The sequence below is a fragment of the Sulfurimonas sp. genome, from assembly GCF_018698455.1.
GTDB lineage: Bacteria > Campylobacterota > Campylobacteria > Campylobacterales > Sulfurimonadaceae > Sulfurimonas.
Window position 1 is genome coordinate 1 of the sequence record NZ_JABIOQ010000060.1, and the last position, 57,671, is coordinate 57,671.

55 protein-coding genes, 2 tRNA genes and 1 pseudogene (1 of these 58 running past the window's edge) are annotated in these 57,671 nt (G+C 33.4%); 22 read left to right on the forward strand and 36 right to left on the reverse strand.

Annotated features, from left to right (window positions below):
- Positions 1-103: 103 nt before the first annotated feature.
- Genes HOG88_RS08850 through HOG88_RS08860 form a run of 3 tightly spaced genes read right to left on the reverse strand, consistent with a single transcriptional unit; the run spans position 104 to position 4,451 of the window.
- On the reverse strand, positions 104-1,228 hold the full coding sequence (locus HOG88_RS08850) for a DEAD/DEAH box helicase family protein (RefSeq protein WP_295005321.1): 1,125 nt from the start codon (positions 1,226-1,228) through the stop codon (positions 104-106).
- Between the two features lie 8 nt (positions 1,229-1,236).
- Positions 1,237-2,148 carry a hypothetical protein gene (locus HOG88_RS08855; protein WP_295005324.1) on the reverse strand — a complete coding sequence of 304 codons (912 nt, stop codon included), beginning with the start codon at positions 2,146-2,148 and terminating at the stop codon, positions 1,237-1,239.
- A complete protein-coding gene (locus HOG88_RS08860) occupies positions 2,148-4,451 on the reverse strand; it encodes a DUF3696 domain-containing protein (RefSeq protein ID WP_295005326.1) in 2,304 nt (767 codons plus the stop codon). Before HOG88_RS08860 ends, HOG88_RS08855 begins: the two co-directional genes overlap by 1 nt.
- Before the next feature lie 75 nt (positions 4,452-4,526).
- On the opposite strand from HOG88_RS08860, the gene HOG88_RS08865 reads away from it, so the two are divergent.
- Positions 4,527-5,528, forward strand: coding sequence for a WYL domain-containing protein (locus HOG88_RS08865; RefSeq protein WP_295005328.1), 1,002 nt, complete (start codon positions 4,527-4,529; stop codon positions 5,526-5,528).
- A 520-nt stretch (positions 5,529-6,048) separates the two neighbouring features.
- Complete coding sequence (locus HOG88_RS08870; protein ID WP_295005329.1) at positions 6,049-7,161, forward strand: hybrid sensor histidine kinase/response regulator; 1,113 nt, start codon at positions 6,049-6,051, stop codon at positions 7,159-7,161.
- Here the strand turns inward: HOG88_RS08870 and HOG88_RS08875 are convergent.
- From HOG88_RS08875 to HOG88_RS08890, 4 genes are all read right to left on the reverse strand, one after another.
- Entirely contained in the window at positions 7,154-7,849 is a 696-nt protein-coding gene (locus tag HOG88_RS08875; protein WP_295005331.1) for an energy transducer TonB, read from the reverse strand. The two genes, HOG88_RS08870 and HOG88_RS08875, sit on opposite strands and share 8 nt — an antisense overlap.
- Positions 7,850-7,858: 9 nt before the next feature.
- A complete protein-coding gene (locus HOG88_RS08880; RefSeq protein WP_295005333.1) occupies positions 7,859-9,034 on the reverse strand; it encodes an ammonium transporter in 1,176 nt (391 codons plus the stop codon).
- Positions 9,035-9,156: 122 nt separating this feature from the next.
- The gene (locus HOG88_RS08885; protein ID WP_295005335.1) at positions 9,157-9,495 is read right to left on the reverse strand and encodes a P-II family nitrogen regulator; all 339 of its coding nucleotides are present in this window, start codon (positions 9,493-9,495) and stop codon (positions 9,157-9,159) included.
- Positions 9,496-9,557: 62 nt separating this feature from the next.
- Positions 9,558-10,862 carry an ammonium transporter gene (locus HOG88_RS08890; protein WP_295005337.1) on the reverse strand — a complete coding sequence of 435 codons (1,305 nt, stop codon included), beginning with the start codon at positions 10,860-10,862 and terminating at the stop codon, positions 9,558-9,560.
- Positions 10,863-11,179: 317 nt separating this feature from the next.
- On the opposite strand from HOG88_RS08890, the gene gyrA reads away from it, so the two are divergent.
- The 9 genes from gyrA (at position 11,180) to HOG88_RS08935 (ending at position 19,478) form a co-directional block, all read left to right on the forward strand.
- Positions 11,180-13,660: a DNA gyrase subunit A gene (gene gyrA, locus HOG88_RS08895; protein ID WP_295005339.1), complete on the forward strand. Its 2,481-nt coding sequence runs from the start codon at positions 11,180-11,182 to the stop codon at positions 13,658-13,660.
- 62 nt (positions 13,661-13,722) lie between these two features.
- Positions 13,723-14,187: an LPP20 family lipoprotein gene (locus tag HOG88_RS08900; protein ID WP_295005341.1), complete on the forward strand. Its 465-nt coding sequence runs from the start codon at positions 13,723-13,725 to the stop codon at positions 14,185-14,187.
- Positions 14,133-14,555: a hypothetical protein gene (locus HOG88_RS08905; RefSeq protein WP_295005343.1), complete on the forward strand. Its 423-nt coding sequence runs from the start codon at positions 14,133-14,135 to the stop codon at positions 14,553-14,555. The genes HOG88_RS08900 and HOG88_RS08905 overlap by 55 nt, the downstream gene beginning before the upstream one ends.
- 20 nt (positions 14,556-14,575) lie before the next feature.
- Entirely contained in the window at positions 14,576-15,718 is a 1,143-nt protein-coding gene (locus tag HOG88_RS08910) for a sigma-54 dependent transcriptional regulator (RefSeq protein WP_295005345.1), read from the forward strand.
- 68 nt (positions 15,719-15,786) lie between these two features.
- Positions 15,787-16,830, forward strand: a complete 1,044-nt coding sequence (locus tag HOG88_RS08915; RefSeq protein ID WP_295005347.1) for an aspartate-semialdehyde dehydrogenase — start codon at positions 15,787-15,789, stop codon at positions 16,828-16,830.
- A gap of 1 nt (position 16,831) precedes the next feature.
- Positions 16,832-17,347 carry a YqhA family protein gene (locus tag HOG88_RS08920; protein ID WP_295005349.1) on the forward strand — a complete coding sequence of 172 codons (516 nt, stop codon included), beginning with the start codon at positions 16,832-16,834 and terminating at the stop codon, positions 17,345-17,347.
- A 28-nt stretch (positions 17,348-17,375) separates the two neighbouring features.
- A complete protein-coding gene (gene hemE / locus HOG88_RS08925) occupies positions 17,376-18,419 on the forward strand; it encodes a uroporphyrinogen decarboxylase (RefSeq protein WP_295005351.1) in 1,044 nt (347 codons plus the stop codon).
- Complete coding sequence (locus HOG88_RS08930; protein WP_348653011.1) at positions 18,400-19,347, forward strand: radical SAM protein; 948 nt, start codon at positions 18,400-18,402, stop codon at positions 19,345-19,347. Before hemE ends, HOG88_RS08930 begins: the two co-directional genes overlap by 20 nt.
- Positions 19,348-19,403: 56 nt before the next feature.
- Positions 19,404-19,478 (forward strand) — tRNA-Asn (locus HOG88_RS08935).
- A gap of 31 nt (positions 19,479-19,509) precedes the next feature.
- Here HOG88_RS08935 and HOG88_RS08940 read toward each other — a convergent pair.
- The 3 genes from HOG88_RS08940 to HOG88_RS08950 form a co-directional block, all read right to left on the reverse strand.
- Entirely contained in the window at positions 19,510-19,728 is a 219-nt protein-coding gene (locus tag HOG88_RS08940; RefSeq protein WP_295005460.1) for a tyrosine-type recombinase/integrase, read from the reverse strand.
- A 268-nt stretch (positions 19,729-19,996) separates the two neighbouring features.
- Complete coding sequence (locus HOG88_RS08945) at positions 19,997-21,148, reverse strand: OmpA family protein (protein ID WP_295005355.1); 1,152 nt, start codon at positions 21,146-21,148, stop codon at positions 19,997-19,999.
- 21 nt (positions 21,149-21,169) lie between these two features.
- Positions 21,170-21,826, reverse strand: a complete 657-nt coding sequence (locus HOG88_RS08950; protein ID WP_295005357.1) for a tRNA-uridine aminocarboxypropyltransferase — start codon at positions 21,824-21,826, stop codon at positions 21,170-21,172.
- A 26-nt stretch (positions 21,827-21,852) separates the two neighbouring features.
- Here HOG88_RS08950 and HOG88_RS08955 point away from each other — a divergent pair, with 26 nt between their 5' ends.
- A complete protein-coding gene (locus HOG88_RS08955) occupies positions 21,853-23,091 on the forward strand; it encodes an NAD(P)/FAD-dependent oxidoreductase (RefSeq protein WP_295005359.1) in 1,239 nt (412 codons plus the stop codon).
- Positions 23,092-23,118: 27 nt separating this feature from the next.
- Here HOG88_RS08955 and HOG88_RS08960 read toward each other — a convergent pair whose 3' ends face one another.
- Together HOG88_RS08960 and HOG88_RS08965 are read right to left on the reverse strand one after the other, a co-directional pair.
- A complete protein-coding gene (locus HOG88_RS08960; RefSeq protein WP_295005361.1) occupies positions 23,119-24,057 on the reverse strand; it encodes a diguanylate cyclase in 939 nt (312 codons plus the stop codon).
- A 228-nt stretch (positions 24,058-24,285) separates the two neighbouring features.
- Entirely contained in the window at positions 24,286-24,864 is a 579-nt protein-coding gene (locus tag HOG88_RS08965) for a thiamine phosphate synthase (protein ID WP_295005363.1), read from the reverse strand.
- 100 nt (positions 24,865-24,964) lie between these two features.
- Here HOG88_RS08965 and HOG88_RS08970 point away from each other — a divergent pair, with 100 nt between their 5' ends.
- Both HOG88_RS08970 and HOG88_RS08975 read left to right on the forward strand, forming a co-directional pair.
- Entirely contained in the window at positions 24,965-26,239 is a 1,275-nt protein-coding gene (locus HOG88_RS08970; protein WP_295005365.1) for a flagellar hook-length control protein FliK, read from the forward strand.
- Positions 26,236-26,487, forward strand: a complete 252-nt coding sequence (locus tag HOG88_RS08975; protein ID WP_295005367.1) for an EscU/YscU/HrcU family type III secretion system export apparatus switch protein — start codon at positions 26,236-26,238, stop codon at positions 26,485-26,487. The genes HOG88_RS08970 and HOG88_RS08975 overlap by 4 nt, the downstream gene beginning before the upstream one ends.
- Positions 26,488-26,489: 2 nt before the next feature.
- Here HOG88_RS08975 and polA read toward each other — a convergent pair whose 3' ends face one another.
- The 7 genes from polA to HOG88_RS09010 all read right to left on the reverse strand — a co-directional run bounded on the left by polA (position 26,490) and on the right by HOG88_RS09010 (position 33,732).
- Complete coding sequence (gene polA, locus HOG88_RS08980) at positions 26,490-29,207, reverse strand: DNA polymerase I (RefSeq protein WP_295005368.1); 2,718 nt, start codon at positions 29,205-29,207, stop codon at positions 26,490-26,492.
- A complete protein-coding gene (locus HOG88_RS08985; RefSeq protein ID WP_295005370.1) occupies positions 29,200-30,024 on the reverse strand; it encodes an HDOD domain-containing protein in 825 nt (274 codons plus the stop codon). The genes polA and HOG88_RS08985 overlap by 8 nt, the downstream gene beginning before the upstream one ends.
- A gap of 39 nt (positions 30,025-30,063) precedes the next feature.
- Positions 30,064-30,771 (reverse strand): sulfite exporter TauE/SafE family protein, encoded by a 708-nt coding sequence (locus HOG88_RS08990; protein ID WP_295005372.1) that lies wholly within the window; start codon positions 30,769-30,771, stop codon positions 30,064-30,066.
- Between the two features lie 70 nt (positions 30,772-30,841).
- On the reverse strand, positions 30,842-31,315 hold the full coding sequence (locus HOG88_RS08995; RefSeq protein ID WP_295005374.1) for an HD domain-containing protein: 474 nt from the start codon (positions 31,313-31,315) through the stop codon (positions 30,842-30,844).
- Complete coding sequence (locus tag HOG88_RS09000; protein WP_295005375.1) at positions 31,312-32,139, reverse strand: tyrosine-type recombinase/integrase; 828 nt, start codon at positions 32,137-32,139, stop codon at positions 31,312-31,314. Before HOG88_RS09000 ends, HOG88_RS08995 begins: the two co-directional genes overlap by 4 nt.
- Positions 32,139-33,131, reverse strand: a complete 993-nt coding sequence (locus tag HOG88_RS09005; RefSeq protein ID WP_295005377.1) for a hypothetical protein — start codon at positions 33,129-33,131, stop codon at positions 32,139-32,141. The genes HOG88_RS09000 and HOG88_RS09005 overlap by 1 nt, the downstream gene beginning before the upstream one ends.
- Positions 33,132-33,135: 4 nt before the next feature.
- Positions 33,136-33,732 (reverse strand): hypothetical protein, encoded by a 597-nt coding sequence (locus HOG88_RS09010; protein ID WP_295005379.1) that lies wholly within the window; start codon positions 33,730-33,732, stop codon positions 33,136-33,138.
- A 121-nt stretch (positions 33,733-33,853) separates the two neighbouring features.
- Between HOG88_RS09010 and gatC the strand changes: the two genes are divergently transcribed.
- Genes gatC through HOG88_RS09025 form a run of 3 tightly spaced genes read left to right on the forward strand, consistent with a single transcriptional unit; the run spans position 33,854 to position 35,582 of the window.
- Complete coding sequence (gene gatC, locus HOG88_RS09015; protein ID WP_295005381.1) at positions 33,854-34,144, forward strand: Asp-tRNA(Asn)/Glu-tRNA(Gln) amidotransferase subunit GatC; 291 nt, start codon at positions 33,854-33,856, stop codon at positions 34,142-34,144.
- Positions 34,145-34,149: 5 nt separating this feature from the next.
- Positions 34,150-34,491: an arsenate reductase family protein gene (locus tag HOG88_RS09020; protein WP_295005383.1), complete on the forward strand. Its 342-nt coding sequence runs from the start codon at positions 34,150-34,152 to the stop codon at positions 34,489-34,491.
- Positions 34,488-35,582 carry a type IV pilus twitching motility protein PilT gene (locus HOG88_RS09025; RefSeq protein ID WP_295005385.1) on the forward strand — a complete coding sequence of 365 codons (1,095 nt, stop codon included), beginning with the start codon at positions 34,488-34,490 and terminating at the stop codon, positions 35,580-35,582. Before HOG88_RS09020 ends, HOG88_RS09025 begins: the two co-directional genes overlap by 4 nt.
- Positions 35,583-36,244: 662 nt before the next feature.
- Here HOG88_RS09025 and HOG88_RS09030 read toward each other — a convergent pair.
- The 5 genes from HOG88_RS09030 to rsmH all read right to left on the reverse strand — a co-directional run bounded on the left by HOG88_RS09030 (position 36,245) and on the right by rsmH (position 41,182).
- Positions 36,245-36,321 (reverse strand) — tRNA-Ile (locus tag HOG88_RS09030).
- 73 nt (positions 36,322-36,394) lie between these two features.
- A complete protein-coding gene (locus HOG88_RS09035) occupies positions 36,395-36,838 on the reverse strand; it encodes a globin (protein WP_295005387.1) in 444 nt (147 codons plus the stop codon).
- A gap of 11 nt (positions 36,839-36,849) precedes the next feature.
- Complete coding sequence (locus HOG88_RS09040) at positions 36,850-39,972, reverse strand: efflux RND transporter permease subunit (RefSeq protein WP_295005389.1); 3,123 nt, start codon at positions 39,970-39,972, stop codon at positions 36,850-36,852.
- 8 nt (positions 39,973-39,980) lie between these two features.
- The gene (locus HOG88_RS09045) at positions 39,981-40,259 is read right to left on the reverse strand and encodes a hypothetical protein (RefSeq protein ID WP_295005391.1); all 279 of its coding nucleotides are present in this window, start codon (positions 40,257-40,259) and stop codon (positions 39,981-39,983) included.
- A complete protein-coding gene (gene rsmH, locus HOG88_RS09050; protein WP_295005393.1) occupies positions 40,256-41,182 on the reverse strand; it encodes a 16S rRNA (cytosine(1402)-N(4))-methyltransferase RsmH in 927 nt (308 codons plus the stop codon). Before rsmH ends, HOG88_RS09045 begins: the two co-directional genes overlap by 4 nt.
- Before the next feature lie 124 nt (positions 41,183-41,306).
- On the opposite strand from rsmH, the gene HOG88_RS09055 reads away from it, so the two are divergent.
- The 3 genes and pseudogenes from HOG88_RS09055 to HOG88_RS09065 all read left to right on the forward strand — a co-directional run bounded on the left by HOG88_RS09055 (position 41,307) and on the right by HOG88_RS09065 (position 43,940).
- Positions 41,307-42,383, forward strand: a complete 1,077-nt coding sequence (locus HOG88_RS09055) for a response regulator (protein WP_295005395.1) — start codon at positions 41,307-41,309, stop codon at positions 42,381-42,383.
- Positions 42,384-43,103, forward strand: a pseudogene (gene cobA / locus HOG88_RS09060) (uroporphyrinogen-III C-methyltransferase).
- Positions 43,104-43,940: a glycosyl transferase gene (locus tag HOG88_RS09065; RefSeq protein WP_295005397.1), complete on the forward strand. Its 837-nt coding sequence runs from the start codon at positions 43,104-43,106 to the stop codon at positions 43,938-43,940.
- Here the strand turns inward: HOG88_RS09065 and HOG88_RS09070 are convergent.
- Positions 43,937-44,503, reverse strand: a complete 567-nt coding sequence (locus HOG88_RS09070; protein WP_295005399.1) for a bifunctional precorrin-2 dehydrogenase/sirohydrochlorin ferrochelatase — start codon at positions 44,501-44,503, stop codon at positions 43,937-43,939. The genes HOG88_RS09065 and HOG88_RS09070 overlap by 4 nt on opposite strands.
- Positions 44,503-45,738, reverse strand: coding sequence for a glutamate-5-semialdehyde dehydrogenase (locus HOG88_RS09075; RefSeq protein WP_295005401.1), 1,236 nt, complete (start codon positions 45,736-45,738; stop codon positions 44,503-44,505). Before HOG88_RS09075 ends, HOG88_RS09070 begins: the two co-directional genes overlap by 1 nt.
- Positions 45,739-45,795: 57 nt before the next feature.
- Between HOG88_RS09075 and HOG88_RS09080 the strand changes: the two genes are divergently transcribed.
- Entirely contained in the window at positions 45,796-46,554 is a 759-nt protein-coding gene (locus HOG88_RS09080; RefSeq protein WP_295005403.1) for a pyrroline-5-carboxylate reductase, read from the forward strand.
- 33 nt (positions 46,555-46,587) lie between these two features.
- On the opposite strand, the gene thrC is transcribed toward HOG88_RS09080, so the two are convergent.
- From thrC to HOG88_RS09115, 7 genes are read right to left on the reverse strand one after another with little or no spacing between them, the layout of a single operon-like run.
- The gene (thrC, locus tag HOG88_RS09085) at positions 46,588-48,057 is read right to left on the reverse strand and encodes a threonine synthase (RefSeq protein ID WP_295005405.1); all 1,470 of its coding nucleotides are present in this window, start codon (positions 48,055-48,057) and stop codon (positions 46,588-46,590) included.
- Positions 48,058-48,097: 40 nt separating this feature from the next.
- Positions 48,098-49,321: a peptidoglycan DD-metalloendopeptidase family protein gene (locus HOG88_RS09090; protein ID WP_295005407.1), complete on the reverse strand. Its 1,224-nt coding sequence runs from the start codon at positions 49,319-49,321 to the stop codon at positions 48,098-48,100.
- Positions 49,318-50,130: a cell division protein FtsX gene (locus HOG88_RS09095; RefSeq protein WP_295005409.1), complete on the reverse strand. Its 813-nt coding sequence runs from the start codon at positions 50,128-50,130 to the stop codon at positions 49,318-49,320. Before HOG88_RS09095 ends, HOG88_RS09090 begins: the two co-directional genes overlap by 4 nt.
- Positions 50,117-50,788: a cell division ATP-binding protein FtsE gene (locus tag HOG88_RS09100; RefSeq protein WP_295005411.1), complete on the reverse strand. Its 672-nt coding sequence runs from the start codon at positions 50,786-50,788 to the stop codon at positions 50,117-50,119. The genes HOG88_RS09095 and HOG88_RS09100 overlap by 14 nt, the downstream gene beginning before the upstream one ends.
- The gene (gene trmB / locus HOG88_RS09105; protein ID WP_295005412.1) at positions 50,781-51,953 is read right to left on the reverse strand and encodes a tRNA (guanosine(46)-N7)-methyltransferase TrmB; all 1,173 of its coding nucleotides are present in this window, start codon (positions 51,951-51,953) and stop codon (positions 50,781-50,783) included. Before trmB ends, HOG88_RS09100 begins: the two co-directional genes overlap by 8 nt.
- A complete protein-coding gene (locus HOG88_RS09110; protein ID WP_295005413.1) occupies positions 51,953-53,326 on the reverse strand; it encodes a hypothetical protein in 1,374 nt (457 codons plus the stop codon). The genes trmB and HOG88_RS09110 overlap by 1 nt, the downstream gene beginning before the upstream one ends.
- Positions 53,274-54,248: an RluA family pseudouridine synthase gene (locus HOG88_RS09115; protein WP_295005414.1), complete on the reverse strand. Its 975-nt coding sequence runs from the start codon at positions 54,246-54,248 to the stop codon at positions 53,274-53,276. Before HOG88_RS09115 ends, HOG88_RS09110 begins: the two co-directional genes overlap by 53 nt.
- A gap of 50 nt (positions 54,249-54,298) precedes the next feature.
- Between HOG88_RS09115 and HOG88_RS09120 the strand changes: the two genes are divergently transcribed.
- Positions 54,299-55,411 (forward strand): FtsW/RodA/SpoVE family cell cycle protein, encoded by a 1,113-nt coding sequence (locus tag HOG88_RS09120; protein WP_295005416.1) that lies wholly within the window; start codon positions 54,299-54,301, stop codon positions 55,409-55,411.
- A gap of 5 nt (positions 55,412-55,416) precedes the next feature.
- Here HOG88_RS09120 and HOG88_RS09125 read toward each other — a convergent pair whose 3' ends face one another.
- The 3 genes in view from HOG88_RS09125 to HOG88_RS09135 are tightly spaced (at most 21 nt apart) and all read right to left on the reverse strand, a layout consistent with a single transcriptional unit that may run on beyond the window.
- Positions 55,417-57,051 carry a hypothetical protein gene (locus HOG88_RS09125; protein WP_295005418.1) on the reverse strand — a complete coding sequence of 545 codons (1,635 nt, stop codon included), beginning with the start codon at positions 57,049-57,051 and terminating at the stop codon, positions 55,417-55,419.
- Positions 57,052-57,056: 5 nt separating this feature from the next.
- A complete protein-coding gene (locus HOG88_RS09130; protein WP_295005420.1) occupies positions 57,057-57,263 on the reverse strand; it encodes a hypothetical protein in 207 nt (68 codons plus the stop codon).
- A gap of 21 nt (positions 57,264-57,284) precedes the next feature.
- On the reverse strand, positions 57,285-57,671 hold the end of the coding sequence (locus tag HOG88_RS09135; protein ID WP_295005422.1) for a response regulator. Its footprint extends 924 nt past the window's final position; 387 of the gene's 1,311 nt are visible here — the last part of the coding sequence; the start codon falls outside the window, past its right edge — the gene reads right to left on this strand; it ends in the stop codon at positions 57,285-57,287.

Here is a 57,671-nt window from a genome sequence, read left to right on the forward strand (position 1 = left end):
AAAATCAAATCTAGCATTAAAAGTGACGAATACTAAAAAAGCATTCGGACACTTTACGCTAAAATACTGTTACAGAAAATATCTCTTCTTAAACTGTCCGAACTCAAACGACATGGGTGTCCGGATACTCCGTTATATGCATATATGCATGTGCCATAGCTTCAGCATGTGCAATGTTTATGCAAAATACTAGTGAAGCTTCTCTTTTAAGTACAGTATCTTTTGTACTATGAACAATCTTTAAGATATTTTCATAATTATTAAAAGCTTCATCTAGTTCCGTTTGGTTATAATCTCCACCAACTAGGCTAATAGGTGACAGATCTATTTTTACAGGTGCATAACATAATGGATAAACTAAATAAGCATTATCTAGCATATATTGAAGATCATACTTATTTATATGATATTCAAAACCTTGCAAAGTTATACCATTATGATCATATGGTGTAGCAGATAAACCAACAAGTCTTCCGTTAAATTCCTCAAGAACCTGCTCAATCATTTTTCCACTAAAGCCATAATGTATCTCATCTATAATAATCATAGTAGGTTTAAAACCCAAATCTCTTTTATGTGCTGTTTGTAAAGTTGAAATAAACATATGATAATTTACATTATATTCACTGGGTCCATGAATTATTTGTGAATCTATCTCTGCAAATGTTTTTTGTAACTGTTCTAACAAAATAATTTTAGGAGCAACTACTAAGACGATACCACCTTTCTTTATTTCATTTTTTGCAATTTGTGCCGCTATAACAGACTTTCCAGCTCCAGTTGGTGCCTCAACTAAAACAGACTTATCAAGTAATGAAACTTGCTTAATAATACTTTCTTGATAAGGTCGCAGTACAAAATCCATTGAACAACTATGCTTCAAAACTAATTTGTATGTATATGGCCTTGTACTGTAATCAATGTCAACTAGGTTTTCTCTTTCTGCATATACTGATGGATATTCAAACTCTTGTTTTGAACGATATTCAGGACGTACATAATCTCTATATATTCTTGGATACTCAAACTTTTTTAAGATATCTTTCTGCGTTAACCAATTAACTGAAGTTGATTTTTTAAGCTCTTTTGAGTGCAGCTCATTTATTATTAAATTCGTAAAGAGTCTTGCCAATTGCAATTCAATTTCTCTTTTTTGAGCTTCATTCTCAAAAGAGCTTATTTTCATTCTCTGATCAAAATCTATTGTAAAGTCATTAACACTTAACATATTTTTCCCTACAGACTTAGCTTTAACTCGTATGAAGAAGAATTCTCTCTAAAGTCTTTTACTATATCTGAAAGTGTACTATATTCTAGTTTTGCCCATGTAGATTTTCCTTCTTCCCTTACATCAAGACCAGCACCAACATGAACTCCACACTGATCAGTGATAATATATCTATCATGCCAACTATCAGTTTTATCCCACTGATATAACCTACATATATGCCCATACTTTTGAAATATTTCTTTAGAAGATCTTTCCCATGAGCTTTTAAACTTATGGCCATCAGTTTCACCATACTTAAAACGTGTATGAATTTCTATAGTACCTTTTTGAGCGTTACCTCTTTGACTTCTCAATTCTTGAGCCACTATATTAAGAGTAGCTCTGTATTTAGGCCTTATTGTATCAAAGTATGGATCAATTAAAATCACTTTCTTTGCATAACTTAATATAGGTTTTAATTCTTGTAATAAATTTACTTCATTTTGAATAATATAGTGTGTACGCAACCGTTCATCTTGCCATTTATCACTCTCAAACAAACTTTGTAAAGAAATAGTCTTATCATTTTTTGATAATGAGAGCATACTAAAAAATGGCTCTAAGTCGTCAGATATTTTTGCAAGCTCAATCCATTCTTCTTCGGATGAAGGCTTTAGTTCAGCCTTTTTATGCCCAACAATAAGATTATGATCCTTTAAATTAGACAAGAGATGTAACAGCTTATCCTTATGAGATGGCTGTAAAGAATTTATTTGTTGCAAGACTTGTTTTCTCCAATCCCCATTATTCAAGTCAGCTAAAATACCATTTTTATTTACTTCCTTTAAAAACATTTGTAAAAAGAAAAAATTACTAGAATCTGAGTTCAATGCCTCTTCGGTAAACAGTTGTGGTGTACAAGAAAAATCATATAGCATTAAAAAAACCTTTCTGTAAAACCTTCTTCAAAAAAACCACCTGGCCATGGATCAAGTAATGAGCCGTCTTCATCTAATTGAAGTTCTAAAACATATGTTTTATTCTCATCTGCATCAACATATAAAATAGATACATCATTTGGGGTTAAGGATAAATTTTCATTAGGTAAAGTACCTTCTACAGTTTGTCTCATTCGTTTCATTAAACGTAATAATAAATGCTCACTATGTGTTTCTACTATGGAAGTGTTAGAGTTATCTTTAAAACTTTTAATAAACTCGTCTGCTAAATCACTTTGAACTGCAGGATGCAAATGTAATTCAGGCTGTTCAACTGCAATAACTTGACCTTTTTCACTAAATAAAGTAACCAAAATTGGCAATACTTGACTTACTCCTAGTCCCATTTCTCTAATATTAACTGGAGTATTGTATCTCTTATCATAAAAAGAAAATTCTTTGATCTGGTCTAACATATTAAAATCATCTTCACTAAAATGTTTTTTTCTTTTGTCTTTAAAGACCTCTTGCATTTTCATAATATTTTGCTCATTAAGTTTGACATGCTTTTGTAATCCTAGTTCATAGGGTGTCTTTAGTTTGTCACTAGAAAGCCATACATTAAGCATGGCTTGTAGTTTATTGTCGTGTTTTAAAAGTTCCCATGCGTAAGTTGAAGCATCAGATTCAATTTCTCTATCTGCATATGCAAATTCATGTCTTTCAGGGAAACTTCTAAGCGGACCTATATACTTCATCCCCGTGGACTTTTTAACTGCCTTATTAACATCAACTATCCAGCTAAACAAAATTAAAGAAACAATATCAGCAATATTATGTATACCATACTCATCAGCTAAATCACAAAGTTCCTGATTTTCGGAAATTCTTTCATAAATATCATCAGAAATATCAAATTTTGCATCAAAGGCTTCCTTAGAGTGATCTTCATTTTTTAGCATTTTTAAATCTTCAGTTATTTCTTCTGATGATCGTTTAATATAATTTATATATTTTGTCTCAAAATCATGATTCCATTCAAAAAAAGTACCAATATCATTTGGATGAATATTTTCAAGCTCCAATAAGATACTTTTCTTTTCAGTAATATAAGAGTTTAAACTGACTATACCATCACCTTCAGATAAATATTTCTTAATAGCTGAAACTATTTCTTTATTGCTATCCCACTTCCCATAATTTTGTATATTATGTAGAATTTGATCTATAAACCAATGTTCTGGATTCAATAAGATTAAGTAGTTTTGATTTTCTGTATTTTTACAGCCTTCAATTTTTTCAGTTAATATACTCTTAAATAACCATTCTTTTCCTATAGAATAAATTGTTTGAGTATCAGATACTTCTCCGGACTTTGTTTTTCCAATTGTTGTATTTATTGTGATTTTATCATCCAAATTGTATGTTTTTTGAATAAATTCATACAAGTCTTCAGTAAAAATTTTTAATTGTTCATCTGATGCCTTTTCAAGTGCATTAATAAAAAAATCTTCAGTTAGTTCGAACTTATCATCTCGTAAATATTCATTTGATTCAGTTTCATCATTTTTTTCTTCAACCCACTCATTATCTGTAAATTTTTCTTTCTTTATTGTTTGACAGTAGAGTTGCTTAATATTAAGAAGATCTTTCGTAGACACTGAAGCATCTATATAAAATTTTTCCATAGTTCCTAATGGTTTATTGTATATTTTCTTTGTGTACCGGAAAGGTGGTATAGTTCGCTTTCCAAATAGATTTGTTTCATATTCTGCAGTTTCATGAATAAATGTTTCTAATCTAGACATATCAAAATGTTCAAGATCAAAATCATTAAAATTTTCTTCTAGCCAATAAAAAAATCTTGAATCTCCACTATTGATATGAACCCAAGGGTTATTTTTAATAAATGCATCTTTAATTTGATTATGCATATCTAAAGGGATAAGATTTAATAAATATTCTCTTTCTTCAAATTGATACTTTCCCGTTCTTAATTTATCAAGTGAATTATCTACAGTCCCAGCATATGTAAATTCTAAGGAAACTTCTTTTTCAGGGTCTTTTTTATGTACAAAGTTCTGGAATCCTCCAAGATTAATAGTATCTCCCAGTTTAATTTCTGAAGGCGAAAAAGTCGAAGTTTTATATAAATTATTAAAGTATGATATTGAGTGTATAATACTAGACTTTCCAATACTATTCGGTCCATATATAAGTGTAATTGGCTTTAAATCAAATCTTTGTAACTTTTCACCAAATGGTTTGAAGTTAGCAATACCAAATTTGTTTATTTCTCTCATAATTTGCCTTTAATTTTTTTAGATGGTAGAATTCTACAGTTTATTTATGACAAAACTTGTCAATAAAGGAATATTTTGTCTACAGCAATCTCAAACAAGATAAATCATATCTTTAAATTAATGATAATGCTTGTTAATGATAAAGAATTATATCCACAAGATACAAATCTTCAAAACGAGTTAGAAATAAGTGAAAGAACTTTAAGAAGATACCTTGAAAATATATATAAATTATTTAGTCATATTGTGCTTATTGAGAAAGTCAAAAAAGATGATGTAAATAGACGTATTGATGTATACAGATGTTCAAATAAAGATCAAGATAATATACATATATTAAAATACTTTGCAAACAACACTTCTGATATTACTTGGGTTATGCAATTGGCCCTTGAAAACAATCCTACTCTACTAGAAAACTTGTCAAAAACTGAACAAAATTCTATTAAGTCTACTATTAACCAAGATACAGATACTATTGAATTTGTCACAAGGCCTTTTGAAAAATTCAGTATAGAACAGCAAAGTATATTTAATGCACTGAAATTTGCAGTAAAAAATCATGAGTATAAAAATATAGCATACAAGTATGAAGAACTTGAAGAGCTCCTTGATGTAAAATGCTTGAAAATTCTGTTTATTTCTAATAATTGGTACTTAGCTATTGAAGCAAAAAACAATATCCATAGATTGCTAAGAATTTCATTTATCCAAGAAATTTCATATTCTAAAAAATCTAATTATCAAAAGAGTGTTCTGAATAAATATAACCAGTATTACCGAAAAATACAAAACCCATTTACCCAGTATAATGTCAAGGCTCAAATAGCAATATTACAGGTATCACATAGTCGTGCAAAATACTTTAAGTCAAATATGAAAAAGTTTTTCCCATCTCAAAGATATATAGATGAAGATAAAGATGGAAATATTAAGATATCAATAGAATATACACAACCAATAGAGATATTGCCATTTATCAAGCAATGGTTACCACATATAACTATTATTGAACCAGAATATTTAAAGATTGAGTTAAAAAAAGAATTAACTGAAGCTATACATGATTTAGACTAATAAAAGTCATATTGTTAAGTGGCACTAAGAAGATTTGATGCCGGATTTGTGCCAGTAGTTTTACACTTTTTCGTCATTTTCAGTAAATATGGTCGCTAGAAGTGTCCTATTTTACTTAAAAATTAGACTCCACTGAATAATCATAATAGACTCTTCTATAAATTTTAAGGACTATTGCTCAATCAATGTAATTCAATAATTGACAAATAATAATTTAAGGTTAGGTTTTGTACATTATTTGTACACTTTTAGCTCTGTATTAGTTCTTGAATAAGTATTCATTATGCAGACCAAGGGGCATAAGTTGAACGAATTAATATTTTAAAAGTCCTTACATTAGGACTAAACCTCTATTTTAAGTGCTTCTGAGAGAATTTAAGTTATGCTTCTAACTACAATTCAATTCTCCTCGGGGTCACCACATATAAAAAACACTCCATTCACATACATTCAGCAATAACAAACTTTTTAAATCTTATAATAAATATACTTCTAGAGATAATACATATGGCGGATATACATGAAAATAGATTTTCACTCAAAAAACATACTAATTGTTGATGATTTAAATACTAATATTATATTTTTAAAGATACTACTCACAGAAGAAGGGTATTCTTCTGTCTATACAGCAGATTCTGCAAAAAAAGCTTATAGTATTTTAGAAACTCATAACATTGAATTAATACTTCTTGATATTTCAATGCCAGATATAGATGGTATAGAAGCAACTAAATATATTAGAAATCAAGAGAGTTACAAGCATATTCCAATCATGATGGTTACAGCCGATACAACTAGTCAAACACTCGAAAAAAGTTTTGATGCTGGAGCGAATGATTACATAACAAAACCAGTGAATATCGCGAATCTTAGAATTCGTGCTGAGAGTCTCTTTATGAGTGCATATAAAGATGCCATCATCCAAAAACAAGATAGACTTTTAGCAGTAAATGATACAGTAAAAATGTTAGCACACCAATGGAGACAACCCATTGCATCTATCGCTGCTACAACTATGTCTATATCTGTAAAAAATGAGCTAGAAACACTAGAGTCCAAAGACCTTAATATTGCTTTATCTAAAATCAATGACTACTTACAAAATCTATCTCGCTCAATAGACGATTTTGCACAACTTTCTAAAATAGAAACAGAATCTTCATGTAATGATATTAATACAACTATAAAAGAAAGTCTAGCATTAATAAAAGATAATTTCATTGTCAATAATATTGTAATAAAAACTAATTTAACTTCATCTAAACCAGTCGTTTATTTTAAAAATGAACTTCTAAAAATTCTCGTTTCTATCTATAAAAATTCCATCGAAGCATTCCAAAAAAACAATATAGATAATGGTAAAAATCTAAAAATAACCACTCATCAAACTGATGAAATAACTAAAATTACAATTACGGATAATGCGGGTGGTATTGATGCTTCTGTTATAGAAAAAATATTTGATCCTTATGTAAGTACTAAGAAGGAAAAAAATGGTGTTGGATTAGGTCTTTATAACGCTGTAAATATTCTAAGAGATTATATGAATGCAAGTATTCACCTTGAATCAGATAAAGGTGTCACTACAGTTACTATCCAAATACCTAACCAAGAGATGATAACTAGTTAATTACTAAACTATATCTTATGGGAATATGTAAAATCATTTTCTCTTTTGGCTTTGGAAACTTTCCTGAAAGATCTTCAATCGTTCTTTGTGCAGCACGACTTAGTATCTCTCTCTTTGAAGAAACAATTATGATATTTTTAACAGAAGCATCTTTTAAAAGAGTAAATTGAACTATTACTTCTCCTACAATGCCCCTCTTTCTAGCACTTCTTGGATAGTAAAGGTTTTCTTGAAGTAATTTTATAATTTTGTCTAAGTTCTCATCAATATACTTCTTTTGTGAACTTTTTTCAATTATACTTGGTACAACAACTTTTTGGATAATTTGTGAAGAAGTTTCTTCTGTAACTTCTTCTTTAAGTATTTCCTCTGCTACTATTTTTTCTAATTTTGGTTCTCTTATTTTTTCTTTTGGTATTTCTCGAGGCTTTTGAATTGTCTTTTTTTGAACTTTTTCGACTACTTTTTTGAGTACTTTTTTTTCTATTTTTTTTTGAACTTTTTTTTCTATTTTTTTCTTATTTTTTATCTCTTTTGGTTCTGGAAAACAAGAAAGCTGTACACACATACACTCTTCTTTTTTCTTACTTTGACTTGTTGCTATGTAAAAATATGAAGAAAATAGAAGTACCATTATAAATATGTGAACTATAATGGCGATAGAAAGAGAACTAAGATGTCTTTTCATAAAGAACTGTTAGATAGCACGCTTAAACTCTGGATAGGCTTCAACTCCACATTCATTGACATCCATACCTTCAACTTGAGCATCATCTTCTGCACGAAATTTAGAAATTTTATTTATTATAAACAGCACTGTATATGAACTAACAAATGCAAAAACTCCGACAACAGCCACACCTTTAAGCTGCTCTATAAAAGATTTATCATCTATAAAGATTCCAACTGCTAAAGTTCCCCATATACCATTTACAAGGTGAACAGAGAGTGCTCCAACTGGATCATCTAATTTAAGTTTATCAAAAATAGGAACAGCAAAAACAACTAATGCTCCACCTATAAGCCCAATTAGAATTGGTGTATACATGTCATATAAATCAGGTCCTGCAGTTATAGCCACTAAACCGCCAAGAGCACCATTTAAAATCATAGTAATATCAAAAAGTCTATATCTTGCATACATAATAAAACCTGCGATGAGAGCACCTGCTAAACCTGCTGTATTTGTATTCATTATTGTTTTGGCTACTTGGTCTGCTTTTTCTACACTTGAGATACTTCCAACACTTCCACCATTAAATCCAAACCACCCTATCCAGAGTAAAAATGCACCTAGTACAACAAGTGGAATATTTGAAGCAGGTATAACTCTTATTTTTCCATTGACATAACGGCCTTTACGTGAGCCCATTATTAAAATTGCAGCTAAGAGTGCCCATCCACCCGTAGAGTGTATTACGGTTGAACCAGCTAAGTCATACATATTTATATCAAAAAATGTTCCAGCTAAGATATCTGCACCCCAAGATACGTTAACTACTAATGGATAAATCACACCACCCATAACAACAGCAAACATAGCTAAAGGAATAATGCGAACTCTTTCACTCACACCACCACTCATTATGTTAATAGTTTTTCCTACAAACGCCATCTGAAAAAGAAAAAATGCCCATTTACTCATGCTTTCATTTTCCCAAGTTCCAAATGCTATGGAGAAGCCTATGAGTAAAAATGCCATTGATGCAACTGCATAAATCATAATATTTATAGTCAGTACAGATGTAACATTTTTAGTTCGTACAAGCCCTGCTTCGAGCATTGCGAAACCTGGTACCATAAAGATAATAAGCACCATAGAAAAAAGTGTAAAGAATGTGTCAATAATGTATTTAAAATCAGCTTCTAACATAAAAATAACCCTTGTGTATTAATGGCCATGAGTGTATCAAAATATATATTTGGAAAAAGTTAAATGGGAAATTTTAGAGGATTACACACACTTAATGTGTGTATAATTGTGTGAGAATGAAACTATATAGCTTCGTTGTCTTCTTCACCAGTTCTAATTCTGATGATTTTTTCGATATCACTTACGAAAATTTTACCATCACCAATTTTACCAGTTCTTGCAGCTTCAACGATTGTGCTTGTTACTTGCTCAACCATATCTTCAGCAACTATCATTTCCATTTTAATTTTTGGTAAAAAATCTACAACATACTCAGCTCCACGATAAAGCTCAGAATGACCTTTTTGACGACCATAACCTTTAACTTCACTCACTGTCATACCAGTAACGCCGATTTCAGCAAGTGCATCTTTAACATCTTCTAATTTGAATGGTTTTATAACCGCTTCTACTCTTTTCATTTATTGCTCCAATAAAATTATTTTTTAATTGTAACCATATTTATGGTTTTAATCAACTCTTATTAAGAGTTGATATACTTTTCGCCATGAACTGATTCGTCAAGACCCATAGACTCTTGATCTTCATCAACACGAGACCCACCAGTTAATGCAGTAGCTATGTAATAAACTACAACTGTACCAACTAAAGTAAAGAGACCTACAACTACAACTGATTCAATCTGGACTATGAATTGACCCATTCTATCTCCGTGATCTTTAAGAGGCCCGTTCCATAGTAAATCGTTATCTTTTACAGCTAAGAATGCAGTTGCAAGAGCACCAAATAGACCAGCTAAGAAGTGAATACCAAATGCATCAAGAGAGTCATCGTAACCAAGTTTCTTTTTAAGGGAAGTAACACCCCAAAAAGCGAATAATGAACCAACAGTTCCTAAAATAAATGCACCAGTAACATCAACAAAACCAGCAGCAGGAGTAATAGCAACTAGACCAGCTACAGCACCTGAAGCAAGACCTAAAAGAGTTGGTTTTTTATAAATTACCCATTCAGCAAGCATCCATGTAATAGCTGCCATTGCTGTTGCAATAGTCGTAGTTAAGAAAGCTAAACCAGCGATGGCATTTGCACCAAATGCAGATCCACCGTTAAATCCATACCAACCGAACCATAAGATAGCAGCACCTAAAGCAGTAAGCATTACATTAGCAGGTTTCATTGCAATTTTTGGATAACCAGTACGTTTACCAACTAAGATTCCAAGAACTAAACCAGCTAAACCACCATTCATATGAACAACAGTACCACCAGCAAAGTCAAGAGCACCAGCATCAAATAAAAGTGCACCGTCTCCACCCCATACCATGTGAGTAATAGGAGCATATACTACTAATCCCCATAAAGCAACAAATACTAACCATGTTGAAAACTTGATACGCTCTATAACTGAACCAGAAGCGATTGCAACTGTAATTGCAGCGAATGTACCTTGAAATACAACGAATACATAAGTAGGATATGTTCCACTTAAGTCATTCCAAGAAATTCCACTTAACATTACATGACTAAAACCACCAATTACATTTTGAACTGAAGCTGACTCAGCTGTTCCAAATGCTATTGAGTATCCAGCAACTATCCATACAATAAATGCAACTACAAATGCTCCAAAAACCATAGCATATGTATTTAATACATTTTTGCTTCTAGTCATTCCACCATAAAATAGTGCAAGGCCAGCAGGCGTCATAAGTAATACTAATGCAGTTGACATCATCATCCACGCAGTATCTCCAGTATCCAATACATCTTGGGCAAATGTAAGTGTCGGTAAAGCAAGTAATAATGCTATTAACCATTTTTTCATATTAATCCTTTTTGTTTTATATTTCAGCACAAATTATAATAGAACTTCTTCTGCTATTTTTCATTTAATTGATTAAAAACTAATCAGTTCATGACTTAAAACTATATTTAAGACCAATATTGAGATTTTGTTCCACATGATGATTAATCTTTTTTTGATTTAAGTACAACTCCTCCTACCTTACCATAAGACGAAACAGTAGGCTTCTATTTTTCACATATTCAAATTATTTGTAAAAAGTTCTCTATTTTAAATGATTTCTTAACAGTAATTTAGCTATTATTTATAGATTTTATTTTTAATTAATAGGTGTTTCAATGAGCGATTTGCTAAATAACGATGATATACAACAGATAAATATAGAAGACACTCTCCAAAACTCTTACCTTGACTACTCAATGAGTGTTATTGTAGGACGTGCATTACCAGATGTTAGAGATGGATTAAAGCCTGTTCATAGACGCATACTATATGCAATGGATAAACTAAACCTTTCACATGGTTCTAAGTTTAAGAAGTCAGCTCGTATAGTTGGTGATGTTATCGGTCAGTACCATCCACATGGTGACAACTCTGTTTATGATGCATTAGTTCGTATGGCACAAGACTTTTCTATGAGAATGGAACTTGTAGACGGCCAAGGAAACTTTGGATCTGTTGATGGTGACTCTGCCGCTGCTATGAGATATACAGAAGCTCGTATGACAAAGTATGCAGGTGAACTTCTAAAAGACTTAGATAAAAACACTGTAAATATGACAGATAACTATGATGGTACTACTAAAGAGCCGGACGTAATGCCTACTCGTGTTCCTAACCTTCTCATAAATGGTTCATCTGGTATCGCTGTTGGTATGGCTACAAACATCCCTCCTCATAATCCAACTGAAATTATGAATGGACTCAAAGCACTTCTAGCAAATCCAAATATTACTTTAGCTGAAATCATGGAGCACATTAAAGCACCTGACTTTCCAACTGGTGGTACTATCTTTGGTAAAAAAGGTATTACTGATGCTTATGATACTGGTCGTGGTCGTATAAAAGTTCGTGCAAAAACACATATAGAACAAACTGCAAAAAAAGAAATAATAGTAATTGATGAACTTCCATACCAAGTAAATAAATCTCGTCTAATAGAAAATATAGCAAATCTTGTAAAAGATAAAATGATAGATGGTGTTTCACTCATTCGTGATGAGTCAGACCGTGATGGTATGCGTGTTATTATTGAGCTTAAACGCGATGCTATGAGTGAAATCGTTCTAAACAATCTTTTCAAACAAACAAGCATGCAAACTACATTTGGTATTATCATGTTGTCTATACTAAACCAAGAACCAAGAATTTTTGGAATTATAGAAATCTTAAAGCAGTTCATTAATCACCGTAAAACGGTAATCATCCGTCGTACGATTTTTGATCTTGAAAAAGCGAAAGCTCGTGCACACATCTTAGAAGGTCTTCAAAAAGCCATAGATATTATTGAAAAAGTAATTAAAACGATTCGTGCTTCGTCAAATGAAGAAGAAGCGAAGAACAATCTAGTTTCAGAATATGACTTCAGTGAGATTCAAGCAGCAAGTATTGTTGCTATGAGACTTGGTCGTTTAACTGGTCTTGAAATAGAAAAAATTCTAGCAGAACTTACAGAACTTTCAAAACTCATAGACTACCTAGAATCAATCTTAAAAAGTGAAGAGGTTCTTAAAGGTATCATTCAAGAAGAATTTGATGAAGTATCAGCTACTTATACAGAAGGTAGACGTACTGATATTGAAGATGATTATGATGATATTGATATCGAAGACCTTATTCCAAATGAGCCTATGGTTGTAACTATTACACATAGAGGTTACATCAAACGTGTTCCTTTAGCATCTTATGAGAAACAAAAACGTGGTGGAAAAGGTAAAACAGCTGTTACTACATATGAAGATGACTTTATTGAAAGCTTCTTTACTTGTAACACTCATGATACACTACTCTTTGTTACTGACCGTGGACAGCTTCACTGGCTTAAAGTTTATAGAATTCCAGAAGGAAGTCGTATTGCAAAAGGAAAGGCTGTTGTAAACCTTATTAACCTTGTAGCAGATGAGAAAATACGTTCTATCATTCCAACAACTGACTTTAGTGAAGAAAAAGGTCTTGTTTTCTTTACTCAAAAAGGTGTTGTAAAACGTACAAATTTAAGTGAGTTCTCTAACATTAGAAGTAATGGTGTTCGTGCAATTGTACTTGATGATGATGATGCACTTATCACTGCAAAAATTGCAGATCAAAGCATTAAGTATCTCTTTATTCTTACAAAAATGGCGCAGTGTATCAAGTTTGAAATAGAAAAAACTCGTGAACAAGGTAGAAGTACTCGTGGCGTAAGAGGTATTAAGTTCAAACATGAAGGTGATGTAGTAGTTGATGCTAATATCATTGCAAATGATGAACAAGAGATTCTTATAGTAGCAGAAAAAGGTATTGGTAAACGTACTGATGCTGGTGAGTACAGACTTACAAACCGTGGTGGTTCTGGTGTTATAGCTATGAAAATGACTGCAAAAACTGGTAAAAATATCGTCGGATGCCTTATGGTTGATGAAACAATGGATATGATGGCACTTACTAATGCCGGTAAAATGATACGTGTAGATATGCAAACTATCTCCAAATCAAGTCGAAATACATCTGGTGTTTATATACTTAAAGGTGATGATGTCTCTAGTATATCTCGTTGTCCAAAGCAAGAAAAAGATGAAGACGAAGATGACAATGATATTCCAACTTCATTTTTGGAATAGTAATTGCTTTTATTAAAATATATATAATTATGAGTCATAGACTCTAAAACCAAGGAAACACAATGAAATTATCTCTTGTAATAACAGCTCTATTCAGTGGAGTTCTTTTAATAGCAGCTCCTAACACAGGAAGGGTACAAGCCTTTCAAGATACAGTAACAACACCTACTTTTTCACAAGTTGAAGAATCACAGGAAGTTTTACTTGAAAAAAATAAAAACTTACTTATTAGTGTTCTTGGTCAAGGTGTTGCACCGATGAATACATACTCACCTGCACAAGCTTTTGCCCTCGCAAAACGTGCAGCTATTGCTGATGCATATAGACTTGTTGCTGAAAAAGTAAAAGGTGTTCGTGTAGATGGACAAGACATAATAAAAAATATGATGGTTAAGCGATCTACTGTTAGAACTTCTGTTGAGGCTATGGTTAGAAATGCAAGCATTGTTGAAACTACATTTAAAGAGGGTCTATGCGAAGTAGAGATGGAAATTCTGATTTCTCACTCTCAGTTTCAGTTTCAGTAGGTTTTCTTCTTTTACTACCCTCACTCGCTTTAAATGCGAGTGAATTCCTTATCTCCTATAGATACCTTGTTAAAGATGCTGTCCTTTATAATGAAACCTTAGAAATCTCAAAAACAATGCAAAAATGTAAGGGAAAACCTTATCAATCAATTGTCTTTCAAACTCGAGATGATAAGAATTTAAAAAAAATCATAGAAAAAAATCATAGAAAATTTGTAGACTATATTCATCACATAGGTCTTAATGTCGAGCATCATGATGCTACTATAAACTACAAATATAGCTCAACAACTATACTAACTCTTAAAACAACCTGCTTCAAAGTCGATTTTAATGATAATTTTGTTAAAGTATCGCCTTTAAAATAGGCTAAATAACAGGATAATTTTTGAAAATTGCGATAGTTGAAGATGATATCAATATGAGAAAATCTCTTGAAATCGCCATGGGCGATTATAAAGAGTTTCATATTAAAACTTTTAAAAATGCTAAAGATGCGATTAAAGGTCTTGATGATAGTTTTGACTTAGTTATCACAGATATTAATATGCCTGGTATGGATGGTATAGAGTTTGTAAAAACTTTAAATGGCCGTTACGAGGTCATTATAATGACAGGAAACGCAACACTTGGAAGTGCTATAGAGTCTATTCACCTCGGAGTCAAAGACTTTTTACTAAAACCTTTTGATGTTGATGCACTTATAGGTGCAATTAAACGCGAGGATAAAGTACAAAAAGTGCAAAAGAGTGTTCCAAAAACTTCGAAGAAAAAAGCAAGTGGTTTTTTAGGTAAATCACCAGCACTGACTAAACTTTTAAGTATTGTAGACAAAGCCTGTAAAACAGATGCAAGTATACTTCTTTTAGGACAGAGTGGTGTAGGTAAGGAAGTTTTTTCTACATATATTCATAAAAACTCACCTCGTGCAAAAAAACCTTTTATTGCTATAAATATGGCAGCAATTCCTGAAAATCTTATAGAAAGTGAACTTTTTGGATTTGAAAAAGGTGCATTTACAGATGCGAGTGAAGCAAAAGCTGGACAGTTTGAGTTAGCAAATGGTGGAACTCTTTTTCTTGATGAAATTGGAGAGATGCCTTATGGCGTTCAAGCTAAACTTCTTCGTGCATTACAAGAAAAAGAAGTACGTAGACTTGGTTCATCTAAAAGCATAAAGATTGATATACGAGTTATCTCAGCAACAAATGCTAAGCTAACTGATAAAATAAAGAATGGAGAATTTAGAGAGGATTTATACTACCGTTTAAATACTATACCGCTTCATATTCCACCTCTTTGTGAGCGTAAAGATGAAATACTCCAGATTGCAGAAGCAACATGCCAGCAAAACTGTGAAAAGTATGGATTTGATATAAAAACATTTTCACCAGAAGCAACAGCAACTCTTTTAGAGTACGACTGGCCAGGAAATATTAGAGAACTTATTTCTGTTGTTGAGCGTTCAGTCATACTAAGTGAAACACAAGAGATACAAAAAGATGAACTTTTTTTAGAAACACGGAAGTAATAGTAAAGTAGCGCAAAAAGCTAAAACTTGTTTGCACTAGAAAATAAAATAAAAAGATAGGAAAACAAATGAGCGAAAATAGTAAAAAATATAATGTAGCAGTAGTTGGTGCCAATGGAGCTGTTGGTGAAGAAATATTAACTATCCTTGAAGAGATAGACTTTCCACTAAATAAACTTGTGCCACTAGCAAGTGCAAGAAGTATTGGTAAACAAGTAAATTTTAATGGTGCTGACATAAACATTATAGAGCTCACAGAAGACGTATTTAAAGATGAAGAGATAGATATAGCTCTCTTTAGTGCTGGAGGAAGTGTTAGTGCTAAGTTTGCTCCATATGCGGTGCAAGCAGGAGCTGTTGTCATAGATAACACTTCACATTTTAGAATGGATGAGAACACTCCTCTTGTTGTACCTGAAGTAAACCCCGAAGATATAGCAAAATGGAGGCAGACAGGTATAATTGCTAACCCAAACTGTTCTACTATTCAGATGGTTCAAGCACTTAAACCTCTTGATGATGCTTATGACTTACTACGTGTAGATGTAAGTACATACCAAGCAACAAGTGGAGCAGGTAAAACCGCGATGGAAGAGCTAGTAAACCAAATGCAAGCATTCTTCGCGTTTACACTTGATGAAGCTGAACACAAAGCATTTAATCAGCAAATCGCTCTTAATGTCATTCCTCAAATAGATTCATTTACAGAAAATGGATACACAAAAGAAGAGATGAAAATGGTCAATGAAACGACTAAAATAATGCACAAAGACATAGCACTAAGTGCTACTTGTGTTCGTGTCCCTACCCTTCGTGGTCATGCTGAAGCACTTACACTTACTTTTGACTCTGAAGTAAATGCGGACGAGGCAAGAGAAATACTAAGCAGAGCACCTAACCTTGTGATACTTGACAAACCAGATGAAGCGCTTTATCCTATGCCTGCAACATGTATAGATAAAAATGAAACTTTTGTAGGTCGTATTCGTCGGGATGTATACTCTAAAAATATGCTACACCTTTTTGTAGTAGCTGACAACCTTAGAGTTGGTGCTGCAACAAACGCAGTAAGAATTGCTCAAAAATGGATTGAATTGGAAGAAAACAACTAATATGGAAAAGTTATTTGAAAACAGCCTCTGGGCTTCAAGATTTATTATTATACTTGCTGTTATTTTTGGTTTAATAGGAGCGGCTATACTTTTTATAGTTGCTTCTATTGATATTTATGATACTGCTAAGTTTGTACTAAATACATACTTATCACATTCTCATCCTTCAACATTTCATGAAGATGTAGTTGGTGGGATTATAGGAGCTGTTGATTTATACCTTATTGGTGTGGTAATGCTTCTTTTTTCTTTTGGTTTGTATGAACTTTTCATCTCAGATATAGATGTTGCAAAAGATAAAGATGGTGAAGATAATAAAATACTTGCTATTCACTCACTCGACCAATTAAAAGATAAAATATCTAAAGTAATAGTTATGGTTCTTGTCGTTGGTTTTTTTCAAAAAGTCGGACATACTCAGTACAATGGTGCATTAGATATGCTTTACTTTTCACTTTCAATAACTGCCGTAGCCGTTGGTTTATACTTTTTAGGTAAAGTCGGACACAAACATTAATAAAGATTAATAAAGATTAGGAATAAAAATGAGTAAAATATTTGTAGATGCATGTTTAGGTAAAGAAACGCCATACACTCCAGTTTGGATGATGAGACAAGCTGGTCGTTACTTACCAGAGTATATGGCAGTTCGAGCTGAAGCAGGAAACTTTTTAAATCTCTGTCACGATCCAAAAAAAGCGGCTGAAGTAACTCTTCAGCCACTTGACATTGTTGGTGTTGACGCGGCAATATTATTTAGTGATATTCTTGTTATTCCTGATGAAATGGGAATGGACTTATCGTTTATAAAAGGAGAAGGTCCTAAGTTTTCAGATCCTCTTCAAACACAGGCCGACCTAGACAGACTAATTGGTGGTGACGAAGCTGCCAGTAAACTCACTTATGTTTTTGATACTATCAAACTTCTTCGTAAACAGCTAGATGAACGCGGAGACAATAAAGCCCTTATTGGTTTTACTGGTGCACCATGGACACTTGCTACATACATGATTGAAGGTCAAGGAACTAAAACATACAACATTTGTAAAAAAATGATGTATTCAAACCCTGAACTACTTCATAATATCCTCAAAAAAGTAACTGAAGTTGTAAAACTTTACATGGAAAAGCAGATCCAATCAGGAATTGATGTAGTACAAATTTTTGACTCCTGGGCAGCAGCTATTGAGCCAGGTATGTATGATGAGTTCTCTTGGTCTTATATGGTTGAAATCGCTGAGTACCTAAAAGAAAAATATCCTGAGGTTCCTATTATTATGTTCCCTAAAGGCATCCCTGCATTTTATGACAAAGTATATGGAAACTTCGATGTATTTGGTGTTGACTGGGGTACTCCAATGTCACTTGCTAAAGAGAAACTAGGAGACAAGTATGTTCTTCAAGGAAATATGGAACCGTGTCGTCTTTACTCTCAAGAAGCTACTACTAAGTGCGTAGAAAAAATTCAAGAGACTATGGGTGGTAAACGCCATATATTTAACCTTGGTCATGGAATCCTACCTGATGTCCCTGTTGAAAATGCAATCCACTTTGTAAATGAATGTCACCGTGTCAGCGGAAAAAAATAATATCATATTTGGTCCGATAAACTCTCGCCGTTTTGGCATGAGTTTAGGTATAGACCTTTCCCCCTCGCACAAGCAGTGTAACTTTGACTGTCTCTACTGTGAACTTGCACCAAGTGTTACTGTGAAGTCTCAGAGTAAGACAATAACTGTTGCATCAATTATAAATGAACTAAAACCCCACCTTAACGATACAATCGATGTTATAACACTGACAGCTAACGGTGAACCAACCCTCTACCCTCTTCTAGATGAACTTATAGAACAAATTGATCTAATAAAAAAAGATACCCAAACATTAATTTTAACAAACAGTGCTACTCTTGTTGATGATAATATTTTTAACTCACTTTTAAAACTAGACCAAGTTAAGCTGTCTCTTGATGCTATATCTGAAGATATATTTACAAAAATTGATAGACCTCATAAAAGTATAGATATATCACAAGTAGTTGATAAGGTCATCGCGTTTAGTGAAGTTTATACCGGTAAGTTATTTATTGAAATTCTTTTCGTATATGAATTAAATGATACTAAAGAAGAGATCCAAAAACTAAATGAAGTTCTTAAACATATAAAATGCCATAGAGTTGATTTAGGAACTATTGATAGACCACCTGCTTATCCAGTAAGTGGTATAAGCTACAAAGAACTTCATTCTATATCACTTATGTTTGACAAAGCCTTACCTATTCATATAGCTTCTAGAACTCATGCTGAGCCAAACAACTCTTCTTATACTGATGAAGAAATTGTGAACACACTAGATAAACGTCCTTTAACCATAGATGATATAAATTTACTCTTTGATAAAGAAACTATTTCTCGTTTTGAGCGAATGCTAAAAGACACTACTTTAAGTACAAAAAATGTCGGAAACCTTGTTTTTTACATACCAACTACAAATATACAAAGAAAACGCATAAAGTAACTAAAATTAGCTTGACTTTTTTCATCTCATAAAGTATAATTTTGCCCTATAAACATTCCGGATTAGCTCAGCGGTAGAGTAGGGCACTGTTAATGCCTTGGTCGCTGGTTCGAATCCAGCATCCGGAGCCACTTCAAACTTAAACCCCAAAAACAAACACTTTCAAGCTATATTTAATAACTCGGTGTCAAATTCGGTGCCATTTGGTGTCAACTCTTGTTTTAAAAACTGACCTCTTTTTTTATTTTCTCTCTTAATGTATCTTTCATACCTTGATAAAGTCATAGTTGAATCTGTATGACCCAGCATATTACTAACCAATAAAATATCTTCACCATTCTCTAACATTAGAGTTGCAAATGTGTGTCTTGTATGATAAATAGGTCAATAATCAAGCCCACACTGTTTAAGTAGATTTTGAAGTAGTAATTGAACACTTTAATTTATTTACAAGTGAAATCACAAAAGAAACTGTAGCTGTTATTGATAATGCTTCTATTCACACGAGTCATAAGTTTAAAGGGATGCTAGAGAAATTGGAATCTCAAGGAGAGTTTAAACTTAACTATCTTTTATCTTCCTCCCTTTTTCCCTCAACTTAGTACCTTTTTTAAAGAAATTATGTCAAAATATACTAAGTGGGTTTACATTAATTCTCAATACTCAACTTTTTTTGTATGAAAGTCTTATTTTTCTTAAAATAAGCAAACCCATGTTTTTTAATATTTTCTTCATATGGAACAACTATATCCATACATTTCAGTTCACTCTTTGGACTATTTTTCGTATTTATAAACACCCTGTAAAGCATAGCTTTTTCTCCACGATAAGCATTAACTAAACTTGTCAACACCTTCATTCCTTTTCCTCTTTTAACTACAACATTGGGATTATTTTCAGGGAGATATCCATCTTCAAATACAAAAATAGGGGCTATTCTCAGTTTATACTCATTTCCAATCATTGCACTCATTTTTCTATTGTATGCAACATCCATAAACTTTTCTTTCTTCTTTCCTTTAACAGATCTTCTTTTAACTTTTCTAACCTTATCTTCGGCACAACTTATATTAAATTTATTTTTTAATTTTTCCTGTCCAAAATAGATCCAACCTGTGTCAGGTTTTCCCGTATATTTTATAAGGTTAACTCTACTCGAACCTTTATCTTTCATCGCTTTATTCGCAAGTTTTGGTTTTTTCTTCGTAGTGCGTTTTTTCTTATAAATGTATTTATTATATTTCTTTTTATCTGCAAATTCTTTTTTGTCTTTTACTGTAACTACCAAGCGTCTATTAGTAATATTTGCAATTTCGTCTTCTGAGTTATGTACTAGATTTTTCTCTCCAAATCCTTGATAATACACTACTGAGTGCTTATATTCTTTAAAATAAAGAGATTTTGCTGCCATTAATGCACGCTTAATTGAAATATTTAAATTATCTTGAGAATCACCAACCTTATCGGTATATGATTCAATGATTATCTGTCTTTTGTGCACTAAAGGTGTTTCTTCTAAAAATACTTTTATTTTTTTTATGCAACTCTTTTGAAGAAGTACTTCTCCTGTTTTAAAACAGTTTTGTAAAATCCTAGTATATTTAGTATTTACTCTATTGTCACCTTGAGTACTACTTTTCTTTTCTTCAACTACTTTTTTTTGTTCTTGATTGTTTTCTACTTTAAGAGAATTGGCACTTGGTTGGGGGCTGCCACATCCACTTATAAGTATAAAAAAACTTAATACAAGAAAAGACGATGATATGTTTTTTAAATAGCTTGTTTTCATAGTTCTAATCATATCATATATTTTCTACTACTACTATTTAATTCCATGGCGTTTAAAACGAACAGACTGACTTATAGAACTTTCAATCAACTTTTTTTGATACTCAATCATCTTATGAAAAGGTCGTAAGAAACCATCTAGTTCTGATTGAGCATTATTCTCAATACTCCACCCATTTAACAGTTCTAACACGACTAATGTAGACTCAATAGTAGAGAGGTAGTTCTCTTTTGGTTGTTCTTTAATCTGATAGAGTGATGTTTTATCACTCGAGAAACTCATATGTTTGAGAGTATTTAAATTTGTACTTTGGGTAAACATTTTTCTTGTACAAGCCCAAGTTGAGTCTATAAGAAAAATAGCTAAAGGTTTGTCACTTTTCTCGGGAGATGCTTGGGTTAAGTTTACCGCGTTTACAGAAGGAAAGAGTATATAACTTTCATGAGTAGCTATTATCTCGTTTATGCGTTTATGTTGTGAAAAGTCTATTCCCATAAAAAGTTCAGAATTGTTTAGTATTTGGTGGGTAAAGTGCCCCGTGTTGTTTTTAACCTTTTTAAACTCTTTAGGATGCATTAACACTATAAACTTTGTTTGTGTATCTATATGTTCAAAGTGCTCACACATACATGAACTTTTGGGTCTATAACACTTGTAACACTCTTCTCTATCACCATAATATGTTTTCATAAATAAAATTATAGTAAAATAAACTTATGAATGAAGAGAACTACAATCTTATAGTTATTGGGAGTGGTGCCGCAGGTATCATCTCCGCCATTGTTGCAGCGAGAGAAGGTAAAAAAGTGCTTTTACTTGAAAAACTCTCTAACATTGCTTCTAAACTAAAAGCCACAGGTGGTGGACGTTGTAATCTTACAAACACTCTCTCAAATGAAGACTTTATGGTTCGTTTTGGAAGAGAGGGGCGTTTTATGCAAGATGCTCTTAACCTTTTTGATCATAGAGAACTCATACAATTTTTAGATGAGATTGGCGTTGAAACTCATGCCCCTGATGGTTTTCGTATATTTCCCACTTCTCATTCTTCAGTTACCATCATCTCTGCTTTGCAAAAAGAGATGCAACGTCTTAACGTAGAAGTTATCTGTGGGCAAAGAGTAGAGCGTTTACTAATGACGGGAGAACATATAACAGGTGTAAAAACACAAACAGATATTTATGAAGCTCCAAACGTCATAGTAGCCACCGGTGGACTTGGGTACCCAGTTCTTGGAGCAGAGGGCGATGGCTATAATCTCGCAGATGAGTTAGGACATAAAGTCACAGACCTCAGCCCTGCTATGATGCCACTTAACACCAAAGAAGACTGGGTAGAGCACTGTCGGGCAGACACCATAGCAAAAGTTGAACTTCGAGTAGACATTAAAAAACATAAAAAACTCCGTGCAAAGGGAGACCTAATTTTCACTAAACGCGGTATTCGTGGTCCTGTCGTTCTTGACTTTGCGAGAGAAGTTACACCTCTTTTGAAAAAGTATGGGGAAGTCCCTCTTCTGCTTAACCTCACAAAAGGTAAAAATGAAGAAGAGATAAAAACTCATCTCAAAGAACAGCATCAAAAAGACCCTCAGCAAACCATAGTGGAACTTGTCTCCACCCTACTTCCAGTACCTTTAGCGACTGAGATTTGTAAACTCGCAGGGCTTGACCTTGAACTTACCTACAAAAAACTAGAAGGTGGACAAAGAGCAAAACTCATATCACTTTTAGCTTGGACACCACTTACAGTTTCTGGACATGATGGTTTTAAGATGGCGATGATTACAAGAGGTGGAGTAAGTCTTAAAGAGATAGAACCAAAGACTATGCAGAGTAAACTCATTACAGGCTTATACTTTTGCGGAGAGGTTATGAACCTAGATGGTCCTTGTGGCGGCTATAATCTTCAGTGGAGCTTTGCAAGTGGATTTCTCGCTGGAAAACTTTTATAAGCACTACTTAACCACCATCATTTTACTTTAAATCATATATGAAAAGTTAGTACTTTTATCATCACATACCTTGTTACTTTCGGTAAGCTTTGCTATATTAAGTGCTACACCTGCATTCATTATCATCTCTACTGTATTGATATCTTCAGTAAAATCAACCTCTGTAACCCCTATACTAACGGTATAAGTCACCACTTCCCTATCAATAGTTTCAATTCTTAACTTCTTTATATCTTGACAAATTGCTTCAGCAAACGTATGCGCTTGATTTATATCTCTATCGGGAAGAAGTATCAAAAACTCATCTCCTCCCCATCGGCAAAGTATATCATCCTTAGTACTTAATTTTTTGATAATTTGAGCAAAAGATAATATAACATCATCACCTATACCGTGTCCGTATATATCGTTAATCATCTTAAAATTATCTATGTCAATCAGCATTAATGAGAAGGTTTTTTGATAGATTTTTGAAGATTTAAGTATTTCACTCGCTCTTTTATAACAGTACTTTCTATTATAAAACTTTGTCATATAGTCAGTTAAAGACAGTATCTCTACCTCTTTATGTGACTCTTCTAGAGATAAGATCAACTCTTGAATCTTCAGCTCTTTTTCAATCCTTATTAAAAGCTCTTTTTGTTTAAATGGCTTAGATACATAGTCAGCTGCCCCAAGTTCATACGCGAAGGATATACTGTCTTCATCTATCTTTTCTGTCATAAATATCACTGGTATATCTTTAGTATTTTTTTCAGACTTTAAAAGCTTACATGCATTATAGCCATCTATGTCAGGTATCATTATGCCAAGGAGTATAAGGTCAGGCTTATCATCATTTACTAGTTCAATTATTCTATCGGCAGTCATGCGGACTATAACTTCATAAGATGGATTTAAAAGTTCCAAAAGAACTTCTATATTAGCCTCTGATTCATTAATAACTACTACTTTTTTTTGATTCATACTTTCTCCATTAAAGTTATATTATTTTAACATTAAGTTTCTTTTTATTGACTTATTCAAATTCTATTACAAAAATTCAATCACTCCCAATGCCTACTGAACTCTCTGTCTAAATTTTCCATCCATTGACTCTACAAATTTTTTAGAAATACTAAGACAAAGCCCTCTACTACTATACAGTGACCTCAAGTCTCTTTTAAATGAGGCTTTAAAACACCCTAATTTCTCTTACTGAAAATAACGAATGGATGCAAAACCGTAACTTTTGGTTTTTCGTATCTCTTTTAGCTGTTCTTCATCGACTATGCCTCCAAGGGCAAATACTTTTATACTTGTTTTGTTTAAAAGCTCTTCCAACTTTGCTATACCTTTTGGCTCACCTTTGTTAGGCGTTGTAAAGATTGGGCTATAGGTAACATAGTCTGCACCTAAAGCTTCTACTTCTAAAACTTCCTTTATCGTATGTGTACTCACAACTACATCCAAGTCTAACTCTTTAGCTTTTCTTATCTCATTAAACTGTTGCGAAGTTAGATGAACACCCACGGCTCCAAGAGTATGGGCAAGTTGATAGTCTCCATGAATAAAAGCTTTTATATCTTCAAATTCAGAACAAATATCAACAAAGAGTTTAGCTTGTTCTACATAGTTTTTATTTGTTTTATCTCTATATAAAATAAATTCTGGATGATATTTTAGTAGTTGTTCGCGAAGTACTTGTTTAAAAACTGTTGGCACATCTGTATGAAAATCTGGAGAAGTTATAAGATATTTTTTTAGCATATTTATTTTTATCTTTTCATTCATAATGGTCACTGTATCTTGTACTCCCACCAAAACTACTTATCATTAAGATTCCTCGTATAATTTCTTAAATATTATAGCAAAAAAAATGATATACTAAATTATGATAAATACTAATACAAATAAAACTTTAAATATCATACTTCCAAACACAAACAAAGCTTTAGATGAAGTACTAAAAAAAGCCTCACCAAAAGAGCTTCAAACACTAACTCAAGATAAAGACTTAAAATCACTTCTAAATAATCTCCTCAATCAGAGTTTAGATACACCAAGCCAAAATAAAACACTTTTAAACCTAGTGAAAAATAATCCAACATTTAAAGAGTTAGGGACAACTGCAAATAGTGCTAAAGAGCTTTTAGCAATACTTACACATGATAAAAGCACTTTCCCCGTCCTAGAAAAAACACTCAAAAATTTCATGAGTGATATTTCAAATATGAAAGAAACTCCACTTAAAAGTAAGATTCAAAACTCTGGAGTGTTCTTAGAAGCAAAAGTAAAGAACCTACAAACTCCTAAAGTAGAGCTCAAACAAGCAATGCAAGAGTTGTCAAAACTTTTGGAGACCTCCAAACTGCCAAGTATTAAAGTAATTCATACTCAACTTAAAGAGATGCTTTCAACTGATCTATTTAAAAATATTTCCAACAAAGAGCTTCTGAGTAGTAGTAAAGAAAATGTACAAGTATTACTCCAACTCTCAAAAAGTTCAAACGACATAGTTGAAAAAGTACAGCACAAAGTAGCTGCACCTGTAGAAAAGAGCATCAGTCCTAAAGACATTATCTTTACGCAGGGTACAAAGTCCGTACTTACTAAAATAAGCACCTTAAGTCACCCAGAAAAACTCACCACACAAACACAACTCAAAGAAATGTTTTCAAATGACTTAAAAGCGGTCCTGCTAAAAACTCACGAAGAGATAAACAACTCTACAAACCCAAACAAACAAGAGCTTCTCAAACATATAGACAAATTAACTCTACAGATAGACTACCATCAACTTGTATCTCATCTTTCTAATTCCTCTTCACTCTATCTACCTTATGCTTGGGAAGAAATGAAAGATGGGAGCATCAACATTTCCAAGGGAAAGAAGGACAACTTCTTCTGTGATATCAACCTTACACTTAAAGAGTATGGAGAGTTAAAACTACGCTTAGGAATATTTGAGAAAAATCAACTCAACATCAACATAAGTTCTCAGAGTGATTCCCTTAAAGAGAAAATAAAAGAAAATCTTCCCGAACTAAAAAAACAACTTTTTTCTGCTGGTATCACTCCAAAATCTATACGGTTTTTAGATGAAACTTCAAACTCTTATACAGAAAACTCTCCTAATTTAGACATGGGATTTGAGGTAAAAGCATGAAAGAAAAAGCTGTAGCACTTAAGTACGATGCTTCTACAAACTCAGCTCCTAAAGTTACGGCTAAAGGAGAAGGGTTTACCGCTAAAAATATCATTAAAATAGCAGAGGAGAATGATATTCCGATAAAGAAAGATGAGGATTTAGTGGAACTTCTCTCAAAAGTAGATATAGATAGAGAAGTTCCAGCGGAGATGTATCAGGCGATAGCAGAAGTATTTAGTTTTTTATATAAGACTAGTAAAAAATAAACTTATTTTAACTGGCTCCAGTTATCGCCGATGTTAAGGCTTGCTTTGAGTGGAATGTTAAGTTCCATTATCTCTTCCATGATACTACGAAACTTAGCACCTAAAGCTTCAGCTTCTTCGGCTTTTACTTCAAAAATAAGTTCATCATGGATCTGAAGTAACATCTTCGCATTTAGGTTTTCATCTTCTATAATAGTATGGATTTTATTCATACTTAGTTTTATAAGATCAGATGCACTTCCTTGAAAAACAGAGTTTACACTTTCTCGCTCATAAGCTGCTCTAAACATTGGTGTCGCGTTTTCATAGTCAAAATAACGACGGCGTTTGAGTAGTGTTTCTACATAACCCTGCTCTTTAGAAGTGTCTACAATAGAGCGAAAGTAAGTACGAACTGTTGGAAAAGATTCAAAATACTTCTCAATAATCTCTTTTGCTTCTTTAGTAGTTATTTTCAGTGTATCTGAGAGTTTTTTTGGACCCATTCCATAAAGAAGTCCAAAGTTTACGGTTTTAGCGACACTACGTTTAGCGGGAGCTTCTTCTTCACCAAAAAGAACGATAGCCGTTTGAAGGTGAATATCTTTGTCCTCCTTAAACGCAGAGACTAAAACACTATCCTCTGAATAGTGTGCAAGTAAACGTAGCTCTATTTGAGAATAATCTATACCTATAAGTTTTTTACCTTCGCCTGCCACAAATGCTTGACGAATCTTTGCACCTAAAGGTGTTCTCGTAGGTATGTTTTGTAAGTTAGGGTTTTTAGAACTTAAACGTCCCGTAGCAGTTCCCGTCTGTACAAAAGACGTATGAATACGGCTCTTTGAATCTTCACGACTTAGTTTTAAAAGTGGCTCTATGTAAGTAGAAAAAAGCTTATACACCTCACGGTACTCTAAAAGTTTAGGAATGATCTCATGCTTCTCTCTAAGTCCACTTAAAACTTTCTCATCAGTTGAATATCCTGTCTTTGTTTTTTTACCTACAGGAAGCTCTAAAGTCTCAAAAAGTATAACACCTAACTGTTTAGTCGAGTTAATGTTAAACTCGCTGCCAGCAAGCTCATATATACTTGTCGTTAAGTGTGAGAGTGTCTCTTTAACTTCAACTAAAAACTCTTCTAAGAAACTACTATTAACTTCTATACCCTCTTTCTCCATCTTTAAAAGTGTTTTTATAAAAGGAAATTCTAGTTCTCTAGCTTCATCTATAAGATGTGTCGCGTTTTGAAGTTCTAACTTTTCTAAGAAAACATTGTAAAGTTTTGCAGTGATGAAAGCATCTTCTGCTGCATACTGACAAGCATCTTCTAGTGCAACACCGGCAAAAGTCTCGCCTTTTTTTACCGTATCTTTAAACGCAACCATCTGATGACCTAAAAGTGCAGAAGATAGTTTATCAAGTGAAAGTGCCGACTCTGAGTTTATAAGCCAAGCTAAAATGATACTATCAGCATATACTTCTAAGCTATCATCTTCTAAGAAACGAGTAACGAAATGAAGGTCAAACTTAATGTTATGTCCAACTACTTTTGAGTTAAAGATTTTTCTCATGGCAGACTTTGCATCTTCTTCGCTAATCTGTTCAGGTACACCTAGATAAAAATGAGCAAAAGGAACATAAAAAGCCTCTTTCTCGTTCGTACAAAAACTAAATCCAACTAGTTTATCTTTCTCGTAATCTAAACCTGTTGTCTCCGTATCAAACGCCACGACTGTATCTGGTTTTAGTTTGTCTAGAATGGTGTTGAGAGTTTCTACATCTGTAACAAGAGTCGCTTTAAACTCTAGCTTCACACTACAGTCTTCTTCTTCAACATTTGCAACAGCACTTTCTCGTTTCTCATCACTCACTTGGTTTTTGGCATGAAGTACACGAAGTACGGCGTTTTGCTCATACTGGACAAGTTCATCATAGATGTTAAGAAATGGATTCTCAACATTCATAGCATACTCTTCAAAGTCCATACTATCAAATACATCGCGTTTAAGAGTTACTAATTCCTTTGACATATAGGCTTGATCTTTACATTCTATAAGCTTTTTTTGATTTGCGCCTTTTACTTCTTGGACATTTGCATAGACATTATCAAGTGTTCCATATGCTACTAAAAGTTTTTCAGCACCCACTTTTCCAATGCCTTTAACACCAGGAACATTATCTGCACTATCGCCGAGTATTGCCTGGTAGTCTGTAAACTGTTTTGCAGTAACACCATACTTATCAAAACAAGCTTTTTCATCCATACTCTTGCGTTTTATTGCATCTATAATAATTGTATTTTTATCATCATCTATAAGCTGGTAAAGATCTTTATCATGAGAAACAACACGAACACTGTAGCCTTTTTCTTGTGCTAAATGAACAACTGTAGCTATCATGTCATCAGCTTCAAAACCACTCATACCTAATGTTTTATAACCCATCTTATCTATCCATTCTATAGCGACTGGAAGTTGCATTGAAAGTTCTGGTGGAGGTGCAGAGCGATTGGCTTTGTAGTTAGGGTCTATTTCATTACGAAAAGTATTCCCTTTTGTGTCTATTGCAAAAATGATGTAATCACTATCGTGATCTTTTTGCAGAGTAGAGATAAAGTTAGTAAAACCGGTTAAAAGACCTGTTGGAAAACCATCTTTGTTTTTAAGATGTTGAGGGAGAGCATAGAAACTTCTAAAAAAAAACCCAAAAGTATCTATTACTGTAACAGTTTTACTCATTCTCATCCTCTATAATATCTAACATATCATCAATTACATCTTCTAAAAGTTCATGGTTTAATCCAGCATCTCTGGCCTTAGTAAGTGCAAAGTTAATGGCATGGTCCGAAAATGGTTTATTTATTGGAAGTGCTGTTTTTACGATATTAAGAGCTACTGAATACTCTTTTATCTCTGCTGGTGCTTCATCTGGATTATCCGCATACCTAATCATTTCTACAAATTGTTCACCAAAACCCCAGTGTGCAAAAACTTCAGCTGTAACTTCTGAACTTGAAACCTCTGCATATTCTCTTTCAACTTGTGCGATGTTCATAGTCATGTCTATTTCTGACTTAAAGCTTGTATCTTCATCTTCTTGAATTATATCATTAGAGATAAGAATCTTTCCCATTTCTTGTAAAAATGCAGCAAGGTAGAGGTCCTCTGCCTTAGTCTTGTCTACTTTAGAATACCAGTTTAGTATAAGCTTTGCTTGTTTTTCGGAAACATTAGCAAAATCATCACTTGTAACACCATAAGCCTTCATATCAACATTAAGTAGTTTTCTCGCAGAGTTTCCAAGAGCGATTGTTCTTGTCATACTCATACCAAAGAGTGAAACAGCCTGTACTACATTTTTTATCTCTTTACCAAAACCATAAAGAGGTGAGTTAGCAGTCTTTAAAAGATTTGTAACAATCATAGGATCAGGTGCAATTACTTTTGCTAAATCATTTATAACTGATTCTACATCAGCATAAATACGATTTATATCCATAATAGTCTTTGAGAGAGGTGGAAGAGATTTTATACTATCAATAATTGAGCTTTTCATTGGTTAAGAAGCCTTTTTTTGTTCCAATTATAGCATATATTAATGACAATGTTGAGCAGATGGAGCAGGATCTTCTATAAATAAATAACCTTTATAAATGGTAAAAGCACCATAGCCCAATACGGATACTGCTGATAGACTCATCATCATATTTCTAAAGCTTGTAGCAGTTGCAAGAGATGTTAAAAAACCTACTCCAAACATAGCAGGAATAGTACTTAAACCAAAAATAGCCATAACTAAAGCACCATATACTGGGTCAGCTGTCCCTACAGCCGTAATAGCAAAAAAGTAAACAAACCCACAAGGTAAAAGTCCATTTAGCATACCAAGAGCAAAAAAGCTACTATTGGACTTTGAGTTTAAAATTATTTTAAATGTCTTTTTATACAAGGTAGATGAGGAGAATGAGTGCTCTATCAGAGATAGAAACTTTAACTTTCCAAGAAGAGAAAGGCCAGCTAAAAGCATGGCTACTCCAGCTACTATCAAGAGTATTCCCCTCGCATTTCCAGAAAACATTACTGTATTTCCTAAGACACCAAAGAGAGCCCCTAAGAAAGTGTATGTTAAAACACGACCTAAAGAGTAAAGAAGATGAGCTTGACTCTTTGAGACTATAGGACTCGCTGGATGAATTTTAATAGTCGTATATGCGACAACAATCCCCCCACACATACCTATACAATGTCCAAAAGAACCCAAAAATGCAATGCTGACAATACTAAATAAATCTATTGTTTCCACTTGTTACCTTGTCATAAATATTTTATTTTATTTATTATAAAAAAATAATGTTACGTTAGTGTTAAATTCACTACCTTTTAAACTTTCCCTTACCTCTATCATCATACTCTAAAAACTGATGTAAATCTTTGTGCATTACATCATCTAAAGAGTCCCAAATTTTTTGTTTTTGAGCATATCTGTTTAAGTTTTCTTTCTTAGACTTTTTTATATCACGTATAAGATAATGATAGCGTACTATATTTTTTGTATATTCTCTTACGAAGGGCCATGATTTTATTATCTGATAACTTCTTTCTTCATGGTCAGTAAAACTCCACTCATGAAATTCATAATCTTCTTTATCTTTTTTAAATGCACTATATGGTTTTCCTACATCATGAAGTAATGCAGCTGCTAAAAACTTAAAATCTCTAGCCTTAAGTACATAGTAAGTCACACGAAGAGTATGTATTAATACACCATGCTGATGCCATTTGTTCTGTGTACAAAAAAGAGAGTTTAAAAAAGCAAATGAAAAGATCTTGTTATTAACTTCACTCATAAAGACTCCTTTGTCATTGGGTGGTAAACATCAACAGTATCTTTTAAATCCTGTTTTTGTATATGTGTATATATCTGTGTACTCAAAAGCGAGGAGTGCCCTAGTAACTCTTGGACAACTCGCAAGTCTGCTCCTCCTGTTATCAAGGAAGTTGCATAAGAATGTCTTAACACATGAGGAGATACACCTAAGTACTTCTGTGTTATTTTGTAAGCACTTATTCGACTTAACTTCTCTCCTCTGTAATTACACCATATATACTCTTTATCTACACTAAGCATATCAAGGTAGTTTTTTATTTCATCTTTAGCAATTTTCGCCAAAGGGACTACTCTCTCTTTTTCACCTTTAGCGTGTCTTATGTAAAGCCACTCGTCTTCTATATCGTTACGACTTATCTCCAAGCATTCACTAATTCGTGCCCCACTTGCATACAAAAAAAGCATAAGTGCATAATCTCTCTGACCTAAGACACTAGTCCTATCACACATATCTAGACCAGTTTGTATCTTCTCATAAGACAAAAACTTTGGTAAAAGTTTAGGTATTTTTGCAAACTTCAGTTTACTCTTTTGAGTCTGAAATCTTTGTTTATAACAGAAGTCAAAAAAAGCATTTATAGAGGATAGTTTTCGGTTGAGTGTGCGCTTATTTTTATAAAAACTCAAAACAGCTAGAAGCTTAGGTGAATCAAGTTCTATAAGAGGTTTTTTTGCATTTTCTTCAACCATCAGAAGGTCATTTTTATAAGCTTCTACAGTTTTCTTACTAAGTGCCTTTGTGACACTTATATACTCTAAGAATGCCTCTAACTCTTTTGACATTACTCTGTAAGTATTTTTTTATTATCTATATAAAAATCTTTATCAGTTGTAAATATAAACCCATCGTCAAAATCTACTTCATGAACAGTGTACTCGAAACTATTTTTATCAAGGATTATCATATATCCCTCTTTTTCTAAAACATAAATTTTATCTCCATTTGAGACAACCCCATAAAAGTGTGCAAAAGGAAACTTCTCTTTAAGCACCACCTGAAGGTCTGAAGTTAAAGATAAAACTTCTCCCTGCTTAGTCGTGATAAAAATATTTGTCTCATCATAAGCTATATTTCTTATTTCATACTTTTCACGGATTTCTTCTTGTGCTAGGGAAAGTATTTTATGTCCAGTTGCAGCTATTATTTTATTTTTAAGGATATTTAATGAAATTATATTGTTAAAGTTATCTTCTGAAGATACTATAATAGTTCTCAGTCTTTTTTTAAGTTCACTATTTACGATGACAATTTTACCATCAAGTGTTGCGAACAGAACAAGACCTTTCATAAAGTGTGGATTTACTATACGAGAGTCGGAAGCTATAAACTTTGCCCCTGCCTCTTTAAAAAGAAGCTTTTTAGATTCTAAACTATAAAGTGCTATTTCATTATCAGCAAAGAGAACAGCCACTTCATCGTCTTTTACACTTGCCCCAGCGATTGTCTTTTCTAAAACAAGCTTTTTTACTAGTGTTTTATCTTCTTTAGATGTAAGATATAAATTCCCATCTATTGAGGCACTTATTACCCAACCATCACTTAGTGAAATAAGACGGTTAGAAGCATTTATATCTGCATCGATTATACCCTCTTTGGTAAGCACCTGTAAATTTTCCAAGAGTGCCACATTTGAAGAAGTATCAATAATGTCTTTTTTCTCGTCTTCATACTTCTCCCAATCACTTCCTAGTTTTTTAGGTTCGAAAACTTGTTTTGTACTACAAGCTGAAAAAAGAAATACCAAAGGTAATAAAATAAAAAAATATTTATTCAAAACTCTACTTTACCCCGTAGTGCATCAATGCTTTTGCTACTTGGGAAAGAGGAGAATCGACGCTAATCATACTTAGCTTCCGCTGTGCCTCATCTATTTTTTGAGTATTTATCAGTTTTACTGCACTTAGTACCTGTGCTAAGTCTCTATAAACAGCATCTTGCTTACTTGAGTAAGCATTAAGAGCAGAAACATCAGCAGAATTTTGAGCCAACTCATATGATGCTAAATCACCAATAAGAGGTGACTCAGAATTTTTAAGTTTTTCTAAACTCGCTATATCTTTCTGTGCTATAGCCTGAGAATACAACCATGCATCACTTAACACTGGACTTAGAGATTTAAGTTCATCAAGTGCCACACTGTTCGCAGGATTTATTTGAAGTTCGTTTAGTGCTTTATTTGTTGCTTTTAAAGTATTTTGCTCATTTATCGTATATGCTATATTACCTGCAACAAAAAAGACAACAGCCACCACAGAACCTATCATAAGGCCCTTATACTTTTTAACAAATCTTTCTGTCATTACCGCTTTTTCAAAAAACTTTTCTTCTGAATTTAGCTCTTCTTTTACCATCTGTATATCGTTTTTAATACTCAAAAATTATCCTTCTTTATCTATATTATTAAAAGTTCATTATGTTATCGAATATTGTGTTAAAGTTTTATCAAATATATGATAAAATTAAACAAAATGAATAACAATCAAAATAGGAAATACAATGCAAGTAGACAATGAACTTCTTAAAAAACTAGAAAAATTATCTTTTTTAAAAGTTAGCGATGATAAACGCGAAGACATCCTCTGCGAGCTTTCTGAAATAGTAAACTTTGTAGATAACCTTAGTGGACTTGATACAGATGGTGTTGATAATAACTTTGCGATGAGTGACAAGAGCACACAACTCAGAGAAGACACGATTGTTTCAAGTACCAGTGTTAGTGAAGATATTTTAAAAAATGCTCCTAATAGTGGTGACGATTTCTTTATCGTTCCAAAAATTATCGATTAAATACTATGATAACTATTTATGGTATTAAGAACTGCGACAGTGTAAAAAAAGCAGTTTCATTCTTTAAAAACAACAATATTCCTTACGAAATCTTCGATTTTAAAACACAAAAGCTATCTTGTGATACAATATCCAGATGGCTTACTAAAACAGATATGAAAACTCTTTTTAATGCAAGAAGTACCACATATAGAAACTTAAAGCTTAAAGAGTTAAACCTTAATGAAGAAGAACAAGAGAAGTGGCTCTGCAAAGAAAACCTGCTCATTAAGCGTCCAGTCATTGAGTATAAAGATGAAGTTATTGTAGGCTTTAAAGAAGAAATTTATACAAGGATTTTTAAATGAGTGAAGAAGTACCAACAGAGCCTAGTAAAAAACTAGATATAAAGAAACTCCTCAAGAGTGTTCTCGCATTTAAGTCATCTGACCTTCACCTCGTCGTAGGAAGTGAACCACAGATAAGAATAGACAAAGAGCTTAGAGCCCTGAATCTTCCAGTTATGGATGCTAAAGACATAGAAGAAATGGCATATTCACTTCTCGAAGAGAAACAAAAAAAGGTATTTGAAGAAGAAAATGAACTAGACTTTTCATTTGAACTTACTGATATTGGGCGTTTTCGTGCGAACTATTATCGTACTATTCACGGTATTGCTTGTGCCTTTCGTATGATTCCTATTGAGATTCCTACGCTTGATGATTATGGAAATCCTCCAATCTTTAAAGAACTTATTAAAAAAGAAAAAGGGCTAATACTGGTAACGGGACCAACAGGTTCTGGTAAATCAACAACTCTTGCTTCAATGCTTCATGAGATCAATAGAACAGAACGCCGTCATATTATCACAGTTGAAGATCCGGTGGAGTTTGTACATAAAAATGATAAATCGCTCTTTTCACAACGTGATGTAGGAACAAATACTAAATCTTTCGCAGCAGCCCTTAAGTATGCACTAAGACAAGATCCAGATATTATCCTCATTGGGGAAATGCGTGACGCTGAAACTATTAGTGCCGCGTTAACAGCTGCTGAAACAGGTCACTTAGTTTTTGGAACACTCCATACTAACTCTGCACCAGGTACTATTAACCGTATTATCGATGTTTTTGTTGGAGAAGAACAGGGTCAGGTGCGTGCACAACTTGCAACTTCACTGATAGCGGTAATTTCACAGACACTTATTCCTATAATAGGAAGTGGAAAAGTTGCAACACAAGAGATTCTCATTACAAATCCTGCGATTCAAAATCAAATTCGTGAAGATAAAGTACACCAAATCTACTCTCAAATGCAACTAAACCAACAAGAGACTAAAATGACAACACAAACACAACAACTATTAGACCTACTTAGCAAGAATATCATCTCTAAAGAGAATGCTATTAAAAATGCGAATAGACCAGAAGAGATAGCCAAAGCATTAAGGGATCTTTAAAAATCTCTACAGACATATATTACTAAGTTTAAAATCTTTATGTTTTATTTTAAAAAAAAGATGATAAAAGGTTGCTTATGGATGATGAAATAATCCAAAAGCAGCAGTTGCTAAAAAGACCTCTCTCCTTAATAAATTTAATAGTGAACTTGCAAGAAATATATTCTTTGACAAAGATGAGATAAGAGGAATCATCTTAGAACTCTCAAAATAAACTCCACGTATTTCATCAAATACATAGTCAGTCCTGAAAAACTAACTTTTACTAAAATATCCTAAAATAATTTCACTTATTATTTAGCAAAGAGATTTTTCATCAAGAATAAATATTGAAGGAGTAGGATGCTTTTTTGTATTTCTTCCATAGCTCTCATAATCAAAGAAATATCTCCTAAAAAAACTGCATAAAAGTAGATATTCATCCACTTCTTAAGATTAAATGATTTTACAGATCATATAAATTAGTAGAATTTTTAAGTATATACATAAAATAGAATTGGCGTGTTCAAATGTTTTGAAAGTAATTGGGACTAAGTAAACAAAATGATTATTCGTAATTTAAAACTACAAAGATGTACCCTAGGAAGTACCCTAATGAAAACTTAAACGATAAGTTGATTTTTAAAATGTGATTGAAGTGCCTAGTTTAGGCGGTTTGTAAGTGGTGGGTCCTATGTGACTCGAACACATGACCACTCCGTTATGAGCGGAGGGCTCTAACCAACTGAGCTAAAGACCCACTGTCTAAAAAAGCATATGCTTAATAGGTCGAAATTATACAGAGCAGTAGCTTAGATACTGCTTACTATAAGCTAATTTGGTGTGTTTATCATCCAAATTGAAAATACATTTAAATATCCCCATAAAGAATTCAGAGATTTTTCTGTTACTCCATTCTCTTTTAGCTCTAAAATAAGTGGTTTATAAAGTCCTAACCAAGTTATTCTTGCAGCTGCATCTATACGAAAAGGTCCATGACGAGCAACCATTTGAGGTGCTCCACGATTTTTGTTGAAGTGTGCAGGTCCTCCACATATCTGTATAAAGAAGTCCGAAGAGTGTGTTTTTGCTTCTTCAAACACTGCATCATCCGCTGGAAATATGTCTCTAATATTACTCGTTTTAATTGAGTCATAATGCTTTGAAACAAGATCTCGTATACCTTGCTCCCCTACTTCTAGTAAAAACTCTGGTATTGGTTTTGTAACAGGAGGACGTTGTTGTCCAAATATTCCTAGTGATATTTCTAAATTCATTTTATTTTTCCTTAATTTAATGTAACTGGTGGTTTTATTTTATACACTACCGAGTGCAGTAGTGGTACATAGAGTAGGTTTAGCACAGTTGCCCATGCTATACCAAAGCCTAACGAGACTGCCATTGGCTGAAGGATCATTGCTTGTCCTGAAGCAAAAAATATCAGTGTTAAGAGTCCCAGAACGGTTGTTAATGATGTCAAGAGTATAGGGCGAAGACGTGTCTTTGCTCTACTCATCAACTCCTCGGTGTTTGTTGCATTTTTTATAAAGTCGACCATGATGATTCCATCATTTACAACAACTCCAGCAAGTCCTACAACTCCTATAAGACCTGGCATTGTAAGGTTTAAACCCATGACCCAGTGTCCAAAGTAAACGCCAAGTAAAACAAGAGGTATAGTACTTATGACAATGAGAGGTTTTTTTATGGAGTCAAAAAGCCATACAAGGGTAATGAAAATCAAAAATAGTGCCATAAGAGCTGACTGCATCATCTCTTTTTTATTTTTGTTATTCTCTTTTTCTTCACCTTTTATCTCTAGTGTTAAACCCTTTTCTCTTACTTTATCAAAGGCAGGTTTCATTTTCTTCATGATTTCAGAAGATGTAGTCATTCCTTTTTCTATGGAGGCATAAAGACTGCGCATACGTATTCCATCTTCTTTTTTGAGTGTTACAAAACTTTGTACATAGATAAACTCACAAATATCTTTAAGGGCTACATACTCGTTTTTAAAAGGCACCTTTAACTCTATTTTATTTATAGAACTTACATCTTTGTTAATAGCACTTTCGAGTTTTATGCGAATGAGCCCATTTTGGTTAAAGAGTTTTCCATACTCACCTTTAAGATAGTATGCTCTGAGTTCTCCTGAAACTATCTCTTCGTTAAAACCTAACTCTTGTCCATATCTATTCACTCTAAGTTTCAATTCTTTTTCACCAAGGTCCGCATCATCAGAGATACTATAAACACCATCTATCTTTGCAAACTCTTCTTCTAAGTATTTTAAATCTTTCACGACATCTTTGTTTTCTTTAGAACTTAATGATATTTTTATGTCATGAGCAACGACACCAGCACCAGGTACTTTTACAACCAACTCTTCAAAAACAGCATTATTATTTTTATCTTTTAAATCGTACATATCTTTAATAAGTGCTTTAACTTCTTTAGCAATTGCTCTTGCTTCAAGTTTTCGTACCTTTACTGAAGCATCATACTCTATGGAAAGTATAGGGCTTATATACTTCTCAAAAAAGTTTATGGGAGCTCTCTCTTTGAGGTCTATAAAGATGTGAAACATATTTTCACCAACCTCAGCTCTGTTTTTAGAATCCATCTTAAAACCGACTACCGAAGTGATAGATGAAACATCACGTTTATTTAGATTTCCAACCAATATATCCTCTAGTTTAGTCACTACTTTTTCTGTCTCTTTTAGTTCATTGTTAATATTTACTTTTCCATAAACATAAACCTGAGTAGTATCAAAGTCTGGAAAGAGCTGAAATTTAGATTGTTTTATCATAAATACCGTTGAAAAGAGAATAGTGGTTACCATCAGAAATAAGGAAAGATATCGTCTTCTAAACAAAAAGTGCAAAAGCCTACTATAAAGTTCATACATTCTTGTCCAAAACTTCTTTGTAAAACTCTCTTTTTTTGCAACTCTGAGAAACTGATGAGCGTGCAGTGGTAAGAAGTAAAAAGCTTCAAACAATGAAGAAAGCAGAAGTACCGTTATCATAATAGGAATGATTTTAATAAACATTCCCATAGAACCTGTCATCATCAGCATCGGTAAAAAAGCGAACACAGTAGTAAGCGTTGCAGTAAGTACTGCTGGAAACATCTCTGATGCTCCTACTATAACAGCTTCTTTTCTTTCCATACCCGCTTCTAAATGCCTATAGATATTCTCAGCTACAATAATAGCCTCATCAACGAGCATTCCAAGTGCTATAAGTGCCCCTAAAAGAGAAAGCATATTTATACTGTCACCCATAATTTCAGTGGCGATTAGTCCTATCATAAAACTTACAGGTATTCCCAAAGCAACTACAAACGCGATACCACGGTTGATAAAGATTAGCATAGCTATAAAAACTAGCATAAGCCCAAAAGCGATGTTAGAGAAGACAGTATTTAAACGGTTTTTTATCCAGATAGAGGTATCAGTATATATGCTGTACTCTAACTCACTATGCTGCAGTTTTTTCTCTTTAAGAAGTTTTCTTATATCCTTTACAAGAGCTATCGCATTTCCATTTTTACTCTTAGTAACATTTATAGATATGTTTCTCTTACCGTTATAGTGAGAAAGTTCTATCTCGTCACTTAAGGTAAACGCGACATCCGCTACATCTCCGATTCGTACCTTAACATTGCCTACTCTTATGATGGTGTTTACAATATCTTCTTTATTCTTTTCACCATTATATGTTGAAATATAAAGATGATGTGCTTTTTGTTTGATAGTACCTATTGGAAAGATTGAACTGATATTTTTAATGGAAGATATAACTAAAGATGGTTCTAGCCCATAAGCCTTTATCTTGTCGTTATTTAGCTTTATGTCTAACTCTTCATCCGAGTTTCCACGTATGACTATTTCGCTTAGGTCTTTAAACTGGCTTAACTCACTTTTAAGTTCATCAGCATGTTGGAGTAGAACATTTCTATCAACATCTCCAGAAAGGGCTATAAGAACAAGAGGAAAAGCATGTGTACTTATCTTTGCTATAGGTTCAGCCATGTCAGAGGGTAAGTCTTTTTGTATACTACTGACGATGTCTTTTATGTCATTTAAAACACTAATGTTATCAGACCCTGACTTTATGTCCGAACGAATACTAAAAGAGCCATTTTTTATACTAGTCTTTATCTCCTCAAGCTCATCAATATTCTGTAAATCGTCTTCTATACTCTGAACGACCATCTTATCGAGAACATCAGCAGAAGTTCCAGCATAACCGCCTCGAATAGAAATCTTATCCATCTGAGTAGGTGGAAATATCTCTTTTGAAATGTTAAGATAAGCAAATACAGAAAGCATAAATATAAAGATTAAAAGTATATGGTTTAAAAGTGGCTTTTCTATTGAAAATTCTATAAATTTACGAATCATTCTCTATCCTAAAAAAGTGTATCTAAAATTTGATTTTTAAATCGGATAGCTTCAACCGAGGCAGTTATAATTTTGTTTTCTTCTTTAAGTGTTTCATACTCGCGTTTAAGCTTTGAAATATCCCTACTCTGGAAGTAAATCTGTTGGGTTATATACACTTTTGGAAACGAAAACATAGTAATAAAAGATAAGATAAGAAAAATATATAAAAAGTAGTTAAAATTTAATTTTCTTTTTGTGATAAAAATAGTATCTAATTCATCTAATAGTTCACTCTTATCACTCATCTAATATTCATCCCGAAGAGTCTCATTTTTGCACTTCTGCTTCGTCCATTTTCTTTGAGTTCATCATCTTGTGCCATAAGTGGTTTTTTCGTGAGTGTTTTTCCCATTTTATGGTTATTACCACATTCACATCTAAAGGCTTCAGCAGGACAGATACAAGACTTAGTCCAAGAAGAAAATGCTTGTTTTACTATACGGTCCTCAAGAGAATGAAAAGAGATGATAGCAATTTTTGCTCTGTTTAACCTTGCTTCTTTAATGCTTGATAAAAGAGACTTTAATTCACCTAACTCATCATTAACTTCTATACGAATTGCTTGCATAAGAAGTGTCGCAGGATGGATTTTTTTACCGTGAGGCATATCTGGTTTTAGTGTGTCACTTAGCTCTCTTGCTGAAGAGAAAGGTCTATGTTTAGTAATGGTTTGTGCTATTTTTTTATAGTTTCTTAGTTCTCCATACTCTAAAAGTATGTTTTCTAGTTCCTTTGTTGAGTATTCATTGACAACCTCAGATGCAGATAAGGGAGCATCTTTGTCCATTCTCATATCAAGTGTTTCACTTTCATAAGAAAACCCTCTTTCTTTATGGTCAAGCTGTAGAGAAGAAACACCGATGTCAGCTAAAACACCTTTAATATCTTCGTTATTTACTTCACTCAAAATCTCTTTTATAACATTTGAGAAACGACCTTTTCGTATCTCTACTCTGTCACCATACTTCGCTAAGCGCTCAGTAGAAAAGTCTATAGCTGTTTGATCTTGGTCAATTGCTATGAGGGAGATGTTTGGATTGGCATCTAATATCATTGACGAATGCCCTCCATAACCCATAGTACAATCTATAATAATCCCATTTTCAATATCACTAAAAGCTTCGATGACTTCATGGTATAAAACTGGAATATGGGGAATATTTTGCACAAAAAACCTTACTGAGAGAGTTATATCTACAATTATACATCATTTTTATGCAAAAATACTAATAAAAAATAATTTACATTTAAATCTTAATATTGTATTATAAAGAAAAAGAGGTGCTGTCTTTATGTTATTAGAATTTCAGAATGAGATTATTATTATTACTATTATTGTTGCTATTTGTTTAGTTGTAGTTTTTCTTGCACTTAAAAAAGATACAAGAACTCAGTTAGATACTAATAGTGTTAAGGAAGAAGCTATTACATCACAAAGCATTAAAACAGAAGTTCAAATTGCCCCTCAGATAGATCTTAGTGGAAGTGAAGAGGGAGATTTCGGTCCATCTCTAAAAACTACTGTTGAAGAACCGGAAGAGCAAAGAAGAAAAAGTGATAAAACGATTACAAAAAGAGATGTTCCAAAACATGATAAAATAACCAAACAAAAATTTACAGAATTTTCAGGACAAAGAATTTTAATTGCAGAAGACAATCTGATAAACCAAAAAGTTTTGGCAGGACTTTTAGCGGGAAGTGGCATAGAACTTGTCATTGTAGATGATGGACAAGAAGCATTAGAAATACTTAAGCAAGATAGTGACTTTTTACTTATTCTTATGGATGCGCATATGCCTATAATGGATGGTTTTGAGGCGACTAGAATCATTAGAAGTATCCCTAAATATGATCATATTTTAGTAGTAGCTCTTAGTGGTGATACAGCAAGTGATGACATTGCAAAAATGAAAAGGGCGGGTATGGCTGAACAGCTAGAAAAACCTTTAAGAATGGAATCTCTTTATGACATCTTCTATGCTTATACTAGAAACAAAGCTACAGAAGATGATTCTGATTTTTTACAGGTTGTGATGACTAAAGATTTAAATGGTGAACAAGGGCTCCAAACTTGTGGTGGTGATGAAGAGTTTTATCGTGATATTTTAAATGAGTTTATACAAACTTATGAAAATTCGACAGATACACTTGGTGATTTACTACATTTTGGAAAACTAAAAGAAGCGGACGAGTACCTTCTTGATATCATAGGTATAACAGCAAATATTGGGGCAAATCCACTTAATGCAATAGCCTCAGATATAAAAGTGGCTCTAAGCGATACACAAGAAAGAAGCTATCTTTCACTGACTAGCCAATACAAATTTCATGTTGAAGCTCTTATACAAGACATCAAAGAATACCAATAGATGTCCAAGGTCTACTTAGGAACTGGTCCTGGAGATATAGACCTGCTTACAACTAAAGCTCTTAAAGTTATACAAAAAGCGGATGTTATCATCTACGATAAATTAGCAAATCCAAAAATTCTCAAAGAAGCTCAAGATGGATGCAAGTTCATCTATGTTGGGAAAGAAAATAAACATCATATAATGCCCCAAGATGAAATAAACGCCATCATCTACGAGAGCTCTCTTATTCATAAGTGTGTAGTAAGGCTCAAAGGTGGCGATCCATTTGTTTTTGGGAGAGGTTCAGAAGAACCTCTTTATCTACAACAAAGAGATGTAAGTTTTGATATTATTCCTGGTATCACTTCTGCAATAAGTGTCCCCGCCTATGCTGGAATCCCTGAAACACACCGTGCTATCTCTGCTAGTTTTAAGTTATAACAGGTCATGAGTCACAAAAAGAAAATTCTCAAATAGAATGAAGAAACTTTAAAACTGATGAAACTCTTATTTTTTTAATGGGACTTCATAACTTTCAAAAAATTTCTATAAAACTTATGGAGATTGGAAAACCACCTGAGTATCCTTGTGCTGCAATATCAAAAGGAACGACCCAGGAACAAGTTGTAGTGTGAGAACAGAGTACACAAAGCACAAGGCATAGCAACACCCGCAATAACTGTTGTTGGAAGAGTTGTAGAGTTACGAGAAAAACTTAAATGGTTTGAGGAAAAATAAATGAATTTTAACAAATTTATAAAAGCGGTAGGAACAGGCCCTAGAGGTAACCGAGATTTGAGTTTTACTGAGAGTGAAGAGATGATGACTCAAATACTCAAAGAAGAAGTGCATCCAGAGTTAATCTCTGCGTTTTTACTTGGTTGGAGAATGAAACCTGAGACTATAGAAGAGTTTCAAGGAGCACTCAGTGCACTTGATTCATTTTGCTTACACAGTGAAGTCAAAAACTCTATTGAACTTGGATATCCATTTGATGGCAAAGCTAAAAATCCATACCTTCTTCCACTTATAGGAAAAATTCTTACTGAGACCGACTTACAATTAGTCGTACTTGGAGATAAGCTTCAACCTGCAAAGTATGGTGTCACAACTAAGGAGCTATGCACAACTACTAAACTCACTTCAAACATACACTTTTTTGATAGAAACATGTACTCCCCCTCTCTGCATAAACTTACGGATTTGCGTATCCGTTTAGCTCTAAGAAGTGGGATAAACACCATAGAAAAACTTCCAAATATAAGTAAAAGTGAATTTGCGATAACTGGAGTTCATCACAAACCTTATGTTGCAAAATACAATGCTATTTTTTCTTCAAGATATAAACGATTTGCTTTGATTCAAGGGAATGAAGGGACACCGGAACTCTTTAAAAAAGGTACCTTATGGATCAGCGAGGAGGGAGAAACTACAGAGTACGATGTTGACCCTGCTGATTATGGAATTATTTCTCAAGAGGATCTGTCAGGATTAGCAAAACTAAATGCAGCGATATTTCTTTTTGTATGTAAAAAGTTTATCACAATTGAAGAAGCCTTTAAAAGTCTCTCTTAACTTTTAATCTTATTCATGTAATTTTTCACTTTCTCATCGAGAAATGCCATTCGTTCTTTTCCCTTAGGAAGTATTTTACGAAGGTCTCTCATCTCACCTAAAAAATTACTAATATTAGAGGGAATAAGTTCTCGCAAGTATGCTTTAAAGTACTTTGCAAATGCAGGAGAAGAACCTGAAGTAGAAATAGCAAGGGTCAAATCACCCTCTTTAATGTATGAGGGAAATATAAAGTCACAGTAATCAACAGAATCTACAGCATTGCACAAACACTTTAGATTTTGAGACTCATCATAAATAATTTTCTGAAGAGGTATATCGTCTACTGCTACAATTACCATAGCATACTCTTTTATATCACCTTTTACATAAGGACGTTGTTCGTGCATTAGTCCATGTAACTTTATAGACTCTTTCATTTCATCACAAAATTCTAAAGATATAATTTCTATGTCCCTGCTAAAATCTAGTAAACGCGATAACTTCTCACAGGCGATAACTCCACCACCTACGAGTAAAATTCTCTTGTTATTTAGTTCTATAAATGCAGGGAAGTAACTCACTAAGGTCGGACCTGTCCACTTCCATAAACTTTATACTTATAAGTAGTCAAACCTTCTATACCCATAGGTCCACGAGCATGAAGTTTGTTAGTACTTATGCCAACTTCAGCACCAAAACCAAAAGATCCACCATCTGTAAAACGTGTACTCGCGTTTACATAAACAGCGGCCGCGTCAATAGCATTTAAAAAACTCTCTGCTGATTTAATATTCTCAGTAATAATAGCTTCAGAGTGACCTGAACCATACTCAACTATATGCTCGATTGCTCCAGCAACACCATCAACAACTTTTATGTTTAAAATATTAGCTAGGTATTCAGTGTTATAGTCATCCTCAGTCGCGTTTGCAACATCTATGATGGCCTGAGTGTTAGCACAGCCTTTTAACTCTGTGTCTGCCTTATCAAATGCCACTTTCAATAATGGCAGAGTTTCTTTAGCGATAGCAGTATCAACCAAAAGTGTCTCCATTGCATTACAAACGCCAGGACGCTGTACTTTTGCATTGATGGCTATAGCAATTGCATCGTCCATCTTAGCACCTTTGTCTATGTAAGTATGACACTGCCCTTTATCGTGCTTTACAACACTCACAGTTGCGTTCTGACTTACATGTTTGATAAGCCCTGCTCCACCACGAGGAATAATGAGGTCAACATACTTATCCATTTTAATAAGTTTATCAACACCCGCTCTAGATGAATCAGGAATCAGTGAAATAAGTGCTGTTGGTAATTCATTTTTTGCGAGTACCGCTTGGAGAACTTTCGCTATGGCACGGTTGGAATTTTCTGCTTCTTTTCCACCTTTAAGCACACATACATTTGAGCTTTTAAAACATAAAGCCGCTGTATCACTCGTTACATTTGGACGAGACTCATAAATAATTCCAATGACGCCAATGGGAATACTTACTTTTTCTATCTTTAGTCCATCTTCAGTAACCCAACCATCTAAAACACGACCAACTGCTTCTTTAAGTGCTGCTATCTCTTCAATAGCAACTGCCATCGCGTTTATACGACTCTCATCAAGATAAAGCCTATCCATAAGTGCTGATGTAAGACTATTTTTCTCGCCGTCAGACATATCAATAGCGTTTGCTTCCATTAAATCCATAGTATTCGCACGAAGTGCTTCTGCCATTTCTCTAAGTATTCTGTTTTTTTTACGACCACTTAAGGTGTTTAAAACACGACTTACCGATTTTGCTTCTTGTAAAAATTTTTCCATAGTTTTGCCTCACCTTTATTAATGCTATAATAACATAAACAAAATTAAGGCATTTTAATGAAAACTATTACATTTATCGGAAACGGCAATATGGCACTAAGTATTGCACAGGGTTTAAAAGACGACTACAAGATAGAACTCGTAGGACGCGACCTTGAAAAACTTGCAAATTTTGAAAAAAAATTGAATGTTAAGTGTGAAAAATCACTTATGGATGATTTTGACATTACAGATAAAACTCTTCTTCTTTGTGTAAAACCCGCAAATGTACAAGAGGTTGGAGCAAGGCTTAAAGGCAAAGCGAGAGTACTTTATTCTGTTTTAGCAGGAACTTCCCTTGCAAAGCTCAAAGACAACTTTAGTACAGAGGCAGTAATAAGAACTATGCCTAATCTTGCAGCATCTGTTCGTGCGTCTATGACGACTCTTACAGGTGATACTGCTTTTAAAGAAGAAGCACAAGAACTTCTAGGGTCTATTGGTTCAACTCGTTGGTTAGCAAGTGAAAAAGAGATAGACATTGCAACTGGTCTTGCCGGAAGTGGTCCAGCATATCTTGCTCTTATTGCAGAAGCATTAGCAGATGGAGCGGTGAAGCAAGGTCTTAAACGCGATGATGCTATGGCTGTCATGCGCGGACTCTTTGGTGGTTTTGGTGTACTTATACAAGACATACATCCCGCACTACTTAAAGATGGTGTTATGAGTCCCGGTGGTACAACTGCCGCAGGATATGGAGCACTAGAAGACGGGAATGTGAGAAGTTCGTGTATGAGTGCCGTTGAAATGGCATATAAAAAAGCTCAAGAGCTTTAATGCTCTTGAGTGAAGACTAAATGCTTAATGAGATTATAAAAACTTTATAATCTCTTTTTCTATACTCTCTTTTTCTATCACACTATTATGAACTATTTTTTTACTAAAGAGTTCGTTTATCATGTTTGGTATCTTAACACTTGCAATTTTTGAAATAGATTCTAATGCTGTTATATCTTTAGTATCGCTTTCACCTGTCAGTGCATTTGCTATAACAGGTGAAAACTTCGTCCACTCTGCAGTTGAGTAAATTACAGTCGCTATATTTTTTGTACAACAACTCTCATATGCTTTAAAACAAGTAGCAGTATGCGGATCCATAAGGTATCCATTCTCAAAATTACTTTTGATGTATTCTTTCCCTTTTTCATCACTACAAAAATCAGCTACGAAAATTTCTTGAAGTTTTTCTAACTCTGTCGCTGTTAATGTATAGATCTTCTTAGTATCTAAATCATTCATTAATTCACGAGTTCTTGTCGCTCCATAAAGACCAAACAGTACACGTTCTACATTTGAAGACTTAAGTATATCCATAGCAGGAGAAGTTGTTAGAATTAATTCTTGATCACGCATGTCATAAACACCTGTTTGGATAAGACGAGTTAAGATATTATTATTATTTGAAGCGATGACAAGCTTTTCTACTGGAAGCCCCATTTGCATAGCATAGTAAGCTCCAAGAACATTTCCAAAGTTACCACTTGGAACATTGAAATAAGCTTTTTCACCCATCTTCGTCGCGTTTTGTCTTACAAGTTCAAGATAGTTATGTATATGATATACGATTTGAAAAATTATTCGTCCAAAGTTTACAGAGTTTGCAGCCGATAAAGAGATGTTTTTTTCATTTAAAGTCTTCTCAAAACTCTCAGATGAAAGAAGGTTCTTAAGAGCACTCTGAGCATCGTCAAAGTTTCCTTTAATACCTATAACTTTTAAGTTACTAGCATCTTCAGTAACCATTTGAAGTCTCTGCACATCAGAAGTTCCATTTGCTGGATACATGCAAACAACCTGAATGTTCTTCTGGTTTTTAAATGTCTCTAACGCAGCAGGACCTGTGTCCCCACTAGTTGCTGCTAAAATAAGATAATTTTCATTCTTTTTTTGTGCAACAGATGAAAGAATCTTTCCAAAAGGTTGAAGTGCCATATCTTTGAATGCACGAGTTGGGCCATGATAAAGCTCACTTACAAAAAGGTTCTCTTGTACTTTTATAACCGGAACAGGGTTCGATGCATCATCAAAACTATCATAAAGAGAGAGTGCTTCATCTATAACACTCTGATCTATATCTATCTCAAAGCGCGATAGGACATCTGCTGCTAGTTCTTTATATGAGGATTTTAGGTGTTTAGTTAAAAATTCTTCACCAAGGTTGGGAAGAGTCTCTGGTACGTAAAGACCCCCAAAGGATGCTATTGGAGAGAGTATTGCTTCTGAAAATGTTACTTTTTCAGCTCTTGTGCCATCAAATCCACGAGTTTGTATAAATTTCATATTTTTCTCTTATTTATATTTTTGAAATTATATAAAGATTTTACTTAAAAAGACGTATTGGATTTATATGGTAAGATTTTTGAGTAACTTCAAAAATAAGCTCATCATCTACTCTTCCAATAGTATAGCCTTTTCTAATCTTTTTACCTTTTTTAATATCTGGCGAGATTTGTGAAAGATTTGCATAAATCGTATGTAACCCACCACTATGTTCCACAATGACTATATTATTTAAAACAGCTGTTTTATCGGCATATATCACTTTACCATTAAAGACAGTTTTTACTTTAGCCCCATTCCTTTTTGGTTTCAAAGATATGGAATTATTAAAGATTTTTATTCCGTAAATAGGATCAGTATATGTACCATATTCTTTAGTAATAGTATATGAATCAAGTGGTGCTATAGTCTTTTTACCCTTATATTTTTTCGTCTTAACTACTTGATAAGAGCTACCATGTTTTTTTACCTTTGGTAGGTCCTCTTGCAAAATTATCTTTTTATTCTCAAATGCTATTTTTCTTTCTTCCTCTATCTTTGCTTTTTTGATTTCATCTATTTTTACAATATTAAGCTTTGCAAGTGTCTTTTTTAATGTGTTTTGGCGCCCTAATACATTTTGAAGTTTTTGCTTATATTCTAGTTTTGAAAGTGTCAACTCTTCAATAGATTTTTTATTGAGTTCTTGTACATTTATTAACTTCTTTCTTTTTGAATCTATCGTTGCAATTTCTGTTTCTAAATAAGATGTATGTCTATGCAACAGTTCTATATCTTGTGCATTGGAAAAAAACTCTTTACTCAGATTTTCAGCTTCTTTTTTAGATGCTTTGAGCATTTCTTTAAGAACTTCATATTCTATAAGTGACTCTACATTTTCACTATTGTCCTGATCTAAAATGATTGAGAGTGAAACACTCTTTGCAATAACATAAGAGAGTTTCTGTTCTATTTTTTCTTGTTTTAATTTTAATTCTTTTTGTGATTTTTTCATAATAAGGAGTTGGTTTTTATTTGTTTTGTAAGAACTTTCCTTATTTAAAAGCTCTTTTTTTAGTTCTTTTAAAAAAATATTTTGTTTAACTACTTCTCTTTTTTTCTTCAAAATAGCCGTAGCTGTTTTTTCCATCTTTTTATTAATATTAGTGTAATTTTTACTATATGAACTTATTTTAGAACTTGTTTTGGCTATTTTTTTATCTGTTTCACCTTTTGCAAAGACAAAGCAGTGAAGAACAAGTACAAAAAGGATAAAACGTATCATACCTCTTCTTTATGACCTAAGACGATAAATGAAGCAAGTAGTGTTGATAAACTAAGTGACACAAGCAGCATCACTCCGAAATCAGTAACCTTATCATATATAAGAACATCTATCCCTATACTAGAGAACTCCTCATTAATCCACTCACTATAAGATATATAAGTAAAAAGAACAAAACCCATTACAGTAGCAATAAGAGCATCTACAACAGCAAGTCTAAAAAGTACTGCAGAACGCAACCATGTTGGTGCACCAAAAAGCCCCATAATACTCATGCGCTCATTGTGCTTAAACTGCCAGATTTTTAGTTCCTTTGATATAAGAAGAATAGTCACTAGCCCAACACTCAAAGCAAAAACAGTAATAACAGTTTTAAAAAGTAAAAGTAATTTATATGTTGTATCATGGCTTTTAGAAAATGTTTCAACCTTGATGATAGATTTATCACGAAGTAGCTTATGTGTAAGGTTATTTATCTCTAATGGAGAAGGGTAATGTTCAAGTTTAAGTTTATAGAACTTAGGGAGTGATAACTTTAGTAGCTTTATATTTTTTGAACTAATTCCTGAATTTAAGCGCTTGATAACTATATCTGGAGAGAGTTCATCTATATTTATTACAAGACTATTATTTTGTAAAAAATCTTTTTTATCCACTCGTTTTTGACTTACAATCACTAAAGAGTAATTTCCAACTAATTTTTCTTTGTAAGCATCTATAGCTCTATCAACGATAATAAATGTTTGAATAGAAAATAGAATACTTAAAAGGGCAACAATTAAAGAAAGATGATTTTTAAACGACTTCATTTATGCTCCCATACTCTATGTGGAAATGTTTGTAGGCCACATTCATAGTTTCTGGAATATGGTGTGTTACTACGATAACGGTAGATTTTAGTTGTTCGTTTGCACCTTCAAGTAGATTCCATATTAGTCCAGCAGAGTAATCATCAAGGTTTCCAGTTGGCTCATCGGCTAGGATTAAAACTGGATTATGTGAAAGTGCTCTAGCCATTGCAACACGTTGCTGCTCTCCACCACTTAGCTCTTGAGGATATTTTCCAGACTGATGTTTTAGACGAACATGCTTAAGAAGTGAATCAACTTGATTTTTAGTAACAGCACTATCATACCCACCTATAATAAGAGGAAGCATGATATTTTTTTCTATATTCCACTCTTTAACTAGCTTATAATCCTGAAATACTATACCCGTATGTCTTCTTAACAGATTTAGTTTTGACTTTGTGACACCGTTAAGTTCAACACCTGCAACTATTAAACTACCACTATCAGGTTTTAATGCTCCATAAAGAGACTTTAAAAGTGTGGATTTTCCACTACCACTTGCACCTGTAATAAAAACAAAAGTACCAGAGTTTACTGAAAAATTCACTTTATTTATAATGGTCTCATTTTTAGAATATGAGAGAGACAGATTATCTGCTACTATCACTTTATCCATTAATTACCTTATTTAGTTGCTGATGTGCCATAAGATTACTACGAGACTTCAAAGGAAGAGCTGGATAATAAGTAATGCTTTCATCTTTAACTATAAGATATAAGTGTTCTGGTCTATCAAAACTTCCTATAGACAGACGCAGCATTATACCGTCTTCCATTTCATAAGCTCTCTCGAAGTGAATAAATCCACCTTCAAATCGCTCTGTAGTTTTATGCAATTTCAAAAGTTTTTCTGATGATGAGTTATTCTTTGAAAATTCAAATGAACCTTCTATACTAAGAATTTCTGATTCTTCTTCATTTATCATTGTTACGTCATAAATGTTTTTTTCCATCTTACGCCATCGATCTTCATATTTAGAAACAATTGCAATATCCTTATTTTTATTTATGTTTAAAACTATTTTGTTAAATGCGATGAAAGTCTCGTATGAGTATGCATAGTAGTTTTCGCTATCTGTTCTGAGTTCAAGGCTACCGCCCGTCTTTAACACTCGACGAGATTCTTTAATGAATGATGTGCTGATAACTCTACGGTGTGGTTTTTTATCCCAAGGAACAGGAAAGTGAACATATACTTTACCCACAATATTTGATGGAATGAGTTCCATAAATAGTCTTGCATCATAGTCCAGTACAAGAAGGTTATCAAGCTTTTGAATTGCAACTTGCTTTAAAACTTGCTCTATTGATGGACGGTGAATTTCTAAGCCTATAAAAAGGATATCGGGATTAGCTGCTGCTTGATGTAATAGGTGACGTCCTGAACCAAACCCAACCTCAACCCGTACTTCTTTATCTGTTGGAAAATCATTTGCGAAGTATTCTATTTTTTTCAGAGCTCTCACTTCTTCTAAATGCTCATTTTTCTTTCCACTTAAAACATTAGAAGCAAGAACATTTAAAGATGCTTTGTCTGCATAAGCTGTAAGTGCACGATGAACATTATAGATTGAAGCTGGTCGAGTTAACTTATCTGTTTTAAGGAGGTTTTTATGCTCATCGTATTTCACTAAAAGAAAAAAATCTTCATTTTCAACAGTTACTGAAATAAGCTTCTCATCTTTGTTATTTGCATTCCTCGCACAAAAGTTAAATTGTACTTCATCATGAGAAGAAGGGTATGTTATTTCATTGAATTTTTCTATATGCAAATGAGGCATTAAAGTCCACTCAAATCTAAATCATCTGCAGCAATAGCACTCTCTTGTATCTCTTCTTTTGGGGCGGCCACTACAACTTTTCCTTTAACCTTTCTCTTTGTAACTTCCTGTATTTGCATAGACTCTGGAGTCACTATTTGCACTTCTACACTTTGCTTTGATTTTATATCAAATTTATCAACACCATAAACTACATAATAATATGTGCTACCTTCTTCTATAGTGCTATCAGTATAACTATTCTCTTTCATATTATAGTTTTCTATTTTTGTATCAAAAAAACCTTTGCTATGCTTTCTTTGAACTATAAATCTAACAGTTCTTTCATCAGTTTTTTTCCATTTCACTTCTATTGTTGAACCAACAAGTTCAGCACTCAACACTAAAGGTGCTTCTGGTTTGGAAAGTGTCATTCCCTGCACAGAGTTCTTGTCTGAAATACTTTCCAAGCCATCTTTATCAACAACAGCTACTCTATAAAAGTATACTTTCCCATCTTCACCTATCTTATCTATAAAGTTATTACTGTAAAGTCTCTCTATGAGATCATAATTTCCATTACTATTCTCAGATCTATAAAGATTATACATGTAAAAATCTTTTTGTGATGATGCGGACCATGTTACTTCTATTTTTCCTGGTAGTTGTTTTGTTGCTCTTATATTCTCCACACTCTTAGGAAGCGGTTTTGTTACAACTTTTACAAATTGGCTAGGGGTAGATATAATTTTATCAAACGTCACAACTTTAACACGGTACATATAAACATAGTTATCTTCTAAATCTTCATCTATATACTCTGCGTTTAAGCGGTTATTTACTGTAGCATGTTTTTTCCATTCTTTATCTTCAAGAGTTTTTCTCTCAACTACATAATAATTAACTTTTTCATTTGAGTGAGGTCTCCAAATAATCTTGGCAGTTCTAGGAAGTCCTGTGATGCTGTGAATCCAAGAAATAGACTCTAGTACAGGTAGAGTATTTACAACGGTAACCTTACTAGGACTAGACTCTGACTCTGAAGTAAATGTTTTAAACATATAACTATATTTTGTATCTGGTTGAACATGACTGTCTACATAATGAGTTTTAAATCGGTTTTCAATTGTACTCAGATATTTAAAATCATTCGCCACATCTTTTGATGGACTTTTTTTATAAATATACACTCCAGACACTCTTGGGTCTTCAATACTTTCATATTCAAACGCAATAGTGTTCATATCTACAATTACACCATTTTTAGTTAGCACTACAGTAGGTAAAGTACTATCAATAACAGCATTTTCTTTTGGAGTTGGAGTTATTCCATCACATCCACTAAGGATTAGTAACGAAACTATCCATAATATACTTTGTGTCCATAACTTCATTCAGGCTCTCCAGGTTAAATTTTTTATCTATACTTGTTTTCATAATTTCATCTAGTTCTGCTTTGAAAAACATCTTTTCCCCAGTCTTTGGATGATTGAAATAAATCATATAAGCATGTAGCAAAATTCGTTCCGACTTGTCCTGATGTGGGCTCACACCATATATGTGGTCGCCTAATATATGACGATTTATTGTTTCTAAGTGAACTCGAATTTGATGTGTTCTACCTGTAAATAGTTTACATGCAAGAAGTTGATTTTTACCATCTGTACTTAAAGCTAACTGTTTAAACATAGTCTTTGCATACTTAGAATGTTCTAATCCGCATGACATTTTTAAACGGTTTTTCGAACTTCTTCCGATATTTCCTTCAATCACAGTAATATCATCTTTTAAAGGTGGAGTGGCTACTGCAATGTAATACCTTCCCATACTTTTATCTTTGAGTTGTGCTGATAAAAACTCATGTGATTCATTGTTTTTTGCTACAACCATAGTTCCACTTGTACCTTTATCAAGGCGGTGGACTATACCATTACGTTCTTCTCCACTTATGGTTGAGAGTCTAATTCCCTTATATTTTAACCAATCAACAAGTGTCGCATCTTTAACACTTGGTGCGGGGTGTACTGTTACCCCACTTGGCTTGTTGACAACTAAAATATCATCATCTTCATAAAGAACTTCAACATCAAAATCAACTGCTTTAGCTTTCTCTATCTTTGCTTCTGGAAACTCTACTTTTATTTTTTGATTTACTTTTAGTTTTACACCAGGGCGTGAAACTTTCTTTTCATCAACAAAAACATTACCGGTTTTAATGAGGGTTGCTACTTGAGACCTTGTTTGAATGATTTTAGTGGATAGAAACGTATCTAAACGCTCAGCATTTTCACATATATATTCTTTTATTTCTAACATTTATTAACCTTTATGTTACAATCATACAATTTTATTTTGGAGTTACAAACTTGTGGAGACTTGATAAGGCTATTTTATCACAATTTGACTTTCTTTCTATCATTCTTATCATTCCTTTGGTAATAATTTCTCATTGGCTTATAGGAGAAGTAGTCCCGGCTCTTGCTCAAAAGCAGACAGCATATGTTGCAATCGCACTTTTAGTCTTTATTATTGTGTTTTTCATGCCTATTAGAAAAATGAGCTGGCTTATTCCAATGATTTACTGGGGGAACATTTTACTGCTTTTAGCTGTTGAATTTTTTGGACATGCAAGACTCGGTGCACAAAGATGGATAGAGATTCCATTTGTAAATGCAACAATTCAGCCTTCGGAATTTGTTAAACCTGCCCTTATTCTTATGCTTGCTTACCTTATACACAAAAATCCACCTCCCATACATGGGTATAGAATCAAAGAGTTTATAAAACTCAGTTTTTACATCTTGCTTCCATTTATACTTATAGTGAAAGAACCTGATTTGGGAACTGCACTAGTACTCCTCCTTATAGGATATGGTGTACTTTTTTTCATTGGAGTACATTGGAAGATAGTTGCTACCATTGCTATATTTGGTCTTATCTTAATTCCAGTCTCATATAAATATATTCTTCATGACTACCAAAAAGTTCGCATTGTTGACTTTTTGAGTGAAAAACCATCCTATCATGTTCAGCAATCTATCATTGCGATTGGTTCAGGTGGTTGGAACGGAAAAGACAAAGAGAATGCGACACAAACACAGATGCGATTTCTACCTATTGCAACAAGTGACTTTATCTTTGCATTTTTAGTAGAAAGAAGTGGTTTTCTAGGTGCGTTAGCACTTATCACACTTTATGCTATTCTCATACTTCATCTACTGAGTCTTAGTATATTTAACAAAGACTACTATATCAAAGTCGTAACTATTTCCATCTCATTTATGATTTTTATCTATATGGGGGTTAACATATCAATGACCATAGGCTATGCACCAGTTGTTGGAGTACCTTTACCCATGTTTAGTTATGGAGGCAGTAGTTTTTTGAACTTTATGATTCTCTTTGGAATCATGCAAAATCTCATTACATTTAGATATAAAGATATGTATGATAACCGAGGAACGAAAAGTTTTATGTAGCCCTATTAATCTTCTTCTTTTGTTGCAAGTAGTGAATCGACTGCTTGTGAAATAGCCTTAGCAGTTGAACCTCTAGGAAGAAGCTTCGTTATTGAAATTGCACTGCTCCCAGGTTTATTACCTATAAGGATAACCTTAGGATTAGACATGATATTTTTGGCATAAATACTTAAGAATTTTGCTACTCTCACTTTTTGAAGTTCGTCCTCAACAACTAGGATACTCACACTATTTTTTCTTGCCCACTTTATAGCTTTGATTTCATCAACGAAAGACTTTACATTATAAGAACCGCTCATATGATGTATCTCTGATTCATATTCCATTGCTTCTTGGGGGTTTGCTGTTACTACCATTGTATAATCTTTTTGAACCGATTGAAGATACTTATAAAGTTCAAATAACTTTCTAGTCTCTCCTGTTGCTTTTGATTCATCTTGTGTACTCAAATAATACTTCAAATATGTCTTTGTATTAAGTTCACCACTAACATTAGCTTGTTTAAAGTGAGCCTGAACAAGCTTAGAACTTTTTGCAGCACTCCACTGTTGTGAATCAAAGAAAAAGGCTTGTGCATTTAAAATATCTACTAAATCATCGCGATGTCTTTGTGCTTCAATATCAAAAACTTCATAAAAATCTTCTCTATACTCTGTTTCAAATTCTTCAAGTAAAACCATATCATTCTTGTATCTTTCATCAAGTTCAGCCATCATATGAACAACATCGACATAAGCACCATTAAGAGATTTAAGTTCTTTCTCTAGGGCCTTGAATTGCGGTGTTTTAATACTCTCTTGAAGCTCTTTTTTTCGTATACTTCGTACACCACCAAGTTTTTTTGCATTTACTTGTAGATGGTTAATTTTTTCAATAACATTCCCAGCACCCTGTTTAATCTTTTGATACTCTTCTTGTGCTGACAAAAACACTTCTTGGTATGCAAAGGGAGGATTCTTAGTTTTTATAACATAATCATCATACACTTTTGCCATTTCTTTTAAATCATTACTAAGCATCTTGATTTTTGGTGTGATGATACGGATATCAACATCAACAAGATTGTTATATGTTGTCCATAGGAAACGTCGTATAACAAGATAATCAAGTCTTCCTGTTACTTTTTTATAATTTTCACGAATTTCTATATTTTGTTTAATTACATCAAAATAGTTTGATACTGCTCGACCAATTGTTAGTGTGTTAGTAATACTAGAAGGCCGTTCTCTTTGAAGTTCAGCTTCTACTTCTGCTTCACTTCCCTCAATCTCTAGTTCAAAATGGGCTACACTCATTTCTTCAGTACTATCCACATAATTAAGATCTGGAGTGGATACAATTTCTAAATGTTTTTCTATTGCAAGGGGCTCATTTATTTGAAGTTCAGTTTTTTCTTCTACAACTTCATCTTCTTGAACAACATTCTCACGCATTTCTACTTCATATGTTGCTTTTGAAACAATATTTTCAACATTTCCATCTACTTCATCAAAAGCTACTTCTAATCCTGTCTCTGGCATAACATCAAAGTCATCCCAAAACTGTACACTAAAGTTATGTTTAGTTTTTTCTGCAGTTATAATAATTCCACTGCCCTCATTAGAGTTAAAGAAAAGGACTTTACCAGTTGTTTTTATCAAAGTACTTAGGCTCTAGGCTTCATATAAATTTTATAGTTTCCAAAACGCTCAGTAAAAGAAAAAGCATGTCTTTTACAAAAATTCTTATTCATTGCATCTATCATTCGTGTTGTTTCTGTCTCCGCTTCTTCTTTACTAGCGAAATCTTGTGACACTCTGTAGCCATTCTTAACAAAACAGCTACAGCCGTTTAATACATCTACTTTATACATATTTTAGTCCTTTCTTTTAGTTTAAAAATCAAAAATATCATCGAAGTCATCACTATCTTCAGCAACTTCTTCATTCATCTTTAGCATACTACCTATGGTCATACAGTTCACTGCAATTGTATCATTCATAAAGTCAGCACTTGGAGCACCGGTGTTAAAAGATTTTTCCATCCAAGTTATCAAATCTCTGCTAAGTGCTGTACACATTGGTCCTAATGCTTCAGAATTTTCAACAAACTCTGATATATGGTTTAATAAATCAACAGACAGAGTATTTAAAGCTTGAGCAATAGTAAACACCTCTGAGTATGTTGAGAGTATCGAACCTATTTTATTTACATATGTAAAGATTTCTGATACCTCTTCCTCTGTAACATCCCCATCACCAACAATAAGCATAAGAGAACT

Coding starts and splice junctions, on each gene's coding strand:
- HOG88_RS09110 (WP_295005413.1), bottom strand. CDS start 53,326: ATGAAGTTATGGACACAAAGTATATTATGGATAGTTTCGTTACTAATC.
- HOG88_RS09130 (WP_295005420.1), bottom strand. CDS start 57,263: ATGTATAAAGTAGATGTATTAAACGGCTGTAGCTGTTTTGTTAAGAAT.
- HOG88_RS09055 (WP_295005395.1), top strand. CDS start 41,307: ATGTTATTAGAATTTCAGAATGAGATTATTATTATTACTATTATTGTT.
- HOG88_RS09080 (WP_295005403.1), top strand. CDS start 45,796: ATGAAAACTATTACATTTATCGGAAACGGCAATATGGCACTAAGTATT.
- HOG88_RS09020 (WP_295005383.1), top strand. CDS start 34,150: ATGATAACTATTTATGGTATTAAGAACTGCGACAGTGTAAAAAAAGCA.
- HOG88_RS09065 (WP_295005397.1), top strand. CDS start 43,104: ATGAATTTTAACAAATTTATAAAAGCGGTAGGAACAGGCCCTAGAGGT.
- HOG88_RS08975 (WP_295005367.1), top strand. CDS start 26,236: ATGAAAGAAAAAGCTGTAGCACTTAAGTACGATGCTTCTACAAACTCA.
- HOG88_RS08850 (WP_295005321.1), bottom strand. CDS start 1,228: ATGTTAAGTGTTAATGACTTTACAATAGATTTTGATCAGAGAATGAAA.
- HOG88_RS08945 (WP_295005355.1), bottom strand. CDS start 21,148: ATGATTAGAACTATGAAAACAAGCTATTTAAAAAACATATCATCGTCT.
- HOG88_RS09090 (WP_295005407.1), bottom strand. CDS start 49,321: ATGATACGTTTTATCCTTTTTGTACTTGTTCTTCACTGCTTTGTCTTT.
- HOG88_RS08885 (WP_295005335.1), bottom strand. CDS start 9,495: ATGAAAAGAGTAGAAGCGGTTATAAAACCATTCAAATTAGAAGATGTT.
- HOG88_RS09025 (WP_295005385.1), top strand. CDS start 34,488: ATGAGTGAAGAAGTACCAACAGAGCCTAGTAAAAAACTAGATATAAAG.
- HOG88_RS09040 (WP_295005389.1), bottom strand. CDS start 39,972: ATGATTCGTAAATTTATAGAATTTTCAATAGAAAAGCCACTTTTAAAC.
- gatC (WP_295005381.1), top strand. CDS start 33,854: ATGCAAGTAGACAATGAACTTCTTAAAAAACTAGAAAAATTATCTTTT.
- HOG88_RS08875 (WP_295005331.1), bottom strand. CDS start 7,849: ATGAAAAGACATCTTAGTTCTCTTTCTATCGCCATTATAGTTCACATA.
- HOG88_RS08960 (WP_295005361.1), bottom strand. CDS start 24,057: ATGAATCAAAAAAAAGTAGTAGTTATTAATGAATCAGAGGCTAATATA.
- HOG88_RS08890 (WP_295005337.1), bottom strand. CDS start 10,862: ATGAAAAAATGGTTAATAGCATTATTACTTGCTTTACCGACACTTACA.
- HOG88_RS09100 (WP_295005411.1), bottom strand. CDS start 50,788: ATGGATAAAGTGATAGTAGCAGATAATCTGTCTCTCTCATATTCTAAA.
- HOG88_RS08950 (WP_295005357.1), bottom strand. CDS start 21,826: ATGAAAACATATTATGGTGATAGAGAAGAGTGTTACAAGTGTTATAGA.
- gyrA (WP_295005339.1), top strand. CDS start 11,180: ATGAGCGATTTGCTAAATAACGATGATATACAACAGATAAATATAGAA.
- HOG88_RS09045 (WP_295005391.1), bottom strand. CDS start 40,259: ATGAGTGATAAGAGTGAACTATTAGATGAATTAGATACTATTTTTATC.
- HOG88_RS08900 (WP_295005341.1), top strand. CDS start 13,723: ATGAAATTATCTCTTGTAATAACAGCTCTATTCAGTGGAGTTCTTTTA.
- HOG88_RS08870 (WP_295005329.1), top strand. CDS start 6,049: ATGAAAATAGATTTTCACTCAAAAAACATACTAATTGTTGATGATTTA.
- trmB (WP_295005412.1), bottom strand. CDS start 51,953: ATGCCTCATTTGCATATAGAAAAATTCAATGAAATAACATACCCTTCT.
- HOG88_RS08920 (WP_295005349.1), top strand. CDS start 16,832: ATGGAAAAGTTATTTGAAAACAGCCTCTGGGCTTCAAGATTTATTATT.
- thrC (WP_295005405.1), bottom strand. CDS start 48,057: ATGAAATTTATACAAACTCGTGGATTTGATGGCACAAGAGCTGAAAAA.
- HOG88_RS09075 (WP_295005401.1), bottom strand. CDS start 45,738: ATGGAAAAATTTTTACAAGAAGCAAAATCGGTAAGTCGTGTTTTAAAC.
- HOG88_RS09000 (WP_295005375.1), bottom strand. CDS start 32,139: ATGTCAAAAGAGTTAGAGGCATTCTTAGAGTATATAAGTGTCACAAAG.
- HOG88_RS08955 (WP_295005359.1), top strand. CDS start 21,853: ATGAATGAAGAGAACTACAATCTTATAGTTATTGGGAGTGGTGCCGCA.
- HOG88_RS08985 (WP_295005370.1), bottom strand. CDS start 30,024: ATGAAAAGCTCAATTATTGATAGTATAAAATCTCTTCCACCTCTCTCA.
- HOG88_RS08995 (WP_295005374.1), bottom strand. CDS start 31,315: ATGAGTGAAGTTAATAACAAGATCTTTTCATTTGCTTTTTTAAACTCT.
- polA (WP_295005368.1), bottom strand. CDS start 29,207: ATGAGTAAAACTGTTACAGTAATAGATACTTTTGGGTTTTTTTTTAGA.
- HOG88_RS08965 (WP_295005363.1), bottom strand. CDS start 24,864: ATGAATGAAAAGATAAAAATAAATATGCTAAAAAAATATCTTATAACT.
- hemE (WP_295005351.1), top strand. CDS start 17,376: ATGAGTAAAATATTTGTAGATGCATGTTTAGGTAAAGAAACGCCATAC.
- HOG88_RS08905 (WP_295005343.1), top strand. CDS start 14,133: ATGCGAAGTAGAGATGGAAATTCTGATTTCTCACTCTCAGTTTCAGTT.
- HOG88_RS09095 (WP_295005409.1), bottom strand. CDS start 50,130: ATGAAGTCGTTTAAAAATCATCTTTCTTTAATTGTTGCCCTTTTAAGT.
- HOG88_RS08970 (WP_295005365.1), top strand. CDS start 24,965: ATGATAAATACTAATACAAATAAAACTTTAAATATCATACTTCCAAAC.
- HOG88_RS08915 (WP_295005347.1), top strand. CDS start 15,787: ATGAGCGAAAATAGTAAAAAATATAATGTAGCAGTAGTTGGTGCCAAT.
- HOG88_RS09115 (WP_295005414.1), bottom strand. CDS start 54,248: ATGTTAGAAATAAAAGAATATATATGTGAAAATGCTGAGCGTTTAGAT.
- HOG88_RS08880 (WP_295005333.1), bottom strand. CDS start 9,034: ATGTTAGAAGCTGATTTTAAATACATTATTGACACATTCTTTACACTT.
- HOG88_RS08855 (WP_295005324.1), bottom strand. CDS start 2,148: ATGCTATATGATTTTTCTTGTACACCACAACTGTTTACCGAAGAGGCA.
- HOG88_RS09035 (WP_295005387.1), bottom strand. CDS start 36,838: ATGAATTTAGAAATATCACTAGGAATATTTGGACAACAACGTCCTCCT.
- HOG88_RS08860 (WP_295005326.1), bottom strand. CDS start 4,451: ATGAGAGAAATAAACAAATTTGGTATTGCTAACTTCAAACCATTTGGT.